We start from the raw sequence: 56137 nt of genomic DNA, 5'->3' as shown, positions 1-56137 counted from the left end.
CCAGTGCCAGCAACAACATCAGCGTGTGCTGGGCCACGGTTGGGGTGCCATAAGCCTGGCAGTTGCAGACCACGATGCCGCGCTCGCCAGCGGCCTGCAGGTCGATGTTGTTGACTCCGGTGGCGGAGACCAGGATCAGCTTGAGATCGGGGCAGGCTGCCAGGGTGTCTGCATTCAGCGCGACCTTGTTGACGATGGCCACCTGCGCGCCGCGCAGACGCTCGACAATCTGATCCGCTGTGCTTTGCTCATGACACACCAGTTCGCTGAATGCGTCCTGCAGCGGGGTCAGATCGAGGTCGCCCTGTTCGAGCGGAGAAAGATCGAGGAAAACGGCGCGACTGAACATCAACTGTACCTTTCGGAGAAGCCGGGGCTGATCGACAATGAAGCCCGGCATTGCGTGGAGATTGGATTGTGTACTGGATGGAATTTATGACCGTGGCGCTGGTGCATCTGCTCGCGGTGGCCAGCCCGGGACCGGATTTCGCGGTGGTGGTCCGCGAAAGCGTGACCCAGGGCCGGCGTGTCGGAAGCTGGACGGCGTTGGGCGTCGGCTGCGGGATATTCGTCCACGTCGCCTATTCCCTGCTCGGCATCGGCCTGATCGTCTCGCAGTCGATTGTGCTGTTCAACCTCTTCAAGTGGCTGGCGGCAGGCTATCTGCTCTATCTCGGCTGGCGCGCGCTACGTGCGCGACCCATGAGCCTGGATACGGCAGAAGAGGTCGCTACAGCCTCGGATCGCTCACCCTGGCAGGCGTTCGTCGTCGGCTTCGTCACCAATGGCCTGAATCCCAAGGCCACGCTGTTCTTCCTCTCGCTATTCACGGTCGTGATCAGCGCCGATACGCCACTGTGGGTGCAGGCCGGTTACGGCGTCTACCTCGCCAGTGCCACCGCGCTGTGGTTTCTGCTGGTGGCCTGGCTGTTCAGCCGAGGCCGCGTACGTGCTGGCTTTGCGCGAATGGGCCACTGGTTCGACAGGCTGACCGGCGCCGTACTGATCGGCCTCGGTGTACGTCTGGCGGTCAGCGAGATCGGTTAACACGCTGAAACGAGGTGCGCGGAAAATAATCCTTTGGACTGATTTTGCGTGGGGGCGGACGCTCTAGAGTGCTGCTTACAACTCCAACAAGAACAGGATGCCCCCATGCTGCAGACCCGTGTCATCAAGCCCGCGGCGAACGCTTACCAGTACCCCCTGCTGATCAAGCGGCTGCTGTTGTCCGGCGTACGCTACGAGCGCACCCGCGAGATCGTCTACCGTGACCAGCTGCGTTACGACTATCGCACCCTGAATCAACGGGTCGCGCGGTTGGCCAACGTGCTGAGCGCAGCCGGCGTCAAGGCAGGCGACACCGTGGCGGTGATGGATTGGGACAGCCACCGCTATCTGGAATGCATGTTCGCCATCCCGATGATCGGCGCCGTGGTGCATACCATCAACGTGCGCCTCTCGCCGGACCAGATCCTCTACACCATGAACCACGCCGATGACCGCTTCGTGCTGGTCAACAGCGAGTTCGTGCCGCTGTACCAGGCGATTGCCGGGCAACTGACCACCGTGCAGAAGACGCTGCTGCTCACCGATGGCGACGTGCACGACGCCGGTCTGCCGGATTGCGTCGGCGAGTATGAAAGCCTGCTGGCCGCCGCCGAGCCGAGCTACGACTTTCCCGATTTCGACGAGGACTCGGTCGCGACGACCTTCTACACCACCGGCACCACCGGCAACCCCAAAGGCGTGTACTTCACCCATCGTCAGCTGGTGCTGCACACCCTCGCTGCGGCAGTGACCGTCGGCTGCCGGGAGAATCCTCGGCTGATGGGCTCGGATGACGTCTACATGCCAATCACGCCGATGTTCCATGTGCATGCCTGGGGTTTGCCCTACGTCGCCACCATGCTCGGCCTCAAGCAGGTCTATCCCGGGCGTTACGATCCCGAATACCTGATCGAGCTGTGGCGCCGTGAGCAGGTGACCTTCTCCCACTGCGTGCCGACCATCGTGCAGATGCTGCTCAACGCCAAGGCGGCCCAGGGCACCGACTTCAAGGGTTGGAAGATCACCATCGGCGGCAGTGCGCTGACCCGCGGCCTCTACGACCAGGCCAAGGCGGCCGGTATGAACCTGATCGCTGCCTACGGCATGTCCGAGACCTGCCCGTTGATTTCCGGCGCGCACATCAACGACGAGTTGCTCGAGGCCGACGAAGACACCCGAAGTAACTTCCATCTCAAGGCTGGCGTGCCGGTGGTGCTGGTGGATGCGGCGATCCAGGCGGCGGACGGCAGCTTCCTGCCGGCGGACGGAAGCTCTCAGGGCGAACTGGTGCTGCGTGCGCCCTGGCTGACCCAGGGCTATTACAACGAGCCGGAGAAGAGCGAAGAGCTGTGGGCCGATGGCTGGCTGCATACCGGCGACGTCGCGGTGATCGACGAGATGGCCAATATCGAGATTCGCGACCGTATCAAGGATGTGATCAAGACCGGCGGTGAATGGCTGTCATCCCTCACGTTGGAAGGGCTGATCAGTCGTCACGAAGCGGTGCGCGACGTTGCCGTGGTCGGTGTGCCGGACGAGCGCTGGGGCGAGCGGCCCTTTGCCTTGGTGGTGCTGTGCGAAGGCCGCGAACTGAGCGCAGCCGACTTGCAGGCCTTCCTCGAGCCGGCGGTGGCCGAGGGGCACATCAACAAGTGGGCGATCCCGCAGCAGATCGCGGTGGTCAGCGAGATCCCCAAGACCAGCGTCGGCAAGCTGGACAAGAAGCGCATCCGCAGCGAGATCGCGCGTTGGCAGGAATAGGGGAGCGCTGAGCAGACCTCGCTCAACTGAGCGAGGTCGCTTATCGGTTCGGCGCCCGGTAGCATCCATCCACGAATTTGCCGGGCGTACTGATATCGGGCGATCACCGTCGCGACCGGCCTGAACCATCGCGGCGGGCAATCGCTGTCGATCCGGGCAGTTGCCTGAGGTCCGTCCACTCGGCAAGCTGCCCTCCCTGCGCGCCGCGCAGCGAGAGATTGCCACGCAACCCGAGGACGTCATGGCTGCCACCCAACCGATGCTGATTCGCGAAACCTTCCCTGTCGGCCCGTTGCAGTGCAACTGCACGATCATTGGCGATCCTGTCAGCAAGAAAGCCATCGTGGTCGATCCGGGTGGCGATCCTGAACTGATCATGGCGCGACTCGACGCCCATGGACTGAAGGTGGTGAGCATCATCCACACCCATGCGCACCTGGACCACTTCCTCGCATCCGGCTCGATGAAGGAGAAGACCGGCGCCACGCTCCATCTGCACAAGGCCGATCAGATGCTCTGGGACAACCTGGAGATGCAGTGCCGCATGTTTGGCGTGCCCTACCGTCCGGTGCCCGCGCCGGATCAGTGGCTGAGCGACGATGAGGAACTGTCCTGTGGCTGTGGCGTGGCGTTGCATACGCCTGGGCATACGCCGGGCTCCATGAGCTTCTGGTTCGCCGATGCCAAGCTGCTGATCGCGGGTGACACCCTGTTCCGCCGCGGTATCGGGCGCACCGATCTGTGGGGTGGTGACTACGCCACCATCGAGCGCTCCATCAAGCAGCGGCTCTACTCGCTGGATGAAGACGCGACCGTGGTGACCGGCCACGGCCCGGATACCCGGCTGGGTGACGAGATGCGCGAGAATCCTTTCGTCCGGGCCTGACCTGGGTGCCGTTGGCCGGGTTCTGCTGCACGGTTCCTATCCCTGGCGGTGACCGATGGTACTCTAGCGCCGCATTCAGGGCTGCGCTCGCAAGGGCTGGGGACTGCCCTGGTAACCGACGAGAGAAGGAAGTAACTATGAAAATGCTGAACATGACCGCCCTCGCAGCGAGCGTCGCTCTGCTGGTAGGTTGCACCACCAATCCCTATACCGGCGAGCAGCAAGCCGGCAAGGCCGGCGTTTACGGCGGTATCGGCGCCGTCAGTGGCGCCGTCATCGGTGCGGCGACCTCGAGCAAGAAGGATCGCACCAAGGGCGCGTTGATCGGTGCAGCGGTTGGTGGCGCGGCTGCCGGTGGCTATGGCTACTACGTCGACACCCAGGAAGCCAAGCTGCGCCAGACGCTGCAAGGCACCGGCGTTCAGGTTCAGCGCAATGGTGACAACCTGACGCTGATCATGCCCGGCAACATCACCTTCGCCAGCAACTCGGCGGATATCTCCAGCAGCTTCTACCCGACCCTGAATTCGCTGGTGCAGGTGTTCAAGGAGTTCAACAAGAACGGCGTCGATATCGTCGGCCACACCGACAGCACCGGCTCCCTGCAGCTGAACCAGGACCTGTCCAACCGCCGCGCCCAGAGCGTCGCCTCCTACCTGGTCGGCAATGGCGTGGCTGCTTCGCGGATTTCTTCCTACGGTGCGGGCCCCAGCCAGCCGATCGCCAGCAACGATACGGCTGCTGGTCGCGCGCAGAATCGCCGCGTCGAGATCAATCTGCGTCCGCTGTAAGTATTCATAGGCCGCGGGGCTGCAATGGCCTCGCGGTCGTCGTAATTCAGGCGCCATAATTCCGTTTGTTTCTGCTTCCATTGAACCTCTCTGCGCTATTCGTATCTGACATTCGATAGCACGCCAGTTGTGGCACAGAGGAGGTCGAATGGATGATCGCACCGTTCTCCATTCCCGCAGGTCCTGGTTGCCATTGTTGGTCGCTCTGGCCCTGATGGCGGGCCTGGGTGGATGGATCGGCTGGCAATGGCATGTCCAGGAGCAGCGCAGCAAGGTCGAGCAGGAGCAGCGCTTCACCTTTGCTGTCGATGACATCGAACACACGCTACGCGAACGGATGCGCGCCTACGAGATGGTGCTGCGCGGGCTTGCTGGCGTCGTTGCCGGCAGCGACGAGGTCCGGATCGACGATTGGGCGCGCGCCGTGGATCAGTTGCAGCTGCAGGACTTCTATCCGGGCATCCAGGCTGTCGCGCTGGCGCGGCATGCGACTCCGGAAACGCTCACCGCCCTGATCGATCAGATTCGCGCCTCCGGCCGCGAACGCTTTCGCATGTATCCGCCGGGCGACCGTGAAGAGTACGTGGTGACCGACTACATCCATCCGACCGATTGGCGCAATCGGCGGGTGCTCGGCTTCGATCTGTTCAGCGAGGCGACCCGCCGCGAGGCGATCATCAGTACGCGCAACAGTGGCAATCCGGTACTTACGGGGCCGTTGCGTCTCAAGCAGGAAACCGAGCAGAACGTCCAGGTAGGTGTTCTGCTGTTCTTCCCGATCTATGCGGCGACGGCACCGGTAACCACCGAGGAGGAGCGTCAGCGCGCTTTTGTCGGCACTCTGCACGGCGCCTTTCGCCTGACCGACCTGATGGAGGGGATACTTGGCTCGCGTAGCCGAATGCTGCAGCTGCAGCTGTTCGACGCCGCCAATCCGGAGGCGCCTCTGCTCGCTGGGCGTGCGCCGGTCAGTACCGACGCCAAGTTCCAGCGCATACGCAACGTCTACATGTACGGCCGCAGCTGGCAGCTGCAGGTGGCCAGCACGCCGGAATACGAGGCGGTGCTGCGTGACAACAACCGCGCCTTCAGCCTCGTGGCCGCGCTCACCGCAGCGGCATTGTTTTCGTTGCTGGTGGGCGGCTACCTGTATCTACGCGAACGTGCACTGCGCAACAGCCAGGCGTTGAGCCTGCAAATGCAGGAGCGCGAGGCGCGCTTCCGTCAGTTGATCGAGCAATTGCCCGTGGCGACCCTCTTGTGCAACGCCGGTGGGCGTATCGAACTGGCCAATCAGAGTGCCGGACAGTTATTCGGCAGTTCGACGGAAATGCTGGCCGGCGAGCGCGTGAGCCGTTACGTTCCCGGCGTGCTTGGCGAGCAGGTACTCGGGCAGCTGCGCGAAACCAGCCAGCTCGAACTGCAGGCGCAGCGCGAGGACGGCAAGGCGATCCCGGTTGCCGTCAGCCTGACCAGCTTCAGCCATGACGAGGCCCTGTACTACGTCCTGAACCTGCTCGATCTGCAGGCGCGCAAGCGGGACGAGGAACGCTTTCGCAATGTCGTCGAGGCCTCGCCCAATGCATTCGTGCTGGTGGATACCCGCGGCGACATCGTCATGGTCAATCGCCAGACCGAGCTGCTGTTCGGCTATGAGCGCCAGGAACTGGTCGGACAACCCGTGGAACTGCTGCTGCCTGAAGCATTGCGCGAAGCGCACCGCGGCCTGCGCCAGGGGTATGCGCAGAACCCCGAGCCGCGCCGCATGGGCGGTAACCGCGAGCTGTTCGGCCGCCACCGCGATGGCAGCGCATTGCCGGTGGAAATCGGCCTGTCGCCCTTGCGCAGTGGTGATGAGCAGCTGGTGCAGGCGGTGATCATCGATATCAGCCACCGCAAGGAAGCCGAGCGTCGCTTGCGCGAGCAGGCCGATCAGCTGGCGGTGGCCAACCGCTACAAATCCGAGTTCCTCGCCAATATGTCCCACGAGCTGCGCACGCCGCTCAACAGCATCCTGATCCTCAGCGATCAGCTGCGGCAGAACGGCTCCGGCAACCTCAACGACAAGCAGGTCCGGCATGCCGACATCATCCATCGCGCCGGTCATGAGCTGCTGCAGTTGATCAACGATGTGCTGGATCTTGCCAAGATCGAGTCCGGCCATATGCAACTCAAGCTGGAACCGCTGAACCTGCGCGAACTGCTGACCGAACTGGAAACCTCGCTGACGCCGATGGCCGAGCAGAAGGGCCTGGCGCTGAAGGTGGTGGTCGACGGCAACGTGCCGCCTGCGCTCAATTCCGACCGCGCGCGGCTGCAGCAGATTCTGCGCAACCTGCTGACCAATGCCTTGAAGTTCACCGAGCAGGGGCAGGTGGAGCTGCTGGTGAGCTACCCGCCGGAGGACGTTGACGGTCAAATCCTGCAGCTGCAGGTGCGTGACAGCGGCATCGGTATCGCCAAGGACCAGCAGGAGCGGATCTTCCAGGCGTTCCAGCAGATCGATGGTTCGATCAGCCGACACTACGGCGGCACCGGCCTGGGGCTGGCGATCACTCGCCAACTGGTGGAGGTGCTCGGAGGGCACGTCACGGTCGATAGCGAGCTCGGCAAAGGCGCCACCTTCACCGTGCGACTGCCGGTGGCGTCGACATCCGGTGCGGCGGCGCAGGCGCTGCTGCCGCGCCAACCCCAGCGCCGTGGGCGTGGCCCCGGGCTGCTGATCATCGAGGACGATGCCGATTTCGCATCCGTGGTGGCCGAGGTGGGACAGAGTCACGGCTTCACCAGTCTGATCTGCAGTACCGGCCAGCAGGGGCTGGAAGCCCTGCGGCGGGAGCACTTCGCCGCGGTGATCCTCGACATTCTGTTGCCGGACATCAGCGGTTGGCAGGTGCACCGTGAATTGCGCAGCGACGAGCGCCATCAGGGCATGCCGGTGCTGATCATTTCCTGCGTGCCGCAGCCCCACGACTGGCATGACGATGGTTCGCGCTATCTGGTCAAGCCGGTGGCGCAGGCCGAACTCGAGCGCATCTTCAGCGAACTGGCCCGCCACGAACAGAATTCGCTGCGCCTGCTGCTGGTGGAGACCGATTCCCGTCGCCGTGGGCTGATCCGCGATTACTTCGAGCGGCTCGGTTACAGCGTCACGCTTGCGGAAACCGCCGAGGCGGCCCGGCTGGCGTACGCCGAGCAGGCCTTCACCGTAGTGGTGATCGATCAGGACCTGGCCGAAGGCAGCGGGTTGGATCTGCTCGACGATCTGGAGCGGCTGCGTTCGCTGCGTGGCGTCACGGTATTGGTCAATAGCCGTGAGAAGTTGTCGGATGCAGAGATGCAACGCCTGCGCCGTTATTCGGCTTCAGCACTTTCCAAGGAGGATGATATGGAACGCATAGGACAATTGATGCGCCCGGCGCCAGCGGCTCCGTCGCCCAATCCGGCTGCTTCGCTGCAGCTGGCGACGCCGGGCCAGCGCGTGCTGCTGGTAGACGAGGATGTGCGGCTGATCTATTCGCTAACGGCTCAGCTCGATGAGCTTGGGCTGCAGGTGGTTCCGGCCACAAGCGCCGATGAGGCCCTGGAACGTTTCGATGAGGATGCCTTCGATCTGGTACTGCTGGACATGAGCCAGCCCGAAGGTGAAGGTCCTGACTTGGCCCAGAGGCTCAGGCAGGTACATGACTGTCAGGCGCCCATCGTTGCGCTGGTGACGGCGACCGATGATGGCGAGCGCGAGCGCTGCATGGCGGCGGGTGCCGACGACGTTCTGCTCAAACCCGTCGAGCCAGCGGCGCTGGTGGCATTGTTGCGGCAACGGCTGGGTCTGGAGACAGGTACGGCCGAGGCTGAAGAGGAGTAAGCGAGTCGTGCGTGTTGGACATGGTAGTGGTGATACGTTGGTCGACCGAGATGATGCATGGTGCGTGACTTCACCGTGGGATGCTTGTTGCCGGCAGTCTGGTGACGGTTGGCTCGGAGGTTGGCGATGACTCAGACGCAGCTCAAGGCCAAGCCACGCAGCCGTACGCTGCTGGTGGTGGACGACCGGGAGGCCAACCTGGTGGCCATGGAAGCGTTGCTGGGCGACGGTGACTGGCAGGTGCACACGGTCAATTCCGGTGAGGCGGCGTTGCGCGCACTGCTGGAGCTGGACGTCGAGCTGGTACTGCTCGATGTGCAGATGCCCGGCATGGATGGCTTCGAGGTTGCCCGGCTGATGCGCGGCAGCCCGCATACCCGCTACACGCCGATCATCTTCGTTTCGGCAATCGCGCATACCCGCGACTCCGTGCTGCGCGGTTACGCCACCGGCGCGGTGGATTTCATCCTCAAGCCGTTCGATCCGCAGGTGCTCAAGCACAAGATCAACACCTTGCTGGCCCATGAACACAACCGCCGTGATCTGCAGCTGCTCACCCAGCAACTGGACAGCGCCCGTGCGTTCAACGCCTCGGTGCTGAGCAATGCGGCCGAGGGCATTCTGGTGGTCGCCGAGGATGGTTATATCAGCTTCGCCAATCCGGCGATCGCCGGCATGCTGCACACCCGCGTCGAGGACCTGCAGGGCACGCCGCTGCTGTCGCATCTGGCGGCGCCGGAGATGCCGGCCAGCTGGCAGGAGTCGGACTTCTACCGTTACTGGCGCAGCGGCTCGACCTATCGCCTGCACGAGGCGCAGCTGCACACCGCCACCGGTACGCCGTTGCCTGTCGCGTTGTCCTGCTCGCCGCTGCCGCGCCAGCAGCGTTCCATGGTGGTCATCGCGCTGGACATGTCGGTGGTGCGCAACCTGCACGTTCAGCTGGAAACCCAGGCGGTCACCGACTCGCTGACCGGACTGCTGAACCGACGCGGGTTCCACCAGGCGCTGGAGTCGTCGCTGGCACGGGTCGATCGCAACGGCAAGCGCATGGCCATCCTCTATATCGATCTGGACGGTTTCAAACGCATCAACGACTCGCTCGGTCACGACGCCGGTGACGAGATTCTGTGCAAGGTGGCGCGCCTGCTGGAAACCTGCATGCGCCCCTACGACATCATCGCGCGCATGGGCGGCGACGAATTCACGGCGCTGCTGGATTCCCTGGAGCATCCGGAAGATGCCGCGCGGGTGGCGGAGAAGCTCATCGAGCTGATTTCGGTGCGGCACAAGGTCGACGGCACCGAGGTGACGCTCGGCGCCAGTATCGGCATCGCGCATTTCCCTGACTGCGGCGTCAGCGTCGACCAGTTGCTGCGTTCGGCGGACATGGCGATGTACGAGGCCAAGCGCGCCGGGCGCCGACAGTATCGCTTCTTCTCCAGCGACATGAACGAACGGGCGCACGCCCGGCTGATGATGGAGGAGAATCTGCGTAGCGCCACCGAGCGCAACGACTTCGAGCTGCTCTACCAGCCGCAGGTGATGCTTGGCAGTGGCAAGCTCAGAGGGTTCGAGGGGCTGCTGCGCTGGCCCCAGGGTGATGCAGATGAAAACCAGCCGGGCAACTTCATCCCCTTGCTGGAAGAAACCCGGCTGATCGAGCGGGTCGGCGACTGGGTGCTGCGCGAAGGGATGAATCAGTATTGCCAGTGGCTGTCGTCATTCGGCAGCGATCTGATCCTCAGCCTCAACGTCAGCCCGGTGCAGTTCAGTCGGGCTGGGCTGTTCGATTCGCTTCGGCGGCTGCTGGATGAATATCAGCTCGATCCTGCGCAATTGGAGCTCGAGGTTACCGAAGGCACGCTGATGCAGGACCTCGAGCAGAGCTGCGAGAAGCTACGGCAATTGCGCAAGCTCGGCGTGCGCGTGGCCATCGACGATTTTGGCACCGGTTATTCGTCGCTGGCTTATCTGCGGCATTTCGAGCTGGATACGCTGAAGATCGACCGGCTGTTCATCGCCAACATGCTGGATTCCCCACGCGATGCGGCGGTGGTCAGCACCATCATCGATCTGGGCCGCAACCTCAACCTGGAAGTGGTGGCCGAGGGCGTGGAAACCCTGGCGCAGCGTGACTGGCTGGTGGAAAACGGCTGCGACGTCATGCAGGGCTTTCTGGTCTCTCCGGCATTGACTGCCGAGCAGGCGCGGGCCTTTCCCACTCAGGTCGCCTGGGGCGCGCTCTGAGCGAGCTGGTCAGGGCTGCACCGGAAACTGCTGGTGCAGTTGCTCCAGTTGCTGGTCCTTTTCACTCCAGAGCCCGTTGACCCACTGCTGGAACGCCAGCCGGTACGACTCGTCCTGGTCATAATTGCGGCGGAGAAACTCGGTGGGAATCGGCTGCGTCTGGAGGCGTACGACGACCTGATGAATGTTGCCGGCGAGCAGATCCCAGAAACTCGGGCGGCCGTCCGGGTAATGGATGGTGATGTTGATCAGCGCCGTCAGTTGCTCGCCCATGGCGTCGATGACGAAAGCGATGCCGCCCGCCCTCGGCTTGAGCAGATAGCGATAGGGTGAGGCCTGTTCGGTGTGCTTGTCCTCGGTGAAACGTGTGCCTTCGAGGAAGTTGAACACCGACACCGGATTGGTCCGATAGCGCTCGCAGGCCCGGCGCGTGGTCGCCAGGTCCTCCCCACGCTTCTCCGGGTACTTGGCCAGATACTCCTTGCTGAAGCGCTTCATGAAGGGAAACTCCAGCGCCCACCAGCACAGGCCGATCACCGGGACCCAGATCAGCTCCTGCTTGAGAAAGAACTTGAGAATCGGCATGCGCCGGTTGAGCTGATACTGCAGCACGAGGATGTCCGCCCAGCTCTGATGGTTGCTGGTGACCAGATAGGAGTGGTGCATGTCGATCTGATCGAGTCCCTGCACATCCCAGCGAATAGGACGCACCAGATCCATCCAGAAACTGTTCACTGCCATCCACGACTCGGCGATCCAGTGCATGCCGAAGCGCAGGCTGCGTTGTATCGCAGGGATTGGAAACAGCAGTTTGAGCAGCGAGAGCGCGAACAACGGCCAGCACCAGAACAGGGTATTGAGCGCAAGCAGCAGGGCGGCTAGCGTGCCGCGGAGTGGAGCGGGGAGAAAGCTCAGCATGAAGTTCTCGTCGATACGACTGATTCGAGGCGCCAAGAGTAGCGATTATGCGCTGAACTGCAACTATCGAGAGGGTTGAAGCACTGGCGCCGCCTGCGGTGGTCGAGGCGGCGCCAGTTGGAAGCGGCCGTCAGGCCTTCTGGTTGGCCGCCTGCAGTGCGGTCAGGGCGATGGTGAAGACGATGTCGTCTACCAGGGCACCGCGGGACAGGTCGTTGACCGGCTTGGCCAGGCCTTGCAGCATCGGGCCGACGCTGAGGCAATTGGCATTGCGCTGGACCGCTTTGTAGGTGGTGTTGCCGGTGTTCAGGTCGGGGAAGATGAACACCGTGGCCTGGCCGGCGACCTTGCTGTTCGGGGCTTTCTGCTTGCCGACGCTGAGCACGGAGGCGGCGTCGTATTGCAGCGGGCCGTCGATCGGCAGCTCGGGCGCACGCCCCTGGGCGATGCGCGTGGCTTCGGCGACCTTCTCGACTTCTGCACCGCTGCCGGAGCTGCCGGTAGAGTAGCTGATCATCGCCACGCGCGGGTTGACGCCCAGGGCCACGGCGGACTCGGCGCTTTGCAGGGCGATCTCGGCCAGCTCGGTGGCGTTCGGGTTCGGGTTCACCGCGCAGTCGCCGTAGACCAGCACTTGGTCCGGCAGCAGCATGAAGAATACCGAGGACACCAGGCTGTAGCCCGGCGCGGTCTTGATCAGCTGCAGGGCAGGGCGGATGGTGTTGGCTGTGGTGTGCACGGCACCGGAAACCAGACCGTCCACTTCGTCCAGCGCCAGCATCATGGTGCCGAGAACCACGGTGTCCTTCAGCTGTTCGCGGGCATCGTCCGGGGTCAGGCCCTTGGCCTTGCGCATTTCGCACATCGGCTCGACATAGCGGTTGGCGATGTTGTCCGGATCGAGAATTTCCAGACTGGTGGGCAGGATGATGCCTTGCTCGCGCGCGACCTGCTGGACTTCTTCCGGCTTGGCCAGCAGCACGCAGCGGGCGATGCCGCGCTCCTGGCAGATGGCGGCGGCACGGATGGTGCGCGGCTCGTTGCCTTCCGGCAGCACGATGCGCTTGTTGGCATCCTGCGCGCGCTTGACCAGCTGGTAGCGGAACGCTGCCGGCGACATGCGCAGCTCACCGCGCGGCACGCTGTAGCGGGTGTGCAGGAACTCGGGGTGCAGGTGCTTGGCGATGAAGTCGGTGACCCGTGTGGCACGTTCGATGTCGTCCGAAGGAGTCTCCTTGTTCAGGCCGAACAGGTTGTTCGCCGTGTCGTAGGAGTTGGTTTCCACGGTCATCACCGGCAGGCCACCATCCAGCGCGGCCTTGCACAGCTCGAGAATGCGTGGGTCCGGCTCGAAGTCGCTGCACAGCAGCAGGCCGGCCAGTTTCTCGCCGTTGAGCGAGGCCAGGCTGGCGGCGAGGATGATGTCGTCGCGGTCGCCCGGCGTCACCACCAGCACGCCGGACTGCAGCAGCTGTACGGTGTTCGGAACGGCGCGCGCGCACAGCACGATCTTGTTGACGCGACGTTGGTCGGCTTCACCTGCGCTCAGCACCTGCGCGCCGAGCAGCTCGGCGATATCACGGGTGCGCAGTGCGTTGAGCTCTTCGGAGAAGGGGATCGCGCCGAGCAGCTGGAAGTCGGCGCTGCCCAGTAGCGGCAGGTGCTGCTTGAGGCTGTCGACGAAAGCCGGCAGGCCTTCCTCGCTCTTGACCTTGTTGAGGATGACGCCGAGCACCTTGGGGTCTTTGGCGCCGCCGTACAGCTGCGCCTGGATTTCGATGCGCTCGGCCAGGCGCTTGAGGCTGTCGCTGCCCTGGGCGCCGATCAGGATGACTTCGGCGTCCAGGCTCTTGGCCAGCTGGGTGTTGATGCGCTGGGTGTAGTTGGACTCGCGGGTGGGCACCATGCCTTCGACGATGACCACGTCCTTGCCGACGGCAACTTCCTGGTAGCGGCTGATGACGTCTTCGAGCAGCAGGTCGATCTCGCCATCGGCGAGTTGGCGCTCCACCTGTTCCAGCGGCAGCGGCTCGGGCGAGGTCAGGTTCAGGGTGCGCTCGACCAGGATGCAGGAGCGCTCACGGCCCTGATCGACCGGGAAGGGCTGGGCGATCGGCTTGAAGAAACCGACCTTCAGTCCGGCGTTTTCCAGGGCGCGAATCAGGCCGAGGCTGATGGAATTGAGGCCGCCGCCGAAACCGGTAGGGGCTAGAAAGATTGTGTGCATGGCATCTCCTTGAGGACAGGGTGCTCGGGGTAACGGTGCTGGGCGCCGGCAAGGCTAGGGCAGTTGCCAGGGGACGGAAACTGCCGGATTGCCGCGGCGCTCATGTACGAAGACCCGACGGCCAGAGGCCTGTCGGGTCTTGGAATCGCTACATGCCTAGTGTGCTCAGGCGTCCAGCTGGGCCAGCGTATCGAGGGCGATCTGGCGCTCCTCGTTGGTCGGGACGACCATGACGCGCGGGCTGCCTTCGGCCTGGATCTCGCCGGCAACGCCGCGGGTGCAGCGGGCGTTGGCTTCGGCGTCGAGCTTGAAGCCGAACAGCTTGAGGTGTTCCAGCGTCCGCTCGCGCACCGCCGAGGAGTTCTCGCCGATACCGCCGGTGAACACTAGGCCGTCCAGCTGCGGCAGGGCGCAGGACATGGCGGCCAGCGACTTGGCCAGGCGGTAGCAGAACACTTCGAAAGCCAGTACCGCGCCCGGATGACCGGCGTTGCGGGCATCGGCCAGGGTGCGCATGTCGTTGGAAAGGCCGGAGAGGCCTTTCAGACCGCTTTCCTTGTTGAGCATGTTGTCGATCTTGGCCAGATCCCAGCCCAGGGTCTTGTTCAGGAAATTGTGCAGGCTCGGGTCGACATCACCGCTGCGGGTGCCCATCACCAGGCCTTCGAGTGGGGTCAAACCCATGCTGGTGTCGCGGCTTTCACCATTGACCACCGCACAGGTGGAGCAGCCGTTGCCCAGGTGAGCGACCAGCCAGCTGCTGTTCTCGACCGGTACGCCGGCCAGTTCGGCGGCGCGCTTGCTGACGTAGCGATGGCTGGTGCCGTGGAAGCCGTAGCGGCGTACGCCATGCTCCTTGTACAGCACATCCGGTACGGCGTAGCGGTAAGCGTGCTCGGGCATGGTCTGGTGGAAAGCGGTGTCGAACACGCCGACCTGCGGCAGCTCGGGGAACAGATTGATGGCGGCGTGGATGCCGCTCAGGTTGGCCGGATTGTGCAGCGGCGCCAGCTGAATGTTGGCTTCGATGCCGGCCAGGGTTTCGTCGGTGAGCAGCGAGGAGGCGAAGAATTTTTCGCCGCCATGCACCACGCGGTGGCCGATGCCGTCCAGGTGCCCGCCCGCGGCGTCTTCCACGCGCGGCAGGATCTGGGCCAGAGCAGCCTGATGATCGGCATTCGGCACCTTGACGCTTTCCTTGCCGGCCGCGCTCTCGAAGTGGATGACGGCTTCCGGGCTGCCGATGCATTCGGCCAGGCCTTGTAGCGGGAAGGTCGCTTGCGCTTCGTTGACCAGGGCGAACTTGATCGACGAGCTGCCACAGTTAATCACCAGGATGTTACGAGCCGACATCGGTGCTCCTTGGTTCTCTAATGTTATTGATATGGGTGCCAAAGATATTTTTCGCCGATTCTTGCACATCGGCCATGAAAGCGATGCCATCCAAAGGTTGTAGTCCCATGTTCAATGGCACTACATGAGGCGCGAGGGCGACGAACGGCATTGGCCCGTTCATCCAAGGTCGGTTCGCAATCGGCGCGGTGGATGGTTAAACTTCGACATTCATTCTCTAAAGCAAAGGTTCTGCCCATGCTGATTGCCGCTAACAAGGCTGTCTCCATCGACTACACACTCACCAACGACGCCGGTGAGGTGATCGACAGCTCGGCCGGCGGCGCGCCGCTGGTCTACCTGCACGGCGCAGGCAACATCATCCCTGGCCTGGAAAAGGCCCTCGAGGGCAAGCAGGGCGGTGACCAGATCCAGGTCGCCATCGAGCCGCAGGACGCTTACGGCGAGTACAGCCCGGAGCTGGTCGCTACCCTCAATCGCGCCATGTTCGAAGGCGTCGACGAGCTGGAAGTGGGCATGCAGTTCCACGCCTCCGGTCCGGACGGCGGTATGCAGATCGTCACCATCCGTGACGTGGAAGGCGACGATGTGATCGTCGACGGCAACCACCCGCTGGCTGGTCAGCGCCTGAACTTCGACGTCAAGGTCGTCAACGTGCGTGATGCCAGCGAAGAAGAAGTTGCCCACGGCCACGTCCACGGCGAAGGTGGTCACCACCACTGATCCGGGTCGCCGCGTAGGCGTCCGCAGGCACGGCAGCAGGAACCGCTACCGTGCAGATCGAAAAGAAGAGCGCTCCGGTCGTTGCCGGGGCGTTTTTTCGTTAGGAGAGATGAGATGAGCGCATTCCACCAATTGGTGTTGCCAGGCCTGGGCAGTGAGGAGCTGCCGTTGGCGCAGTTCGGCGATCGGATCACGCTGGTGGTCAACGTCGCTTCGCAGTGCGGGCTGACCCCGCAGTACGCCGGCCTGGAACGGCTGCAGCAGCAATACGCTGCCCGCGGCTTCAGCGTGCTGGGCGTGCCATGCAACCAGTTCGCTGCGCAGGAGCCAGGCAGCGATGAGGAAATCCGCTCGTTCTGCACGCTCAACTATGGTGTGAGCTTTCCTCTGAGCGGCAAGCTCGAGGTGAACGGCCCGCAGCGTCATCCGTTGTATCGTTTGCTGGCTGGCGAAGGCGCCGATTTCCCAGGGGACATCACTTGGAACTTCGAGAAATTCCTGGTGGGTAAGGACGGCCGTGTGCTGGCCCGTTTCTCGCCGCGCACCACGCCCGACGACCCTGCCCTGATCCAGGCGATCGAAACCGCCCTGGCCTGATCTGCAGCTCTGCGACCGCACGCGCGGTCGCGTTCTTTTTTCGCATATTTCTTGCGTACTGAATTTGCCGGCCATGCTTGCCGTGGTTGCCGCTGAATAAGTGTCATGGATGATGCTGTGCCGGCGAGATGACCGGTCATATTCTCGCGGCATGACCAATCCAGCACGCAACGACAAGCGCGACCTGATCCTGTCCAAGGGCGCCCGGGTGATGACCCGCCGCGGCTATCACGGCACCGGTGTTCAGGAAATCGTCCAGGCGGCGGGTATTCCCAAGGGCTCGTTCTATCACTACTTCGCCAGCAAGGAAGACTTCGCCCTGCAGGCGCTGGAGCATATCTATGCGCCTCGGCTGGAGCGCTATCGGGCGGCGTTGAGTAACGGTGCGCTCACGCCACGGCAGCGCATCCTCGATCACTACGCCGATCTCGTTGCGCACTTCGCCCGTCAGGAAAAGCCGGAATATCACTGCTTCATCGGCAGCCTGAGCTTCGAGATGGCCGAGCTGTGCCCGCCCATCGCCAAACGGCTCAGCGCGATATTGACGCAATCGGTCGGGCTGCTCACGGCCTGCCTCGAACAGGCGCGTGTCGCTGGGGAGATCGCGGCCGATTGCGATTGTGCGGTGCTGGCGGAATTCATAAGCAACGCCTGGGAGGGCGCGCTGTTGCGCATGAAAGTGAGCGGCAGCGTTGTGCCGTTGCAGGTGTTTTTCCAGCAGCTCGAACGCCTGTTGGCGCCGACTGCAACAAAATCGCCGGGGCCTGAGCGCCCGGCTGCCTTGACCAATGCCACAGGAGTCGATCGATGACCGCCAGCGTACAAGCCTTGTTTGAGCCCTTCGAGTTGGGTGCTCTCCGTTTGCCGACCCGTGTGGTCATGGCGCCGATGACCCGTTCGTTCTCGCCCAATGGTGTACCCACCGCCGATGTGGTCGAGTACTACCGCCGTCGTGCCGCCTCCGGGGTCGGGTTGATCATCACCGAGGGCACCACGGTCGGCCACGCTGCGGCGAACGGTTATCCCCATGTGCCGCGTTTCTACGGTGAAGATGCGCTGGCTGGCTGGAAGGCGGTGGTCGATGCGGTGCATGCCGCTGGCGGCAAGATCGTTCCGCAGCTCTGGCACGTCGGTAACGTGCGCCGCAAGGGTACCGAGCCGGAGCCGGAGGTCGTCGGTTACGGCCCGATGGAGAAGCAGAAGGACGGCCAGGTCGTCGTCCATGGCATGACCAGGCAGGACATCCAGGATGTGATCGCAGCTTTCGCCCAGGCGGCTGTGGATGCCAAGGCCATCGGCATGGACGGTGTGGAAATCCACGGTGCCCACGGCTACCTGATCGACCAGTTCTTCTGGGAAGGTAGCAACCAGCGCACCGACGAGTACGGCGGCAACCTGGCCAACCGTTCGCGCTTCGCCATCGAGCTGGTGCAGGCCGTACGTGCTGCGGTCGGCCCCGACTACCCGATCATCTTCCGCTTCTCGCAGTGGAAGCAGCAGGACTACACCGCGCGCCTGGTGCAATCGCCCGAAGAGCTCGGCGAATTCCTGGCACCTTTGTCGGCGGCCGGCGTGGACATCTTCCATTGCTCGACGCGGCGTTTCTGGGAGCCGGAATTCGGAGGCTCCGAACTCAATCTGGCTGGTTGGACCCGTCAGCTGACCGGCAAGCCGACCATCACCGTCGGCAGTGTCGGTCTGGATGGCGAGTTTCTGCAGTTCATGGTCAAGACCGACAAGGTGGCGCAGCCGGCCAATATCGAAGGCCTGCTCAGCCGTCTGAACAACGAGGAGTTCGATCTGGTTGCGGTGGGACGTGCGTTGATCTGCGATCCAGACTGGGTGCTGAAAGTGCGTGAAGGTCGCATGCAGGACATCCTGCCGTTTAGCCGTGAGGCGTTGAAAACCCTGGCGTGATCGAGCCACGCCCTACGCAGGCGTGACACAGCCGGAGCCGGCTTGCTGGCGGAACGCGCTGACGCGGTGGTAAGCATGCGGTGCGTGTCCGGCCAGCTCGCGCCTGCGGTCGCTGTCATTCAGCGCCGGGGTAGGCGGACTGCTTGAGCAGTTTCGCCAGGTGCACGGCGTTGCGGGCCAGCATCGCATTGGTGTTGGCGGTTTTCTCACGAGGGCCGGCGTCCTTGTAGTCCGTCGAGCCCATCGCTTCCCCGACCCAGTAGGTGCAACCGTTGGCGGGAATGCTGAAGCCGACGTCGTTCAGCCCCTGATACAGCTCGGCCACCACATGATGAGCACCGTCTTCGTTGCCGACCACGGCGACACAGGCGACCCGGCCATACGAAACCATCCGCTGTTGGTCGTCGACTTCACCGAGAAACGCGTCGAGACGCTCGAGTACTCGCTGGCAGACGCTGGACGGATGCCCCAGCCAGATAGGTGTGCCCAACAGCAAGATATCGGCGGCGAGAATCTTCTCGCGGATCGCCGGCCAGTCGTCACCGGGGCCTTCGTCGGAGGTCACGCCCGGTTTGATGTTGAAATCCACCGCGCGCAGCTGCTCGCAGGTCACGCCGAGCTTTTCCAGCTCGCGCTCGGCCTGGCTCAGCAGCAAACCGCAGGACGATGCATTGGGAGAGGCTTTGAGGGTGCAATTGATTGCCAGTGCGGAAAGCGCCATTGGGGGCTCCTGAGTTCGACGTGTTCGAATCTAGACAGCACCCCTTCCCGCAGTTCACGATGTGGCGACGGGGCGCAGGTGTTTCCCTCCGCCTTCCCGAACCCAGAACAATGTCGCTCCCGCCACTGCCGCCGGCATGATCAACAGATTCAGCACCGGCACCAGCAACGCCGCATAGGTCACTGCGCCAAAGCTCAGGCTCTGCCAGCGTCGCTGGCGCAGCCAGTCCATCATGTCCGCCCAGCTCAGCTTGTTGTTGTCTGCCGGGTAGTCGATGTATTGCACGGCCATCATCCATACGCCGAACAGTAACCATAAAGGCGCGGCGACCAGGTTCAGCACGGGAATGAATGAAAGCACCAGCAACGCCAGCGCGCGCGGGGCGAAATAGCCCAGCTTGCGCAGCTCGCGGCCAATCGTGCGGGGCAGCATGGCCAGCAGTTCGGCCCAGCTGAAAGGCGGCGCGGCATCTTCGCCGCGTACCACCACCTCGACCTTTTCTGCCAGAAAGCCGTTGAACGGTGCGGCGATGATGTTGGCCAGCATGGTGAAGCTGAAGAACACCATCAGCACCACCAGCGCGACGAACAAGGGCCAGAGGATGTATTCGAGAAAGCCGAGCCAGGTCGGCAGATTGGGCATCAAGGTGTCGACCCAGCTGCTGAACTGGCCGACCGCGAACCAGATCAGGCCGAAGAACAGCAGCACGTTCACCGTCAGCGGCAGGATCACGAACAGACGCAGCCCTGGACTGAGCACCAGGCGCAGGCCTTCGCGCAGGTATTGCGGGCCGGAGAGGACGGATACGGGCATTGGCGTCTCCTGAAAGGGCAGGGGTTTCGTCGAGAAGGGTGTGGCGCAGCGGGATAGACGATGACTATGGGTTGTATGCAAAGCCTGAATTATCCGCGGCCTCGGCGGATGGCTAAGGTGGCGCTCAACGGTTTTCGGGTCATCCGCTCCTTCAGCCTTCCCCTAAGTGCTTGGGATGACCCTTTTTACTCCATCGAGCCGGGCATGGCCGGCTCGATCCGTCGAGTGGGCGCGCGCTACTTGCGCTTGAGCGGTTGGGTGTCGAAGCGCACGCCCGGCAGGCCGGTTTCCATCAGCGCGCGGATGTTGCGGTGGTCGCTGCCGTTCGGGTTGGCCAGGACCGCCTGATAGTGCTCGCCGAACGCAAGCAGCGCTTCTTCCGTCGTGAAGTCTTCGAGCAGTGCGAGGCCCAGCGTCTTGCAGGAACCTTCGTTCTCGCCGGCAGCGTTCTCCAGTGTGCCGTTGACGAAGCGGCTCGGTTGATAGTCGTAAGCGCCTTCGATGAAGGCGAGGGTTTCGCTGAATGCGTGGTTGCGATTGCGCAGGCTGGCGCGGAAATCCTTCAGGTCGTTCATTCTTTCTGGGCCTTGTCGAAAGCGGCCTGCTGCTCGGCAGTCGCTTCCTTCTGATAGCGTTTTTTCCACTCGCTGTACGGCATTCCGTACACCTCTTCGCGGGCCTGGTCGATGCTGAGTTCGACGTCCAGATCGTCTGCGGCGGCCTTGTACCACTTCGACAGGCAGTTGCGGCAGAAACCGGCCAGGTTCATCAGGTCGATGTTCTGCGCATCGGGACGGGTACGCAGGTGCTGGACCAGGCGGCGGAAGGCGGCAGCTTCCAGTTCGGTGCGTTCTTGATCGTTCATCTCGTGGGTCTCGGCGTTGGCTGAGGTCGGCCGGATCATAACCTTGCGTCAGTGAGCCGGCCAGCCTTGCGCAGGGTCAATCCCGATGCGCAGCCAGGGTGATCGATACGGACTCGGCGAAGCGCAGCGCGTGGGGCTTGTCGACTTCCACTTCGGCGTAGCGCACCTGCGGGTAGCGCATGACCAGGTCGAGAATTTCCTGGGTCAGCCGCTCGAGCAGGGCGAAGCGGTTGTCTTCGACGTGCTGGATGATCGCCTTGGTGATGGTGCGGTAGTTCAGCGCCTGTTCGATGTCGTTCTCGCGCACCGCCTCTGCAGCGGGGTAAAGCATCGTCAGGTTGATCAGCACGTCCTGGCGGTTGAGGATTTCCTCTTCCTTGATGCCGATGTAGGTGCGCAGCCGCAGGTCCTTGACGCGGATGCGGGCCATCGCGGGTTCCAGTCTGGGCATGGGGACTCCTTGCAGTCTTCAGATCAGGTGGCGGCCGCCGTTCACGGTCAGTGTGGTGCCGGTGACATAAGGGTTGTCGAGCAGGTAGCGCAGGCTCTGGTAGATCACCTCGGCACCGGGTTCGATGCCCAGCGCGGATTTGGCCAGCGCCTTGCGGCGATATTCGGCGTCGTCGTCCGGGTTGAACTGGATCAGCGCCGGGGCGATGCCGTTGACCTTGATCGTCGGCGCCAGGCTGGCGGCGAAGGACAGCGTCAGGTTGTCCAGGCCCGCCTTGCTCGCCGCATAGGCGATGTGCTTCTTGCTGCCCTTGCGGGTCACGTCGTCGCCAATGTGCACGATATCCGCTGGCCCGCCGTGGCGCAGCAGTTCGGCGCAGTGCAGGTTGATCAGGTAGGGCGCGAGCATATGCACCTGGAACAGCTGGCGGAACGCCTCGGCTTCCTGCCCGGGGGTATCCGGGCGCCATTCGGAGGCGTTGTGCACGATGGCTCGCAGACCGTCGGCACGCTGCTTGAGAGCGCTGATAAAGGTGATGATGCCGCTTTCTTCGCTGAAGTCCGCCTGCAACGCCTCGGCGCCAAGGGCGCGAAGCCGGTCGATGCTGTCGCGTTCGCGGCGGTAGGTAACGATGACCGGGAAGCCGTCTTCCAGCAGTCGCTCGGCACAATGCAGCCCGATTCGCTGGCTGGCTCCGGTGATGAGAATCGGGGCCTGATGCATGAAAATCCACTGCCTGAAATGGGTGAGCCGCGCACACTTTGAGGCGGTCGCTACAGGCGTGGCAGCTTACACCAGATCGGCCGGCAGCTCTGGCTGCAAATCAGGGTGCAGGCGCTGATGCTGGCGATAGAGGAAGGAGCGAATCCGCTCGGCATCCTTCACTTGGATGAACTCGACTTCGTAGGCGGCTCGTCCGCCGGTCAGCTCGCGAACGCGATGGGCATCGATTTCCAGCGGGCTGTCATCGGGCAGCGCCAGGCGCAGGTGGAAGTGCTTGGGTGGCTTGCGATGTTCGCCGGCATCCACCAGCAGTCCGTGAGGAGAGAGCTCGTGCACGCTGAGCGAGCTTTCGCCGCCATCGTTTTCCAGCAGAGGCAGCGGCTGGTCCAGGTGCAGGCGCCAGGCGCGCGTGGTTGGCCCGCGCTCGTAGATCACCGGAGGGGCCAGCTGCAGGTCTAGGCTGTGTAGTTCGTCTTCCCTGAGCTGCAGCGGGAAGGACATGCGGAAATCCTCGAACTCCGCCTGCAGCGACAGGTTGGCGCGAGCGGCCAGCTGCAGCAGCAGTTCGTTGGATTGCGTGCCGCCGTCGATCCGAAAGCCTGTCGTGCGCTCGGCGCTGGTGCTGCCGTTGCGCTGCATCAACTTGCGGATGAAGGTCAGTTCGTCTTTGCTGAGAATCGTCTCTTCCGCCATGCGGATACCCTCGGAGGGACAGTGCCCTCCACATTTGGCGTCGCGCGGCGGGGCCGCTACACGCCTGCAACCGATATGGTCGCGGTGGGGCAATCGGCCCTATGACAAATGGGTTCGATGGTGGTTCCGTGCGCTGCGCTTTTTCTGGATGGACGGCTTCGCCTGAGCGTGGCGTGCCGCCCAGGCTTGGCGATTGCGGCATAATGCGCAGCTTTGATTCTTGGAGCGCACATGAAAGTCGCCATTCTTTCCGGGAGCGTCTACGGCACCGCCGAAGATGTCGCCCGTCACGCCGAACACCAGCTGAAAACCGCCGGTTTCGAAACCTGGCACGATCCCCGCGCCCAGCTGTCGCAGATTCTCGAGTTCGCCCCCGAAGCGTTGCTGGTCGTGACCTCGACCACCGGCATGGGTGAGCTGCCGGACAGCTTCATTCCGCTGTACTCGACCATCCGCGATCAGTTTCCCGCGTGGAGCGGCCTGCCCGGTGGCGTCATCGCCCTTGGCGATGCCAGCTATGGCGACACCTTCTGTGGTGGCGGCGAGCTGATTCGCGAACTCTATGCCGAGCTGGGCGTGCGAGAAGTCCTGGAGATGCTGCGCCTCGACGCCAGCGAGACAGTGACGCCGGAAAGTGACGCCGAACCGTGGTTGGAAGCCTTCGCAGCGGCCTTGCGCGCCTGAGTGTGGCTCGCCAGGCCAGCGGCCTGGCTGCAAGGGCAACTGCCGGGCCGGTAGCGGCTGGCTAGAATCCAGGGCATCTTCACGACAATAACAAGAGGTGCCCTCGATGACTGCGCTGCACGCTTTGCCTTCTTTGGAAACCCAAGTGAGCCCCACCGAATGGCAGACGCGGGTCGATCTGGCGGCCTGTTACCGGCTGGTCGCGCTGCATGGCTGGGATGACCTGATCTTCACGCACATCTCGGCCAAGATTCCCGAAACCGATCACTTCCTGATCAACCCCTACGGGCTGATGTTTCACGAAATCACCGCGTCCAGCCTGGTCAAGGTCGACCTGGCCGGCAACAAGGTGATGGACAGCCCGTACGAGATCAACCCCGCCGGTTACACCATTCACAGTGCCGTGCATGAGGTGCGCCACGACGTCGCTTGCGTCATGCACACTCACACCGCGGCTGGGGTGGCGGTCTCGGCCCAGCGTCAGGGCGTATTGCCCATCAGCCAGCAGTCGCTGTTCGTGCTGGCCAGTCTTTCGACTCATGGCTATGAAGGTGTGGCGCTGAATCACGACGAGAAGGCGCGCTTGCAGGCCGATCTTGGCGAAACCGCTTTCATGCTGCTGCATAACCACGGTCTGCTGACCTGCGGTAGCAGCATCGCCGATACCTTTCTGATGATGTTCATCTTCCAGCGCGCCTGTGAAATTCAGGTCATGGCGCAGGCCGGTGGCAACGAGCTGATCGCCATTCCGGAGCAGATCCTGGCCGGTGCCAAAGCCATGGCGGCGGGCGTGACTCGCACTCGCTCGGGCATGGGCGGTGCGCTGGCGTGGCCCGGCCTGCTGCGCAAGCTGGATGCGCAAAGTCCGGGCTATGCGCAGTAACACGGGACGTTCGCGTTACATCGCCGCCTTGGCGAAATGCTGCAGCTGCGGGTAGAAGTGGCGGAAGTCCTCGAGCAGCGGATCGTACAGCTGTTCCAGTTCTTCCAGCCCGCCGGCCAGGCCATCCGGCCGGCTCAGGCGACGGCTCATATTCGCCAGCACCCTGCCCAGTACGTCGAATTCACGGTAGCTGCCGAGCCAGTCGTGTGCCGCCATGTGCGGAGCGATCACGGCGAGCTTGCCGGGCAGTGCGGGCTCGTCGGCCAGCGCTCGGTAGGCGCGCTGGGTGAATAGGTCCAGCGGTTCGCCGGAGTAGTCCGACCAGTTCGCTGCCAGGCAATGATCGAAGAACAGGTCCAGCAGGATCCCGGCGTAGCGGCGGCGCTCACTGGGAAAGCGCGCCTTGGCTTGCAGCACCAGTGGATGGCTGTCGGTGAAGGCATCGATCTGCCGATGCAGGCGAATGCCGGCTTCGATCTGCGCCGGCCAGCGGCCCTGCAGCGGGCCTTTGACGAAGTCCCCGTAAAGACTGCCGAGCATGTCGGCCGGGCCGGGGCCGCCAAGATGAAGATGAGCGAGATAGTTCATGGGCGAAGCTTAGCGCAGCCTCGATAGGAGGTCGCTATGCGGCCTCTCGCGCGGCCTCCTGCACCTCCCCAGACAGTGCCCGTTCGATGGCCCGCTGTGCTTGCTCGGCGAGAGCCCTGCGACTGAGCGAGGCGACGGGTATCGGCGCCAGCAGATGGATTTCTACTTCTGCCACGTCGCAGGCCAACAACCTGCGCAGGTGCGCCGGCAGTTCGTCGTCGCCGATGAAGGGCGCCACAGTGTCGGGTTTGCCGTCGCGCAGGTAGCGGATAGCCACGGGTTGAACGGCGCAGCCGGCCTCTATCGCGCAGGCGAACAACCGGGGATGGAAGGTGCGCACGCCGCTGCCGTCGGTCGAGGTGCCTTCCGGGAAAATCAGCAGGTGGCCGCCTTGCTGGAGGTGGTCGGCCAGTTGCCGATTGATCTGCGCGGCGTCGCCGGCGCCGCGGCGGATGAACAGCGTGCCAGCCTGGCGTGCCAGCCAGCCAAGCACGGGCCAGCGTGCGACCTCGGCCTTGGCCAGGAACGACAGCGGCCGCAGCATCCCCAGCAACGGGATGTCGCACCAGGACACATGGTTGGCGACCCAGAGCATCGGCTGCGCTGGCAGTTCGCCAATGATGCGTACGCGATAAGGCAGCGCGGCGGCCAGGCGAACCATGAACCAGCGGGTCAGCTGTTGCCTGCGTTGCAGCGAGGTACGTAGCGCGAGGCGGTCGCCGAGACCCAGTGCGGCCGCCAACAGCAACCCCAGCAGGATCGCCGCGGCGACCCGCAGCAGGCGCAACCGCGCCATCTATACCGCCGCCTTGAAGTGGCGAGCGTAGCGCGGGCACAGCTCCTCGCGCTTGAGCAGGATGAATATGTCGGCGACCTGGAAGTCCGGGTCCCAGCAGGGTTCGCCACAGATTTTCGCGCCGAGGCGCATATAGGCTTTGAGCAGCGGCGGCAGCTGGGCAGTGACGTTGTCCGGCAATTCCAACTCGGGAAGCGGCATTCGCGGCTCGGCGTGCAGCAGTTCGGTGCTCAGGTGACTGTCGCGCAGTCGTTGCATGATCGCACGGGCCTGGATGCCACCGTCGCGCATGGGGATGCTGGCGCACCCCATCAGGTAGCGATAGCCACCCTGGTTGAGCACCTCGGCCAGTTCGCTCCACAGCACGGCTATGGTCGCGCCACTGCGATAAGCCGGTGCAACGCAGGTACGGCCGATCTCCAGCACTGGTTCGTTGATGTCCGCCAGGCCGTGCAGGGCGAATTCTCCCTCGCTGTAGAAGCGCCCGAGTTGCTTCGCGGTGAGGTGGTCGAGCAGGCGCGTGGTGGCGACCAGTTCACCGGTCGCGAGATCGCGCACGCCGATATGTCGGCAGTGGATATCGAAGTCATCCATGTCCAGCCCGAACTCGGCGCCATTGAGCTGGGCATCGAACTCGCTGCTGAACACCCGATAACGCAGGGCCTGGGCTTCGCGCAGTGCGCATTCGCCCTGCAGGCGTTCGGCTCGAAGTTGACGCGTGCTGCGTGGATCGACGATGGCATTCATGCTCTGTCTCCTTGTCCGCCGGGGCAGTGACGGGGTTGGCGATGCAGCGCGAGCGTCTGGTTGTTATCGTTGAGCTCGCTGGTTTGGCCTGATCAGGCTAGGAGCAAGGCGTGTCGCCACTGTGACGTTTGGATGATGGTTGGATGACGGCGCGAACCGGCGGCCGCTAATGGCAGAAGCTTGGGAGATGAGGATGCCGTGGAAACGATTGATCGGGCCGTTGCAGCCAGTTGCCGCGACGTTCGGGCTGTGCGACTGGTATCGGGCCGTGTGCGACGGTGCTCCCGGTACGGACTCGTTCAGCCAGGCGGTCTACGGCGGCCGGCTGGCGACCACGCCGGGGCTGGCCTTTCTCGCCGGATACCAGGCTGCCCTGCGCGCGCTCTGGCCGGATGCGCCACTCGGGCTTGGCGCGCTGTGCACGACGGAGCGGCGCAAGCTGCGACCGGCCGACATGACGACCCGTTGCGAAGATGGGCAGCTGAGTGGTGGCAAGGACTTCGTGACGGCGGGCGCCGCGGCGCAATGGCTGCTGGTTTCGGCCCGGGAGGAGGGGGCTGGCGAGCCGCCGCGGCTCGGTCTGTTCGTCGTCGAGCCGTCCGGTGCCGGTGTGTCACTGGTGGCCGGGGCGGACCTGCCGATCGTGCCGGATATCGCGCATGGCAGATTGAGCCTTGAACAGGCTGCAGGGAAACGCTTGCCAGGTGACGGCTGGAGCGAGTACGTCAAACCGTTCCGTACCCACGAAGATGTTCATGTGCTGGCGGCACTGACTGCCTGGCTCTACGGCGTGGCGCTGCTGGCGCAGTGGCCGCGCGCATTGGCACTGCGTCTGCTCAGCGTTCTTGCGGCTGCAGCAGAGGTCGCACGGCGTCCAGCCGATGAGCCTGCCACTCACCTGCTGACGGCGGCGTTGCTCGAGCAGTTCGCTGCGCTGCAACCTGAGCTGGACAGGGCCCTGGCGGCTTCGCAGGGGCCCTGGGGCGCATCGTGGCGGCGTGATCGCGCAGTGCTGGGCTTGGCGCGCGACGCCCAGGCGCGCCGTCTGGAGCAGGCGCTTGCCGCGCTCGGGCTCGAGTCTTCCATAGGCAGTTGAAGGCAGGGCATATCCTTCGAGCAGCTGGGAACTCTGCCCAGGCGAGTCGGGCCTATAGAGGGTCGTATTTCATGGTGGCACTGGCCGCGGCCGTCTAGTCTGCTGCTTTGCCTTGCTCGAGCGTCTGGGTAAGCTAGCGAACTGCTCGTTCGGCACTGCCTGTGCAGATTGGGGGATCGGGGCGGTCGCGCCTTGGATGTCGCCCGGAAAAAGGGATTTCATGTCACTTCGCTGCTCATCCGCTTCTTCGTTTTGCCTGACGCCATCTGGCTTCACTCGGGGTGATGCCCTGTGATGCTGGCGGGAGCGGTATTCCCCTGGCGCAGCGACAATCAGTTTCGCCTGCTGATAGACGGGCCTGGGTTCTTTCCGCCCATGCTCGAGTCCATCGAGCGCGCCGAGCGCCGGGTCGATCTGGAGCTCTATCTGGTGGAGGATGGTGCTTGTCTCGACCGCCTGCTGGAGCCGCTGCTGCGTGCGGCGGCACGCGGTGTCCGGGTGCGCTGTCTGTTCGATGGTTTTGGCTGCCTGAAAATGAGCCAGGCCAATCGTGATCGGATGATCGCCGCCGGCGTCGAGTTGCGTCTCTACAATCCGCTTTCGCTCAGGCTGAGGCTGCGTAATCTGCACCGTGACCACCGCAAGCTGCTGCTGGTCGACGGTTGCATCGGTTACGTCGGCGGCACCGGTATCACCGACGAATTCTGGCACCCTGATGAGCCCGGCGAGCACTGGCATGAAGTGATGGTCGAGATGACCGGCCCGCTGCTGCAGGACTGGCAGGATTTGTTCGACACCCAGTGGGTGCATTGCCTGAAGCGGCGTATCTGGCAGCTGCCCCTGCCCAGCGGTGCGCCACGCATTCCGGTGCTGCCCAGTGGCTCGGGGCTAGGGCGCGTGGCCTATGCGGCGGCGCGTCAGCACCGCGACATACTGCACAGCCTGTTGCGCAATCTGCGGCGCGCGCAGACGCGCATCTGGCTGGCGACGCCGTATTTCCTGCCTACCGGCAAGGTACGGCGGGCACTGATCCGGGCGGCACGTCGTGGGGTGGATGTGCGCCTGCTGCTGACCAGTCGCAACACCGATCACCCGCCGGTGCGCTACGCCGGACAGCGCTTCTATCCGCGACTGCTGCGTGCGGGCGTGCGAATCCACGAATATCAGCCACACTTTTCCCACTTGAAAATGGTGCTGGTTGACGACTGGGTCAGCGTCGGCTCGTGCAACTTCGATCACTGGAACCTGCGCTGGAATCTGGAGGCCAATCTCGAGGCCATCGACGCTGGGTTGAGTGCCCAGGTGCAGGCGTGCTTCGAGCGTGATTTCCAGGACAGTATCGAAATCGACATCAAGAGCTGGTACGGCAGACCGCTGCACCTGCGCCTCTACCAACGCATGTGGGGCTGGCTGGACCGGCTGCTGGTAAACATCTTCAACCGCGGTGGCTGAGGCCGCCGCGTCACGGAGCGAAGCTCCAAACCCGCGTGAAGAGGACGATCCAATGGCGGCGAAGAACATTTTGATGCTGGTGGGGGATTACGCCGAAGACTACGAAACCATGGTGCCTTTCCAGGCGCTGCAGATGGTTGGCCATCGCGTGCATGCCGTGTGCCCGGACAAGAAGGCCGGCGACAGTGTGCGCACCGCGATCCATGATTTCGAGGGCGACCAGACCTACAGCGAGAAGCCGGGGCACAATTTTGCGCTGAACTTCGACTTCGCCGACGTGCGGGCCGAAGACTACGATGCCCTGGTCATTCCCGGTGGCCGGGCGCCGGAATATCTGCGCCTGAACGAACAGGTGCTGGCGCTGGTGCGCGCGTTCGACGAGGCCAGGAAGCCGATCGCAGCCGTTTGCCATGGCGCGCAGCTGCTGGCCGCCGCGGGCGTGCTCAAGGGGCGTGCCTGCAGCGCCTATCCGGCCTGTGCACCCGAGGTGAAGCTGGCTGGTGGCGAGTACGTGGACATCGCCGTGGATCAGGCGCACACCGATGGCAATCTGGTCAGCGCTCCGGCATGGCCCGCCCATCCAGCGTGGCTGGCGGCATTCCTCGAGGTGCTCGGGACCCGCATCAGTCTGTAAGATGCAGGCCTCACCCAAGCCCGCCGCGCAGACTGCGCGGCGGGTTTTTCATCCGTGAGGCAATGCCCTCGTGTCCGTGAGTGCCCCATGACCCAAGCAAAAGATCCTCTTCACGGCGTGACGCTGGAGGCCATCCTGGTTCAGCTGCATGCTCGCTTCGGCTGGGACGGCCTTGCCGAGCGCGTCGATGTCCGTTGCTTCAGCAATGAGCCGAGCATCAAGTCCAGTCTGAAGTTTCTGCGCAAGACGCCCTGGGCCAGGGCGAAAGTCGAAGCGCTGTACATCGCAGAACAGAAAACCGGTAACTAGTCCGTTCGCGAGCGCCGCCCCCTTGGGCATGCCGTTCGGCAAATACTTCCCGTCCCCACTCAAGTTCGCTTTGCGCCGTCCGACTCTTGTAACAGATTGATTCGTCGTGACCGATGAATCGCATTTTTTCAGCGGATCGCTGCCAGGGAGTTCAGGCGATGAGAAACAACGGGCCGGTAAGCAACACCGAGCGGACCTTTCCGGCGCATCAGCGGCTGATTTCAGCGACCGATACCCAAGGCAAGATCCTTTATTGCAACGACGAATTCGTCGGTATCAGTGGCTACTCAAGAGCCGAGCTGATCGGCAGCGACCACAACCTGGTCCGCCACCCGGACATGCCACCCGCCGTGTTCGAGATCATGTGGCGCTACCTGAAAGCCGGCAAAAGCTGGATGGGTGTGGTCAAGAACCGTTGCAAGAACGGCGATTTCTACTGGGTCAGCGCCTACGTCACGCCTGTTTTCGACGATGGCAAGCTGACCGGCTTCGAGTCGGTGCGGGTCAAGCCGACGGCCGAACAGGTCGCCCAGGCTACTGCGCTGTACGAGCGTCTGCGTACCGGCCGGCCGGCGGTCTCGTTGAGCCGGCGAGCGCAGGGCTGGGCGCGTGTGCTGGCGATGCCGATGGGCGCCGCGGTGCTGGCGGCCGCTGGCATCTTCTGGCTGCCGCCGGCAGTGGACGCGCTCGTCGTGCTCGGTCTGTTCTTCGTGCTCGGGCTCAGCTGTCACTTCGCTGCGGAACGCCGGTTGTTGCGCATCCTGCAGCGGGTACCCGAGGCCTTCGCCGATCCGGTGGTCGCCCTGACCTACACCCAGCAGCATGGCAATGCGGCGCGGCTGGAGATGGCCCTGGTCAGCGAAGACGCACGGCTGCGTACGGCGCTGACGCGGCTATCCGATCTGGCCGTGCAGGTCGCCGGTGCATCGGCGGAAACCTGTTCACTGGCGAGCCAGACCGAAAGCGAGCTGCGGCAGCAGCGCGGCGAGACGGACATGACGGCCACCGCGGTGACCCAGATGACCGCATCGATCAGCGAAGTTGCCGGGCACGTTCAGCACACGGCACAGGAGGCGAGCACGGCGAACACGCTGGCAGACGACGGTGACCGGGTCGCCGCCAGTTCCCGCGAGGCGATGGAAATGCTGGCGGCGACCGTCACCAACATCGGCAACGTGGTCAACGAGCTGGCTGGCGAAACCCAGCAGATCGTATCCGCCGCCGGCATGATCCAGAGCATCGCCGACCAGACCAACCTGCTGGCGCTGAATGCTGCCATCGAGGCCGCACGTGCTGGCGAACAGGGCAGGGGCTTTGCCGTGGTCGCCGACGAGGTACGTGCGTTGGCGAGCAAGACGCGGGAGTCGACGCAGCAGATCCAGGCCATCATCCAGTCGCTGACCAGCAAGGCGGGGGAGGCCGTGACGATCGCGCAGGTCGGTGACAAGGAGGCGGCCCAGGGGTTGGCCCAGGTCGTCGAGGCGCAGCAGGCGTTGCAGGGCATTCGCGATGCCGTCGGCCGCATTGCCGGGATGAGCCAGCAGATGGCTGCCGCCGCCGAAGAGCAGGCGCATGTGGCCGAAGATATTGCCCGCCAGGTCACCCGTATTGCGGTCACGACCGACAGCAATGTCAGCAAGGCGGACCTGACCATGCAGCGCGGTCGCGACCTGGAATGCGCAGCTCACGGGCTGCGGGCGCTGGTCGAACGCTTCAATCGCTGATTGCCCAGGCAATAAAAAACCCGGCATCGAGCCTAATGCTGTTCACTTAAGTGGAGCAGCCTTACGATCCACCGGATATCGGGTTTTGGAAATCTTCACCGTCCTTGGCCTTTTTGGCCTTGGACGGTGATCCAGAAACATCCCCCCGACACCTCCTCTTAACTCAGCCAACCTTCTACCTGTTGCCGATACCGGATTGGCCGCTGCCATGACGATCAGTTGCACCGCAATGTACTGGCAGGCGGGCTTGAAGCGTATATCCGATGGTGTTCGGCCAAAGGTGACTGCGGCTTGGCTGGCCTCCCGACGGATGATGTTATAAGCGAGCAGGAGCCCCCACACCTCCTGATAAATCAGCTCGACCTTCTTGCTCCGTAGCGTCACCGCGTTTTGTTGCATTGAGCTTTTGATGTCCCTGAAGCCCAACTCAATCTCCCAACGCTCCAGATACAACTCGGCGACAGCTTTTGTGCTGTACCCCTTGGCCGGCAGAGAAGTGAGCAACGATCTGACGCGCCCTCGGCTTTCATAGCTGACCTCACGTACCTCCCAGTGTGTAGGCAGCTCGGGATTACGTTTGCGTGCCTGGGGCGAGACCTTCATCCGAACACGGCGATCATGTTCGCCATAACGCTCGACTTCCTCCATCACCAGTCCCTTGCGCGCTGGCGTCAGCCAGTGCCGATTGCTTCCTCCACCCACCACGCCCAACAGCAGATCAGCACCCCAGAAGCCCTTGTCGAACAATGTGATCGAATTGTCCGGGATCTGACTCAGGAAGGTTTCGGCCAGGCGCATTTCGCTGTCCCGGTAGGGACTAAGCTGAGCATCGAGGATCACGTGGGAGCGCACATTCATCAGGGCAACAAGCCGTAGCATTGGGAAAGGCGTCTGGCGGTCGTTGCCCGTATTGCCAGAACCGAAATGTTCTCTCAGCTCAGGTGAGTCAGGGGTTCGCAGAAATGCGCCATCTACTGCGAATACTTGCAAGCCGTGCCAAGCATCGCCTTCGTATCGCTCGCAGCCCCATTGTTTACCTGTCTGACGGAACAAGGACTCGACCGGGTCGGCACCCAGCCTTTTACGCGCTTCAGTCACACCGCTGCGCGCCAGTAATTGATCAGATGCCAGGCCTTGAGCGCAAATATTCAGGCGCCTGGCTACTTCATGTACGGGCTCATCGCGGAACAGCGCCATGCCCAGCACCAACCAAAGCACCTGGTCACTCGGTAGGCGTCGCCGTCTTATGGTGGCCTGAGCAGAGAGGTTGAGCGCACTGGCAACCCATTCGACAGGGATGTTCTGAGTGAAGGTGCTGAGGTCGGAGAAGTTGAAGAGGTCGCTAAGGTCGAATAGTTGCTGCTGAATGGGCATAAAAAATCCGATACCAGGAGACTGATATCGGATTTTCTGGAAAGCCCGGCTTGGACTCAAATGCTTAAGTGAACAGCATTACGGCATCGAGCCGGGCTTTTTATGGGCGTGCCGCTTACTGCACTTCGACCGCCAGGCTGTCGGCGATCTTCTGCTGCCAGATCGCAGGTCCCGTGATGTGCACCGACTCGCCGTTGGTGTCGACCGCGACGGTGACCGGCATGTCCTTCACTTCGAACTCGTAGATCGCTTCCATGCCCAGCTCGGCGAAGGCCAGCACCTTGGACTTCTTGATCGCCTGGGCGACCAGATAGGCCGCGCCGCCAACCGCCATCAGGTAGACGGCCTTGTTGTCCTTGATCGCGTCGATGGCGATCGGGCCACGCTCGGACTTGCCGATCATGCCCAGGAGGCCAGTGCTCTCGAGAATCTGACGGGTGAACTTGTCCATGCGCGTCGCGGTGGTCGGGCCGGCTGGGCCGACCACCTCGTCGCCGACCGGATCGACCGGGCCGACGTAGTAGATGAAGCGGCCCTTGAGGTCCACCGGCAACTCTTCGCCCTTGTTCAGCATGTCGACCATGCGCTTGTGCGCGGCGTCGCGGCCGGTGAGCATCTTGCCGTTGAGCAGGACGGTCTCGCCCGGCTTCCAGCTCTGCACTTCTTCCGGGGTGATGCTGTCGAGGTCGACGCGGCGCGCGCTCGGGCCGGCTTCCCAGACGATCTCCGGGTAGGCATCCAGCGGCGGCGGGGTCAGCTCGGCCGGGCCGGAGCCGTCGAGCACGAAGTGGGCGTGGCGGGTGGCGGCGCAGTTGGGGATCATGCACACCGGCAGCGAGGCGGCGTGGGTCGGGTAATCCATGATCTTCACGTCGAGCACGGTGGTCAGGCCGCCGAGGCCCTGGGCGCCGATACCCAGCTGGTTGACCTTCTCGAACAACTCCAGACGCAGCTCTTCGATGCGGTTTTGCGGGCCACGGGCTTTCAGCTCATGGATGTCGATGGATTCCATCAGCACTTCCTTGGCCATCACCGCGGCTTTCTCGGCGGTGCCACCGATGCCGATGCCGAGCATGCCCGGCGGGCACCAGCCGGCGCCCATGGTCGGAACGGTCTTCAGCACCCAGTCGACGATCGAGTCGGACGGGTTGAGCATGGCCATCTTCGACTTGTTCTCGGAACCGCCGCCCTTGGCTGCGACGTCCACTTCCACCTTGTCGCCGGGAACGATGGAGTAGTGGATGACGGCCGGGGTGTTGTCCTTGGTGTTCTTGCGGGAACCTGCCGGGTCGGCCAGGATCGAAGCACGCAGGACGTTTTCCGGCAGGTTGTAGGCGCGGCGCACACCCTCGTTGATCATGTCGTCCAGGCTCATGGTCGCGCCGTCCCAGCGCACGTCCATGCCGACGCGGACGAACACGGTGACGATACCGGTGTCCTGACAGATCGGGCGATGACCGGTGGCGCACATGCGCGAGTTGATCAGGATCTGCGCCATGGAGTCGCGGGCAGCCGGGGATTCTTCACGCAGGTAGGCTTCGTGCATCGCCTGGATGAAGTCCACGGGGTGGTAGTAAGAAATGAACTGCAAAGCGTCGGCGACGCTTTGAATCAGGTCGTCTTGCTTGATCACGGTCATGCAGCGCGTCCTCATACGGGGCGATTAAGAGGCGCGTCGGGGGTGGCAGTCGACGCGCCGCGAAAAAATGCGGCGCAGTATAACGCGTCAAGCTGCGCGGTACACGGATGGACCTGGAGCGATGCGAATGCTGGCTAGGATTTTGTTTTCGGTAAGCGTAGAGTGCGGCAAATTGCCACAGCGGGAAGGATCCCTATGAGTGCGATGCGTGACGAGACCGATCTGCGTACATTGCAGCAATTGGTTACGCGGCGATTCGCACTGGCCTCCGTGACCTACGGTCTGGGCGTGGTGCTGACCTGGGTGGCGGTGGCGGGGGGCTTCTATCAGGCCTCGGTGGCCAGCGCCGTGGTGCAGTCGGAGTTGATTGTGGTGAGTCAGCTGCTGTTCTTCTGGCTGTTTCACCGAGGCATCAACCTGCGCTCGAAGGATCCCAGCCTGACCGAGCCGCAGGTCCTGGTGGGGCTGCTGTGGCTGACCACCTTTCTGTTCAACCTCGGCAGTGCACGCGGTTCGCTGCTGGTGCTCTACCTGCTGGTGCTGATGTTCGCCGTCTTCCTGCCGCCCAAGGTGTTCATTCGCTACGCCGCGCTGGCCTTCGTCAGCTTCGTCGGCATGGCTGCGCTGGATTACTACCTGCAGCGGCCTATCGAGACCGATGTGTTCCTGCTGCAGGCCAGCGTGCTGCTGGTGACGCTGATCTGGATGTGTCTGTTCGCCGGCCACGTGTATCGCTTGCGCCAGCGCATGCGCCAGCGGCGCTTCGCATTGCAGGCGCATCAGGACACTCTGCGCGGGATGATGCGTCAGCTGGAGGATCTGGCCTCCACCGACGAACTGACGGGTCTGTACAACCGGCGGCGTTTTCTGCGTATCGCCGAGGGCGACCTGAACCGCCTGCGCAAGGGACATCAATCGGGGCTGGCGCTCATCGATCTGGATCACTTCAAGCGCATCAACGATATCCACGGCCATGCCACCGGAGACCGCGTGCTGCAAGCCTTCGCCAACGTAGCGCGCTCCTGTCTGCGCGACGACGATGTATTGGCCCGCTACGGTGGCGAGGAATTCGTGCTACTGCTACCCAATACCGACGCCGAGCAGTTCACCGCGTGCTGCGAGCGCCTGCGAGAGGCCTTCGCCAACGCCGAACCGGAAGATGCCAAGATCGAAGCCGGACATCTCAGCCTGTCGATCGGCCTGACCCTGCTGAATGCTGGAGATAATCTGGACGCGGCGCTGCAACGTGCCGACGAAGCGCTCTATCGAGCCAAGCGCGCTGGACGCAATCGCTGCGAACCCGCCTGGGTCACCGCCGATGCCTGAGTTGCATTGCGCCGGCAAGCGCTGGTCGGTCGCGCCAGCGACCAACCTGCTCGACGCCCTGATCGCTGCCGGCCTGCCCGTTTCCTACAGTTGCCGCGCCGGCAGCTGCCACGCCTGCCTGGTGCGCTGTGTCGACGGCGCACCGCGCGAGCTGCAAGCTGACCTGCTACGGCCCGAGCAACATGCGGCCGGCTGGCGACTGGCCTGTCAGTGCAGTGTCGAGGAGGACCTCGGCGTAGAAGCCTTCGATCCTCGCCGCGACGGGCAGCCCGCTCAGGTGCAAAGCGTCGAGTGGCTGAGCGGCAGCGTGCTGCGCCTGCGTCTGTTGCCGGAGCGGCCGCTGCGTTATCGTGCCGGTCAGCACCTGCTGCTGTGGACCGGGGCCGGCATCGCTAGGCCGTATTCGCTGGCCAGTCTTCCCGGCGACGATCCCTGGCTGGAGTTTCATCTCGATTGCTCCAGGCCGGGAGCGTTCTGCGATGCCGCGCGGCAGCTGCGCGCGGGCGACGCGCTGCGGGTGGGCGACTTGCACGGCGGTGCATTGCATTACGAACCGGAGTGGTCCGAGAGGGCATTGTTGCTGCTGGCTTCGGGAACCGGTTTGGCCCCTCTGTTCAGCCTGCTGCGCGAGAGCCTGCGCCAGGGCCATAGCGGGGCGATCAGGCTGGTGCATTTCTGTCGTGACGAGCACTACCTGCGCGGGCCGTTGCAGGCGCTGGCGGACAGGCACGAGAACCTGGAGCTGCAATGGGTCGATGCGCAGCAGCGTGACAGCGTGCTTTCGACGCTACGACCGACATCGCGGCGGGACATCGCGCTGCTCTGTGGTGGTTCGGCGTTCGTCGAGGCTAGCGCCAGGCGCCTGTTTCTCGCGGGCATGCCGCGTGGACAGATCTTCAGCGATGCTTTCGTCAGCGCGACCCAGCCGTTGTAGTTGGCTCCCCGTTCGGTCCCGCAGACAGCACGAGGCCGGCTAAAGAGCCGGCCTCGTGTGATTCCCTGCCAACCTTACTGATCGCCGACGCGCAGGATCTTCATCGTGTTGGTGCCGCCCGTGCTGTCATGGTAACTGTCGCCCTTGGTCAGGATCACCCAGTCGCCGGGCTGCACGATATTGCGCTTGAGCAGCTCCTCGACCGCCATCTGGCTGACCTTGTCCGCGGGCAGCGCGGCCGGATCGAACGGGATGGTCTGCACGCCGCGGAACAGCGCGACCCGTGCCTGGGTTTCGCGGTGCGGCGAGAATGCGAAGATCGGCACCGAAGAACGGATGCGCGACATGATCAGCGGCGTGTAACCGCTTTCGGTCAGGGCGATGATGGCCTTGACGCCCGGGAAGTGGTTGGCCGTGTACATCGCAGCCAGCGCCGCGCTCTCGTCGCAGCGCTCGAACTGCTGGCCGAGGCGGTGGCCGGACTTGGTGCTGGTCGGGTGCTTCTCCGCACCGCAGCACACGCGGGCCATGGCCTTGATCGCTTCGATCGGGTATTCGCCGGCGGCGCTTTCGGCCGAGAGCATCACCGCATCGGTGTAGTCCAACACGGCGTTGGCTACATCGGATACCTCGGCGCGGGTCGGCATCGGGCTGTGGATCATCGACTCCATCATCTGCGTCGCGGTAATCACCACCTTGTTGTGGCGACGCGCGTGCAGAATGATCTTCTTCTGGATGCCGACCAGCTCGGCATCGCCAACTTCCACCCCGAGATCGCCGCGCGCCACCATCACGCCGTCGCTGGCGCGGATCAGGCCGTCCAGCGCCTCGTCGTCGGCGACCGCTTCGGCCCGCTCGATCTTGGCGATCAGCCAGGCGTCGGAACCGGCCTCGTCGCGCAGGCGGCGGGCCAGCTCCATGTCCGCGGCATCGCGCGGGAAGGAGACGGCCAGATAGTCCAGCTGCAGATCCGCGGCCAGCTTGATGTCGGCCTTGTCCTTGTTGGTCAGCGCCGGGGCAGTCAGGCCGCCGCCGCGACGGTTGATGCCCTTGTTGTCCGACAGCGGGCCACCGATCAGTACGGTGCAGTGCAGTTCGTCCGCGGTGGCGTTGTCGACGCGCATCACCACGCGGCCGTCGTCGAGCAGGAGCTCATCGCCGACGCCGCAATCCTTGACCAGATCCGGGTAATCGATGCCGACCACTTCCTGATTGCCGGCGTCGCGCGGATGGGTCACGGAGAAGCGGAACTGGTCGCCTTCCTTCAGCTCGATGCGCTTGTCGGTGAACTTGGCAATGCGGATCTTCGGCCCCTGCAGGTCTCCGAGCAGCGCGACGAAGCGGCCGTGGCGCGCGGCGATTTCTCGGACCAGCTCGGCCCGGGCACGATGCTCGTCGGGGCTGCCGTGGGAGAAATTCAGGCGGGCTACGTCCAGCCCGGCGACGATCATCTTTTCCAACACCTCCGGCGAGCTGCTCGCTGGGCCCAGGGTGGCGACGATCTTGGTGCGACGCGGAATCATTCAATTGCTCCTTTTTCTGGCTGGCCCCGAGGCTACTATGCTCGCCGGTTGTAGTCATCGCTCGGCGAGCACTACTCTTTGCGTCCGGCTGACGGGCTGTCTGCAGGTTTTTCCAACCCGGTCGATACAGGAGCATACGGAGGAACCCATGCGCATTCTGATCATCGTTTTCCTGAGTCTTCTGACCGTCGGCTGCAGCAGCCGCCATGCTTTCGATCGCCACCTGGATGCGGCCTACCAGCACTACGAGGCCGACAACTGCGAGCGGGTGATGCAATCACTGTCGCAGGCAGAACGTCGCAGCAAGCCGCGCAGCCAGGTCCAGCCGGAGATTTCACTGTTGCGCGGCCAGTGTCTGGAGCGCCAGGGCCTGTTCGTCGACGCTGGCGAAACCTATCGCTTCATCACCGAGCGATACCCGGCGAGCGAGTACGCCTATCGCGCTCGTGCGCGCCTGGAGACGTTGAGGCAGCTGGGTCATTATCATGCCGAGGCACCGCCGGTGGTTCAGCCGGCCAAACGTTGATGTCATGAAAGCCATGTGAGGGATCATGCGAGCTTTGCTGATGACCGCCATGCTGCTGCCTGCACTGGCAACCGCGCAGATCTACCGCTGGACCGATGCCAACGGCCAGGTTCACTTCGGCCAGCGCCCCGCGGCCGGAGCCGAGCGGGTCGAGGTTCGGCCCCTGATCGTCGAACGCGATGATCAGACCCGTGAGCGTGAGGCGCGTAGCGAACGATTCTTCGATGCGCGGCGGCAGGAGCAGCAGGCAGCGAGGGAGCAGGCCAGCGAGGCGCGGGCTGCACGAGAGCAGGAATGCCAGGGCTTGCGCAGCCAGTTGTCGCGACTGCAGCTTGGCGGGCGTTTTTTTCGTAACGATGCAGCAGGAGAGCGCGTCTACTACAGTGAAAGTGAAGTAGAGGCGGCTCGACAGCGCTTGGCGACGCGTATCAGCCAGGCATGCAGTTGAGCCGACAGGACACTCGAATTGCAGGGTTAAGGCTGAAGGCTCCGACGAGATGAACATGGCGAACCAGCGTCGTATCCAGCGGCATCAGTTGCCGTACTACCTCAACGTATTCAATCGGTTCACCGAGAAGCCACTGGGCTTTATCGGCAACCTGTCCGAGGGCGGGCTGATGTTGATCAGCCCCTATCCGATGATGCTCGGTGTGCGCTTCGAGATGCGCCTGAAGATTCCGGGGCAGAGCGGTCAACTGCGGCAGGTGGATTTCAGCGCGTTCAGTCTGTGGTCAAGCGAGGATGTGACACCGGGCAGCTACGACACCGGCTTTTCTCTGATCGACCCGCCCGGGGATATCCGCGAGATGATCGCTGCCCTGCATCACTACTTCAGTTTCCAGCCGATGTTGCACATCCCACTGGCGCATCATGCCAGCCCGGCATCGGATCGATTCACCGACAAGGATTGCTGCCACGGCCTGTGAGCCGCGCTCGCGCTCACAGCGTCCCGGTTTTCTTCCACGCCAGATAACGCCCGATAAGTGCCGGCCCCAGATCGCAAGGCTGGACGTCGAGCACCGGCACGCCATGTGCCGCCAGGCGCTTGTGCAGCGCGAGGCGGGCGTTCAGGTAGTCCTGGGCGCCGCAGTAGTCGAGTGCGTCGTCCAGGCTTTGCACCGGCCGCAGGCGCAGTTGGTCCAGCACTTCTTCACGCAGGCTCACCAACAACACCCGATGTCTGCGTGAGAGCCGCTGCAGCGCCCCATGCAGTTCGGCATCGTCCTCGTCGCGCAGGTTGCTCAGCACGATGACCAGTGCCTGGCGCTGTTGCCGGGCCAGCAACCGATCGACCGCGGCGCCGTAGTCGGCGGGCTGCAGGGTGGGCTGCAGGTCGTAAAGGCCGTTCAGCAACACCTGAAGTTGCTGTTGGCCCTTGGCCGGCGTGACGTGACGCGGCTGTTCGCCGGCGAAGGTGCAGGCGCCCACGGCATCGCCCTGGCGCAATGCGGCATAGGCCAGCAGCAGGGCAGCGTTCAGTGCATGATCGAAGTGCGTGAGTTCGGCGTCCTGGCTGCGCATACGCCGACCGCAGTCGAGCATCAGTACGATCTGCTGGTCGCGTTCGTCCTGATATTCGCGGGCAATCGGCATGCGTGCCCGCGCGGTGGCTTTCCAGTCGATCTGCCGCAGGGTATCGCCTTCGCGGAACTCGCGTAGCTGGTGAAACTCCAGCCCCAGCCCGCGGCGCGGTTGCTGGCGGACGCCGAGGCGATTCAACCAGACGTCGATCGCCTGCAGGCTGGCTCCGTGCAATCGAGCGAAGTCGGGATACACCCGCGTCTCCCCGGCAAGCTCCAGCTGGCGTTTGCTGCGCCAGAGGCCCAACGGACTGGCCAGGCGAAGGTCGCAGTGCTGGAAGAAGAACTGGCCGCGGCGGGTCGGGCGCAGGCGGTAGTCGAGTTGGCAATGCTCGGCGGGCTGCAGGCGCATGCGTTGCGGCAGCTGTTCGAAGCTCATGCCCTCAGGCACCTGGTCGAACAGCTCCAGCTCGATGGTGCGGGAATGTTCGTTGCGCACCAGCAGTTGCACGCTGCTCCAGTGGCCCAGTGGCAGATTGCCCGACAGGCTGCGTTGCAGCGCAGGCGACGGCAGTCGCCTCAAGGCGAAGGCGTCGAGCGATGTCACCATACCCAGCGCCAGCAACAGGCCCCACCAGGCGGACCGCCAGTGCCCGGCTTCGACGCCGAACGCGGCAAGAACGCCAAGAGGAATGGCCGCGAGCGCCAGCGCAGCCAGCGCAACGAGCAGGCGACGGGATGGCGTCATGCGCGTGGCGCCGCGACCTGATCGAGTAGCTGCTGCAGCACCTGGTCCACCGACAGTCCTTCGATGTCCAGTTCTGCCGACAGGCGCACCCGGTGACGCAGTACCGCCAGCGCGCAACCCTTGATGTCGTCAGGCGTGACGAACTCGCCGCCACGCAGCAGCGCTTTGGCGCGACCACCACGAACCAGCGCGATCGATGCGCGGGGGCCGGCACCCAGCGCCAGCCCTGGCCAGCTGCGAGTGGTGCGGGCGAGGCGCACGGCATAGTCCAGTACCTGATCGTCCAGTGGCAGTTCGCTGGCAATCTTCTGCAGGGCCAGCACATCGCGGGCCTGTACCAGCTGGCGTAAGGCGCTGACGTCGAGCATGTCGGCGCGTGCCGAGCGGGTGACCTGGCGTACCAGCTCCAGTTCTTCGTTCGCCTGCGGGTAATCCATGCGCAACATCAGCATGAAGCGGTCGAGCTCGGCTTCCGGCAGGGGGTAGGTGCCTTCCTGTTCGATGGGGTTCTGCGTGGCCATGACCAGAAATGGTTGCGGAACCGCCAGGGCCTTGCCTTCCAGGGTGACCTGACGCTCCTGCATCACCTCGAGCAGCGCGGCCTGGGTTTTGGCTGGTGCACGGTTGATTTCGTCGGCCAGCAGAAGGTTGGTGAACACCGGGCCCTTGCGCAGCTTGAACTGCTCGCTCTGCATGTCGTAGACGGCATGGCCGGTAACGTCGCTGGGCATCAGGTCGGGGGTGAACTGGATGCGCGAGAACTCGCCGCCGAAGCAGCGTGCCAGCGCCCGTACCAGCAGTGTCTTGCCCAGCCCCGGCACGCCTTCGATCAGCACATGGCCGCCAGCGATCAGCGCGGTAAGAACGCCATCGATGACTTCGTCCTGGCCGATCACCGCCTTGTGCAACTCGTCACGCAGCGCCTGGGCGAGCTGGCTGGCTCGCAGGCGCTGGCTTACCGGGTTGGTGGCCGGAGCAGGGTTGTCGGATTCTGGGGTGTGTTCGCTCATAGCGCGTTCCTGAGGGTTTGCAGGTGGGCGACCTGTCGGGTGAATTCGGTGGCCGACAGACGTTGCTGCGGCAGTGGGCGCATGGCCAGCTCGATGCGGGCGATTGGCAGGCTGGAGAGACGGGCGAGCAGTGGCAGCTGGGCACTCGGCGGAAGCTGCTCGAAGCCCGGATGACGTTGCCCCGCTCGGCGCCGGATATCCTGTTGCAGCGGCTGCAGCAGACTGTGCTGGCGGCCATGGCGCAACAGAAACTCCGCCGAACCACGCAGGTGCTCCTGCAACCGGCGACGTGCCGGGTTGAGCGGAGCCTGCAGTGGGCCGAAGCGTTGCCCGGCATGCCAGAGCGCGAGTGCCACGAGCAGACCCAGCACGGTGAGGAGTTCGGGGAAATGGCGGCGCAGTTGTGCGAGCAGGCCGTCGTGCTCGCTGCGGTGCACCAGGGTCACCGCGCTGTCCTGGCTCAGATACCAGAGCAGCCAGGCATGGTCGTACTGGTCGATGTTGCGGTTCTGCCAGATCCAGCTGTCGGTCAGGGCAGTGATCAGCCCGTCACCGTGCTGCAATTGCAGCATGTGCGTGGCGCCTGCGCTGTTGGCCCAGGCGTGGGCGCGATTGTCGGCATCGTAGAGATGAAAGTCGGTATCGAAGGCCAGATAGGCCGGCGCGCTTTCATTCTCCAGATACAGCTTGGTCAGCTGCGGATGCTGCTCGGCTGTGGATGACTGCGGTGTCTGCGCATCATCGTCCAGATCGTCAGCTGCGTACTGCTGCAGATTGAGCCGGTCGAACAGCAGGTCGCCGCTTTTGCCGGTCTCTTCATCCCACAGCCGCTCTGCGACCACGACCAGATGGCCGCCGGCGGCTGCCCAGCCCAGCAGGCGCTCGGTCTGCCGCGGGGTCAGGTTGCCGCGGTCACCGAGCAGGAGCAGCGTCTGGCCAGTGGTAGGCAAGGTCTCAAGTCCGGCGATGCCTTCCTGATGCGCGACCTGCAGGCCGAGGTCGCGCAGGAACAGTTCGGCGGCCAGATAGGTGTTGCTGCGCGCCTCCGGGGTCGGGCCGTGCTCGACGACGTCTTCATAGGGTTGCAGCTTGCCGGCCAACCAGATGGCCAGCAGGCCGAACAGCACAACGGCGGCTGCGGCGAGCAGGCGAGGGCGAAGCCGGTTCATGGCCTCGAGTCCTCGGCGAACAGCGCGCGCCAGCCGGCACACAGTTCGTCACGGACCACGTCTTCGGCGCTCAGATGCCCGTAGGCCTGGCGCTGCCAATGCTGCGTAAGCTGCTCGGCAAAGTGCGATAGCGGTTCGCGCTGAAGCTGACGCACGCGCAGCAGCACCTCGCCCTCGGTATGCGCGGCCTTCAACGGCAGCTGGAAATCGTGCAGCAGGCGGCTGAGCAAACCGCGATAGAGCATTGCCAGAGCTGCACGCGGATCCTGCTGCCAGAGTCGTTCGGCCTCGCTGGCAACGTCGTTTGGCAGGCTTTCGGGCGCGACGTCGAGGCCGAACAGCTGTGTGGGTGCAGGTTGGCGGCGCCTGGTCGGCAGCTGTATGCGGCTGCCGAAAGTCTGCAGCCAGTCGCGGTAGCGCCACAGCAGAAGCGCGATCAGCAGTGCCAGCGCGGTCCAGAGCAGAACTTCGAGTGCCTGCGCCAAACTTTCCAGGCTTTGCCACAGCGAGCCACCCTGCAGCAGGCGTTCGAGCAGGCGTGCCAGGGCACCGGGTTCCTGCGGGCTGTCTTGCGCACCGAAGCGCCAGCGGGTGACCGTCTCCCGGTGCTGGAAAGGCGGCTGGTCGAGCTGCGCGTCGATTCGTTCGCGGGCCGTCTCGCTGGTCAGGGGCTGATTCAGCAGGCGCTCGCTTTCCGGGCCCTGCTGCGCTGTGTCGGCCGATGGTGCCGCGGCCCAGGCATCGTGCGCGGCCGGCCAGAACAACAGGCCACAGGCAAGCAGCAACGCTGGCGCAGCGCTGAGCAGGCGCTGTCGCAGTCGACGGAAGGCCAGCTCTATATCCCAGGCCTCCAGATGAGTGCGTCGGTTGAGATAGAGGCTGAAGCCGCAGGCGACATAGATAGGCTCCCAGACGATGAGCACCAGCGCATAGAGCAGATTGGACAGGTGTTCCAGCCAGAGCCATTCGGCGCTCAGCCCGAGCAGATCCTCCCAGTTCCAGCGCTGTACCAGCTGCGCCGGCAGGAGGAAATACAGCAGACCGAGCAGCCCGAGCCAGAGCGCGCCTTCCAGATGCACGCCGACCACGGTCAGCCAGCTGGGCGCGCGGCCGCTGCGCAAACCGAGCGTGAGCAGGCGTTGCTTGCGAGCCTTGCCGTCGAGCCCCTCGAGTTGCTGCACTGGCAGGTCGAAGCTGCGCGTCGTGCTCAGGCGACGCCAGGTGAGACTGGCCAACAGCTGTGGCCGCAGCAGGCCGGGGAAGGCCCGCAGGCTCTCTCGAAAGCCCGGTGCTTCACCGAACAGTGCTTTGGACAGGATGTGCAGCGGCAAGCGCTCGTACAGGGGCTTGAGCCACCAGAACAGCAGCAACGCCAGACTTGGGTGCTGCCACAGCAGCAGACTGATCAGGCCGAAAAGCGGCAGCGTCACGGCCGCCCAGGTCGTCATCAGCAGCTTGGCGTGGCGCCTGGCGAGCAGGGTGCCGAGGTCCAGCGCTTCCCATGGACTGCGCGGGCGGATCGAGACGCTGGCATCACTCAGCTGCATGCTGCGCCCTCCCGGCGAAAGCGAAGTAAGCGGCCACGATCAGCCAGAGCAGCGCGCCGACGATGTACTTGATCAGGGGGGAGGTCAGGGTCATGGATGACCAGTAGGCCTCGACAAAGGCGGCGATGAGCAGGAACAAGGTGGCCCCGCAGACCAGCTGAATGCCTCGCTTGGCCGCCTGACGCAGTGCCTCCGCGCGGGGCAGGCGCCCCGGTGCCAGCAGCGCTACGCCGAGCTGCAGCCCCGCGGCGCCGGCAAGGGTGATGGCGGTCAGCTCGAACGCGCCATGGCCGATGACAAACGACCAGAACGGCTGGTGGTAGCCGATGGCGCTCAGGTGGCCCGCGACGGCACCGATCGTCAGGCCATTGAATAGCAGGAAGAACAACGTACCCAGGCCGAACAGCAGCCCGCTGGCGAATGTCTGGAATGCGATGCCGATATTGTTCATCACGTAATAGCCGAACATCAGCCAGTCGTCGCCCGAGCCCCGCTCGGCGAAGCGACCCAGACGGCTGGCGTCCGGATCGTACATCTGTTCCATCTGTGCGACCTGGTCCGGCGGCAGGATGCTGAAGACCAGCTCGGGGAAGACGAAGACCAGGGCGGCCATGCCGATCAGGCTGCCGTAAAAGAGCAGACTCGCGGCCAGTACGTAACGCCACTGCTCACGGACCGCGCGGGCGAAGCCGCCAGTGACGAATCCGAGCAGTCGCCCCAGCAATGGACTGCGGTGCCGATAGAACTGCTGATGGCCGCGCAGGGCGAGCTGGCGCAACTGATCGATCAGTTGGCTGCTGTAGCCGCGAGATTCGGCCAGCGCCAGGTGCTGGCAGAGACGGCGGTAGGCAGCGGGGAAGTCGCTGGCCTGATTGGGGCTCGGCTTGCCGCGCTCCAGCGCGTCCAGCTGGCTGATGAAGTCGTGCCAGTCGGCCTGATGCTGGCGTTCGAAGGTGGCCTGCTTCATGGCGCGCCTACCAGTGAGCGGGCGATGCCATGGATTTTTGCCTCGGCGTACTTGTCGGTAACCGCCAGCGGTTCGGCAAGGATCGAAGCCAGCTCCAGACGCCGCTCGGCAGAAAGACTGGCATGACGCTCGGAGAAGGCAATAAGCGCGCGTTGTTCGTCGAGACTTAACGCAAAAGGCGCTTTGGCAGCTTCCACCTCCGGCAGCGTCGGGCGCGCTTGCGGTCTTTCTCGGTAGACCACCAGCGTCCCTGCGGCGAGATCGCCGAGACGCTTGAAGGCAGGGTGGCCCAGGCAGCTGAGTGCGCCGAGAAAATAGCCGAACGGCAGCATGTCGACGAAGCGCAGCAGGTTACGCGTCAGCGAGGAGGTCCAGCCGACCGGCGTGCCATCGTCATGCACCACACGCAGGCCCAGCCAGCGCTTGCCTGGCGTGCGTCCCTGATTCAGTACTTCGAAGAGCACCATGTACCACCACTGCACGAGGAACAGCAGCAGCGTTCCAAGACCGATGCCGAAATTGCCCAGCATCCCCAGGATGATGAAGAGGGTCAGCAGGATGGCGGCACGGATCGCCAGGTCGATGGCAAAGGCCAATGCGCGGGGTACGAGGCCAGCCGGACGCAGGAGCAGATCGATGCCCTCGGGTGTCTCCACGCGATGGCTATTGTCGAGCAGCGATGGTCGGTCGAGAGCTGAAAACAAGGGTAAAGTCGTCTGAGGCAGGCAAAGGTCGATGCTATGCGGCAAGTCCCGCTGCGGCAATGCGCCTGAATCTCCCTGTGGGAGGTGGGCGAGCCGATGGGGTGTGATTATGGCGAAGTGCCTGCTTCTTTGCAGGATGTCGTTCGCATACCCAAAAGCCGCGCAGGTAGATCGGCTGCACGCACGCGGCGATGTGCCGCCCTGGCTGATAGACTGCCGCGCTGATCGAGAAGGACTCTCCCGTGAATTCAAGCATCTTCTGGTACGACTTCGAAACCACAGGGATCTCGCCCAGCCGCGACCGTCCGTTGCAGGTGGCGGGTATCCGCACCAACGAGGCGCTCGAGGAAATCGGCGAGCCACTGAACATCTATTGCCGCCCCTCGGACGATATCCTTCCGCATCCGGCGGCCTGCCTGGTCACTGGAATCACCCCGGCGACCCTCGAGCAGAGGGGCGTGTGCGAGGCCGAGTTCATTCATCGTCTGCACCAACAGCTGTCGATGCCTGGCACCTGCGGCGCCGGTTACAACAGCCTGCGATTCGACGACGAAGTGACGCGCTACAGCCTGTACCGCAACTTCTACGATCCTTACGCCCGTGAATGGCAGGGCGGCAACAGCCGCTGGGACCTGATCGATCTGATACGCACCGCCTATGCTCTGCGGCCGGAAGGCCTGATCTGGCCTGAAGAAGAGGGACGGGTGACGCTCAAACTCGAGCGGCTGAGCGTGGCCAATGGGCTGGAACATCTGAACGCGCACGACGCGCTATCCGATGTGCGGGCGACCATCGCCCTGGCCAGACTCATTCGTGATCGCCAGCCGCGGCTGTACGACTATCTCTACAACCTGCGCCGCAAGCAGGCGGTGCTTGAGCAGATCCGGTTGCTGGAGCCCATGGTGCACGTGTCCGGCCGCTTCTCCGCTGCACGGCATTTTCTCTCTGTAGTCCTGCCGCTGGGCTGGCACCCGCGCAATCGCAACGCGCTGATCGTCTGCGATCTGCAGGCGGGACCGGAGCCGCTCTTGCAGGAAACGGCTGAAACGCTGCGCCAGCGCCTGTATACCCGACGTGACCAGCTCGCCGATGGCGAGTTGCCGGTGCCCTTGAAACTGGTGCACGTCAACAAGTGTCCCGTGGTGGCGCCGCTCAAGGTATTGCGCGCCGAAGACATCCAGCGCCTTGCTCTGGATATGTCGCTCTGTCATGAACGTGCGGCAATGCTTCGAGAACAGCGGCAGATCTGGAGCACCAAGCTCGAAGACATCTATCGCGAAGAGCGCTTCGCCGGCACCGATGATCCGGAGCAGCAGCTATATGATGGTTTTCTCGGGGAGCGGGACCGGCGGCTATGCGACCAGGTCCGTAGCCTGTCACCTGCGGAGCTGGCGAAACAGCCGTTTCGATTCGATGATGCCCGCCTCGAGGAGCTGCTATTTCGTTATCGCGCGCGCAACTTTCCCGAAGCGCTATCCGTCGACGAGCAAGCGCAATGGCGTCAGTTCTGCCAACAGCGGTTGAGCGATGGGGCATATGGCGCTCCCAACACGCTTGCGCAGTTCGAGTTGGATATCGAGCAATTCATGGTCGGTGCAACACCGGCGCAACGCCAACTGTTGCAGCAATGGCGCGAGCACGGTCAGGGGTTGCGTGAGCGTTACCGTTTGAGCAATTAACGCTTCGGGAGGGCGTATGTTTGCGCGCTACGCCTGACTCGCGCTGGGGAGGAAGAGTGCAGCACAAATAAAAACGCCGTTTCCCGACATCAATGATTAATGTCGAGAAACGGCGTTCGTTATAAAACCGTAGCCGCTTAGCCGAGAAGGGTGGCCCAGCTTTCAACGGTGTCGGAGCCCCACTGGGCTTTCCATTCTTTCAGGGTCTTGTGATTGCCGCCTTTGGTTTCAATCACTTCACCGCTGTGTGGGTTTTTGTACTGCTTCACGCGGCGGGCACGCTTGCTGGTCGCGGGAGCTTTTGCAGCGCGCGGGCTCTTGCTGTTGCGAGAGGCCTCCGGATCGAGCAGGGCAATGATGTCGCGCAGGGACTTCTGGTATTCACCCATGAGTTCGCGCAGCTTGCCTTCGAATTCCAGTTCCTTTTTCAGCTTGTCGTCTTCGGACAGCGACTTCAGGCGCTCTTGAAGTTCCTTGATGGCTTCTTCAGTAGCGCGATACTCATTGATAAGTGACATATGACTTCCTTGGGATAGGTTTGAACGCAAGTGGCAGCAATCATAGTCCTGCGTAATCCGCAAGTAAATATAGCCTTGTAAAAAAGCCACACTACTATTTGAAAGGATATGTGACGCAGGCTAAGAGCTGCTAATGCAGCCGTGCAGGGCTTAAATCAAGCGGAAAGCCTGTTTTATCGGACAAGTTTTTTTCGGTTGGTTTTTATGCTCTGCATAACAACCGGGGGATTGCGGGCCGCGCCGTTTGCGTCGTTGCGCATAGTTGGCGTTGCGCCTCGATCTTAATGGCGATGGCTGTGCTTTTGTCTGCTGGGCTAGAATGCCGCATTTCCCATTGAGTCGGAGTAACCGTTGATGCGCACTTTCAGGCTGGTCATTGCCTGTCCCGATGGCGTTGGCATTGTTGCCAAAGTCAGTAACTTTCTTGCCACATACAACGGCTGGATCACTGAAGCCAACCATCATTCGGATCACCAGAGCGGTTGGTTCTTCATGCGTCACGAAATTCGCGCGGACTCATTGCCCTTCGATCTGGACGGTTTCCGTCAGGCGTTCGCTCCGATCGCCCGTGAGTTTTCAATGGAATGGCGAGTCACCGACTCCGAGCAGCGCAAGCGCGTGGTGCTGATGGCCAGTCGCGAATCCCACTGCCTGGCCGATCTACTGCACCGTTGGCACAGCGGCGAGCTGGACTGCGACATTCCCTGCGTGATCTCCAACCATGACGACCTGCGCAGCATGGTCGAATGGCACGGCATTCCCTATATCCACGTGCCGGTCGACCCCGCCAACAAGCAGGAGGCCTTCGCCGAAGTCTCCCGCCTGGTCCGCGAGCAGCGCGCCGATGTGATTGTGCTCGCGCGGTACATGCAGATTCTGCCGTCCGAGCTGTGCGACGAGTTCGCCCAGCGCGTAATCAATATCCATCACAGCTTTCTGCCGTCCTTCGTCGGCGCCAAGCCCTATCATCAGGCCTCGCTGCGCGGCGTGAAGCTGATCGGCGCCACCTGTCACTATGTCACCGAGGAACTCGACGCCGGCCCGATCATCGAGCAGGACGTAGTGCGCGTGAGCCATCGCGACAGCATCGAGGACATGGTCCGGCTCGGCAAGGACGTGGAGAAGATGGTGCTTTCTCGCGGCCTGCGCTATCACTTGGAAGACCGCGTGCTGGTACACAGCAACAAGACGATGGTGTTCAACTGATATCTGGGAGCATCCGTGACCGATCCCCTCGAACGTGCCGCGGCCAAGGCGCCGCCTGTCATCGGCAGTGGTTGTACTCAGCGATACGATCCCGAGGCGCTGTCGCCCGAGCAGGGCACCGAGTTCGCCGGTGCCGCCGCGCTATGGGCCGAGCTTCAGGCTGAGCAGGGCAATGCAGGTCGGCCGTCGAGTGCATCGGCGGCCGGCGAGGGCGCCCCAGCCGGTACGTGCGAGCACGACAAGGAGAGTGGTTGATGAAGGCTGCAATCGATCGTCTGGTACTCGGCGCCGATGCGGTGGGGGAACCGAACACCCAGTCCCTGCGCCTGGCCAATCGGCACGGGTTGATTGCCGGAGCCACCGGTACCGGCAAGACGGTCACCTTGCAACGTCTGGCCGAGCAGTTCAGCGATGCCGGAGTTGCCGTGTTCGCTGCCGACATCAAGGGCGATCTCTGTGGCCTGGGGGCGGCAGGCACACCGCAGGGCAAGATCGCCGAGCGGATCGCCAGCATGCCCTGGCTGAGCCATCATCCGCAGGCGTATCCGGTGACCCTGTGGGACGTGCATGGTCGTAGCGGCCATCCGCTGCGTACCACGCTGAGCGAGATGGGGCCGCTGCTGTTGGGAAGCCTGCTGCAGCTCACCGACAGCCAGCAGGCCGCTTTGTACGCGGCTTTCAAGGTGGCAGACCGTGAAGGCCTGCTGCTACTCGATCTGAAGGACCTCAAGGCGCTGTTGGCGCACCTCAAGGCTGAGCCGCAGTTGCTCGGTGAGGACAGTGCACTGTTCACCGGTGCATCGGCACAGGCCTTGCTGCGACGTCTGGCGACGCTCGAACAGCAGGGCGCCGAGGCGCTATTCGGCGAGCCAGCCCTGCAGCTCGAGGATCTGTTGCACCCCGCGGCGGACGGCCGGGGTCCTATTCACCTGCTCGACGCCAGCGTGCTGGTGCATGAGGCACCCAAGGTTTATGCGACCTTCCTGCTGTGGCTGCTTGCCGAATTGTTCGAGCAGCTTCCGGAGCGGGGCGATGCCGACAGGCCTTTGCTGGTCCTGTTCTTCGATGAGGCGCATCTGCTGTTCGGTGATACGCCGAAGGCGCTGCAGGAGCGGCTGGTGCAGGTGGTGCGGCTGATTCGTTCGAAAGGTGTTGGCGTCTACTTCGTCACTCAATCCCCGGCCGACCTGCCTGACCAGGTACTGGCGCAGCTGGGGCTGCGAATTCAGCATGGTTTGCGGGCATACACCGTCAAGGAGCAGAAAGCACTGCGCTCGGTGGCTGACGGTTTTCGTGCAAACCCGGACTTTGCGACGCTGGATGTGCTGACCCAGCTGGGTATCGGTGAGGCCCTGGTGGGTGGGCTCGAGGCGAAAGGCACACCGGCGATGGTGCAGCGCGTCGCCATCGCGCCGCCACAGTCGCGGGCGGGGCCGCTGAGCGAAGCTGAGCGCATGCAGCTTGTCGCGCGGTCCAGCTTGCGTGGCCGTTATGACAAGCCCGTCGACCGTGAGTCGGCCTACGAAATACTGAGTGCTCGGGCCATGCAGGCGGTCGAGGAGACTGAGCGTCTGGCCGAGAAGCCTGCACGAAGCAAGAGTAGTGCAGGCAGCGATCTGGGGGATCTGGCCGGACGGGTCGTAAAAAGTGCCTTGAGCCAGGCAGCCAGTCAGTTGGGGCGTCAGTTGGCCAGAGGGTTGCTCGGCTCATTACTCGGCGGTAAGCGCTGACTTATCGGCGCTTTCCAGTTCACTGCTGCTGTTGTATCGGCTGTGATAGTTGACTGCTTGAGCCTGTCCTGCACGAAGGTCAGGATCAGCCTTGCCCAGCTGCCGCGTTTTCACAGTCGGCATGTTTTTCCTGTTCAAGCTTCTGCAGTTCCTGCTGAAACACTTGATCAAGCGCAGTGGGTTTTTTCCGCCACGGCTTGCGCTCGGGTTCGCGTTCAGCCGCGTAAGTCGTAATTTCACCACCATAGACATTGGTAAAGCGCTGCGCCTGGCGCTCAAGTTCGGCGCGCAGTTCGTCTTTCGTCACGTAAGGATCCTGTTTTTAGTTTGAATTAAGACGCGTCTGGAAATGAATGATGCGTCTTTGGTTGTAACCGAAGTTTTCAGTTGCAACGGAGTCGAGCTTATGTCTGTGGGACTCAAGGTCAACTGAAAAGGTTTAAGCAATTACCTGGCAGGCTGCAGATTCGAGCAGTAGTTCAAAAAACCAGGAGTTACCTGCGGCATTGATACTGTGTTTTGCGGCAAGGCGCTACACGGGTTTGCGCAAGTATGCGCTTGTAGGACGCGCAGAGCCAGGAATCGAGCAAAGAAAAACCCGCCGAAGCGGGCTTTCCTCTTACTTGGCGAACATTAACGGGCAACTTTGGCTTCGTTGCTCTGTTCGGCGCGGCCGTAAACGTCATCGAAGCGCTCGATGTCGTCTTCACCCAGATAGCTGCCGGACTGGACTTCGATGATCTCCAGCGGAATCTTCCCAGGGTTGGCCAGACGATGCACCGACGTGATCGGGATATAGGTCGACTGATTCTCGGTGAGCAGAAAAGTCTTGTCATTACAGGTGACCTGGGCGGTACCGGAAACAACGATCCAATGCTCGGCACGGTGGTGGTGCATCTGCAGAGAGAGGCTGGCCCCCGGGTTCACGCAGATACGCTTGACCTGGAAGCGACCGCCCATGTCCACCGAGTCATACCAACCCCATGGGCGGTAGACGGCGCAGTGGTTCTTGGTTTCGCTGCGGTCCTGGGCGTCGAGCTTGCTGACCAGCTTCTTGACGTCCTGCACTTTGTCCTTGTGGGCAACCATCATGGCGTCCTTGGTCTCCACCACCACGATGTTTTCCAGGCCGAGCACGGTGACCAGCTTGCCGTTGCCGTGTACCAGGCAGTTGCGTGAGTCTTCGGCGATCACGTCGCCCTTGAGGACATTACCGTTCTCGTCCTTCTCGTGCACATCCCAGATCGAAGACCAGGAGCCGACATCACTCCAGCCAGCCGACATGGGCACTACGCAAGCCAGTTGAGTCTTTTCCATCACTGCATAGTCGATGGAATTGTCTGGGCAGCAGGCGAAAGTGGCGGGGTCGATCAGCACTTCCTCGCCGTTCTTCACGCTGCGCTCCAGGGCGAGCGAGCAGGTGTCGTAGATGTCCGGATCGTGCTTTTTCAGTTCCTCCAGGAACACGCTGGCGCGGAACAGGAACATACCGCTGTTCCAGAAGTAGTCGCCCGACTCCACATAGCTCTGGGCGCGAGCCTCGTCCGGCTTCTCGACGAACTGCGCCACGCGCTTGATTCCGTCGGGCAGGCCATGATTGGCGTCCTGGCTAGCTTTTATATAGCCAAAACCGGTTTCAGGACGAGTCGGCGGAACACCGAAAAGAACCATTTCGCCATTTTCCGCAGCATTGGTCGCCAGTGCCAGTGAGCGCTGGAAGGCCTTCTGATCTTCGATGACATGGTCGGCCGGCAGGACTAGCAGCAGCTCGTCGCGTCCTTCTTCAACCAGCTTCATCGCCGCGATACCAATGGCCGGTGCGGTGTTACGACCGAAAGGCTCGAGCAGAAGGCCTTGAACGCCGAGTTTGCGAGAAGCCAGCTGCTCCTTGACGATGAAACGGTGATCCTTGTTGCAGACCAGCAGCGGTTGCTGCATGCCATCAAACGCCAGGCGTTCGACAGTCTGCTGGAACAACGTCTGCTCGCCGGTCAGGGCAAGAAATTGCTTGGGGAACGACTTGCGGGAAAGGGGCCACAGCCGGGAGCCGCTACCGCCTGAAAGAATAACCGGGATCATATTGCTTCTCCTGAATCGTTTCGAAGGTCGTTCTACTTGTCCGGTGACGCTGGCCTCTTGGCCGCGCCTGGTTGCTGTTCTTTGTCGAGGGAATCGCCAGTCCGCTGAACGAAATCCGCTCTGTCCCGAGGCATGCCTCGAGATTGAAATCTGCTGTCTGCTTAATCGCCGGGATGTCGCACCATGGCTGGTCAGGCCGCATGTGTCTCTGGCGAGATGTCGATCATGGTCATCTGCACTGGAGGCTCGTGATCGGCGGGCGGCGCGTCGCTGAGGAGCACCATCGTCGCGCGCGATGCGTGGCATCTGCTGCTGGTCGAACGGGAGTGATGCGCTTGCATGGCCGTAACCCTCTGTTCGTGCCTTGCTCGGCGTTTGCCTTGCCAGATGCCGCGTAGGCTCTGCTCGGCGCCGCGGCTCTCGGCTGGATAATCAGCCGCATCGCCGTCTGAGGTTGCGCTACCGCCGAGATCGAATGACGATCTGGAACGGCGCGATCTGCGAAATCGATGACCCAATGCACGTTCATGTGCGACTTCCCTTTCCGCCTGGAATTGTCGGTACGCGCTTATGATTGCGAGCCATGCTGGATAGTTCCCGCGTCGGCAACCGTTGATCGGCCAGTTTTTGCGAACGGATTCAAGGTGCGATCAGCGGCTCGGCGGAGTGCTGCCTATCGATCGGGCTGGTCTTGGTAGAGATGGCGAGACGAGCTGGTGCGGGCCCGCAATTGGGGCGGTGAGGGCAGCGGCAGAGCCCGTGCAGGGCCCGCCGCCGGCATTGCGTTGTTACTGGTCGGCGGCGTCGCGCAGGAATACCAAGCGGTCGCTGGTCGAGTCGTCCTGACTGTAGCGGTAGCCCTGGTAGTCGAATTCCGGCAGCTGCTCGGGGTTGCCGATACGCTCCTTGATCACCCAGCGTGCCATGAGGCCCCGAGCCTTCTTGGCGTAGAAGGAGATGATCTTGTACTGGCCGTTCTTCATGTCCTTGAAGTCGACATTGATGACCCGTGCGTTCAACGCCTTGGGTTTGACCGCGCTGAAGTACTCGTTCGAGGCCAGATTCAGCAGGATATCGTCACCCTGCTCGGCAAGTGCCTCGTTCAGCCAGCCACTGATGCGCTCGCCCCAGAACGCGTACAGATCCTTGCCGCGCGGATTGGCCAGTTTTGTGCCCATTTCCAGACGATACGGTTGCATCAGGTCCAGCGGCCGCAACAGGCCGTAGAGCCCGGACAGCATGCGCAGATGCTCCTGTGCGAACAGCAGGTCGCTCTCGGTGAAGTCCTCGACGCTCAGTCCGGTGTAGACATCGCCCTTGAAGGCGAGCAGGGCCTGCTTGGCATTCTCCAGCCTGGAGTCAGCCGACCAGCTGCCGTAGCGCGCCACGTTCAGGGCCGCCAGTTTGTCGGAAAGATGCATGAGCTCGCTGATCTGCGCAGGCGAGTAATCGCGCAACTGGTCGATCAGCAGTTGCGAGTGCTCCAGGTACTGAGGTTGGGTGAAGCGTTCGGTTATCGGGGGTGTTTCGTAGTCGAGCGTCTTGGCGGGGGAAATCACCATCAGCATGTACGGGTCTCCTGTCTGATGGCGCGATTGTAGGGGTACGAGCGGAGCGGCTCCAGCTATAGCGGCCATAGGCAACGGTTGACCTTCCCCGTGTGGCAAGGCACAAGCTAGAAGGCGTCAACCAAGGAGTTCGTATGTCTGGCTGCAATCACGCGCAATGGCAACCGCCTCACGACTACCGTCCGCTGGAGCGCAGCTCCGAGCGTAAGACCTGGGCGGTGGTCATGCTGACCGGCTTGACCATGTTGGTGGAGATCGCCACCGGTTATTGGTTCAACTCCATGGCCTTGCTCGCGGACGGTTGGCATATGGCCTCGCACATGGTCGCTATCGGACTGGCGGCGCTGGCGTATCTGCTGGCTCGGCGCTATGCGGCAGACCAGCGTTTCGCGTTCGGAACCTGGAAGATCGAGGTCCTGGCCGGTTTCACCAGCGCACTGCTGTTGGTCGTCGTGGCACTGTTCATGATCGGCGAATCGCTGTCGCGACTCTGGTCGCCGGTCGTGATCGGTTTCGATGCGGCGTTGATGGTCGCCGTGATCGGCTTGCTGGTGAATCTGCTGTCCGCCTGGTTGCTACGGGATCAGCATGACCACGGCCACGGCGAGCACGCGCATGACCATTCGCATGAGCATGACCTCGCTTCGGGTGGCAAGGACCTGAATCGGCACGCTGCCTTCATTCATGTGCTGACCGATGCGCTGACGTCGGTGGCTGCGATCATCGCGCTGCTGGGTGGCAAGTTCTTCGGCTGGAGCTGGCTGGACCCAGTGATGGGCATTGTCGGTGCGCTGGTGATCCTCGTCTGGGCGCGCGGCCTGCTGCGGGATACCGGCAAGGCGTTGCTCGATCGGGA

55 protein-coding genes (2 of these 55 running past the window's edge) are annotated in these 56137 nt (G+C 63.2%); 27 read left to right on the top strand and 28 right to left on the bottom strand.

Annotation, left to right across the window (positions count from 1 at the left end; genetic code table 11):
* Nucleotides 1–349: the 5' end (the start) of a 2-hydroxyacid dehydrogenase gene (locus P5704_007940; GenBank protein WOF80392.1), read on the bottom strand. The gene continues 611 nt to the left of window position 1, outside the view; 349 of the gene's 960 nt are visible here — the first part of the coding sequence; it begins with the start codon at nucleotides 347–349; the stop codon falls past the left edge of the window.
* Between the two features lie 68 nt (nucleotides 350–417).
* Between P5704_007940 and P5704_007935 the strand changes: the two genes are divergently transcribed.
* The 6 genes from P5704_007935 (at nucleotide 418) to P5704_007910 (ending at nucleotide 10600) form a co-directional block, all read left to right on the top strand.
* Nucleotides 418–1047: a LysE family transporter gene (locus tag P5704_007935; protein WOF80391.1), complete on the top strand. Its 630-nt coding sequence runs from the start codon at nucleotides 418–420 to the stop codon at nucleotides 1045–1047.
* Between the two features lie 105 nt (nucleotides 1048–1152).
* On the top strand, nucleotides 1153–2808 hold the full coding sequence (locus tag P5704_007930; GenBank protein ID WOF80390.1) for a fatty acid--CoA ligase: 1656 nt from the start codon (nucleotides 1153–1155) through the stop codon (nucleotides 2806–2808).
* Nucleotides 2809–3049: 241 nt separating this feature from the next.
* Entirely contained in the window at nucleotides 3050–3694 is a 645-nt protein-coding gene (locus P5704_007925; protein ID WOF80389.1) for an MBL fold metallo-hydrolase, read from the top strand.
* A 137-nt stretch (nucleotides 3695–3831) separates the two neighbouring features.
* Nucleotides 3832–4485, top strand: a complete 654-nt coding sequence (locus tag P5704_007920) for an OmpA family protein (GenBank protein ID WOF80388.1) — start codon at nucleotides 3832–3834, stop codon at nucleotides 4483–4485.
* A gap of 148 nt (nucleotides 4486–4633) precedes the next feature.
* Entirely contained in the window at nucleotides 4634–8350 is a 3717-nt protein-coding gene (locus tag P5704_007915; protein WOF80387.1) for a CHASE domain-containing protein, read from the top strand.
* A 126-nt stretch (nucleotides 8351–8476) separates the two neighbouring features.
* Nucleotides 8477–10600 (top strand): EAL domain-containing protein, encoded by a 2124-nt coding sequence (locus tag P5704_007910; protein ID WOF80386.1) that lies wholly within the window; start codon nucleotides 8477–8479, stop codon nucleotides 10598–10600.
* A 9-nt stretch (nucleotides 10601–10609) separates the two neighbouring features.
* Here P5704_007910 and P5704_007905 read toward each other — a convergent pair whose 3' ends face one another.
* The 3 genes from P5704_007905 to P5704_007895 all read right to left on the bottom strand — a co-directional run bounded on the left by P5704_007905 (nucleotide 10610) and on the right by P5704_007895 (nucleotide 15098).
* Nucleotides 10610–11518: an acyltransferase gene (locus tag P5704_007905; GenBank protein ID WOF80385.1), complete on the bottom strand. Its 909-nt coding sequence runs from the start codon at nucleotides 11516–11518 to the stop codon at nucleotides 10610–10612.
* Between the two features lie 130 nt (nucleotides 11519–11648).
* Entirely contained in the window at nucleotides 11649–13745 is a 2097-nt protein-coding gene (pta, locus tag P5704_007900) for a phosphate acetyltransferase (GenBank protein ID WOF80384.1), read from the bottom strand.
* Nucleotides 13746–13910: 165 nt separating this feature from the next.
* Nucleotides 13911–15098 carry an acetate kinase gene (locus tag P5704_007895; protein ID WOF80383.1) on the bottom strand — a complete coding sequence of 396 codons (1188 nt, stop codon included), beginning with the start codon at nucleotides 15096–15098 and terminating at the stop codon, nucleotides 13911–13913.
* A 237-nt stretch (nucleotides 15099–15335) separates the two neighbouring features.
* Between P5704_007895 and P5704_007890 the strand changes: the two genes are divergently transcribed.
* The 4 genes from P5704_007890 (at nucleotide 15336) to P5704_007875 (ending at nucleotide 18335) form a co-directional block, all read left to right on the top strand.
* The gene (locus P5704_007890) at nucleotides 15336–15821 is read left to right on the top strand and encodes a peptidylprolyl isomerase (protein WOF80382.1); all 486 of its coding nucleotides are present in this window, start codon (nucleotides 15336–15338) and stop codon (nucleotides 15819–15821) included.
* Between the two features lie 114 nt (nucleotides 15822–15935).
* On the top strand, nucleotides 15936–16418 hold the full coding sequence (locus tag P5704_007885) for a glutathione peroxidase (protein ID WOF80381.1): 483 nt from the start codon (nucleotides 15936–15938) through the stop codon (nucleotides 16416–16418).
* Between the two features lie 151 nt (nucleotides 16419–16569).
* Entirely contained in the window at nucleotides 16570–17229 is a 660-nt protein-coding gene (locus P5704_007880; protein ID WOF80380.1) for a TetR family transcriptional regulator C-terminal domain-containing protein, read from the top strand.
* Nucleotides 17226–18335, top strand: a complete 1110-nt coding sequence (locus P5704_007875; GenBank protein ID WOF80379.1) for an NADH:flavin oxidoreductase — start codon at nucleotides 17226–17228, stop codon at nucleotides 18333–18335. Before P5704_007880 ends, P5704_007875 begins: the two co-directional genes overlap by 4 nt.
* A gap of 115 nt (nucleotides 18336–18450) precedes the next feature.
* Here the strand turns inward: P5704_007875 and P5704_007870 are convergent, their stop codons facing one another.
* The 7 genes from P5704_007870 to P5704_007840 all read right to left on the bottom strand — a co-directional run bounded on the left by P5704_007870 (nucleotide 18451) and on the right by P5704_007840 (nucleotide 22601).
* A complete protein-coding gene (locus P5704_007870) occupies nucleotides 18451–19056 on the bottom strand; it encodes an NAD(P)H-dependent oxidoreductase (protein ID WOF80378.1) in 606 nt (201 codons plus the stop codon).
* A gap of 54 nt (nucleotides 19057–19110) precedes the next feature.
* Nucleotides 19111–19869: a sulfate transporter CysZ gene (cysZ, locus tag P5704_007865; protein WOF80377.1), complete on the bottom strand. Its 759-nt coding sequence runs from the start codon at nucleotides 19867–19869 to the stop codon at nucleotides 19111–19113.
* A 236-nt stretch (nucleotides 19870–20105) separates the two neighbouring features.
* A complete protein-coding gene (locus tag P5704_007860; GenBank protein ID WOF80376.1) occupies nucleotides 20106–20444 on the bottom strand; it encodes a HopJ type III effector protein in 339 nt (112 codons plus the stop codon).
* A complete protein-coding gene (locus P5704_007855) occupies nucleotides 20441–20734 on the bottom strand; it encodes a DUF1244 domain-containing protein (GenBank protein WOF80375.1) in 294 nt (97 codons plus the stop codon). Before P5704_007855 ends, P5704_007860 begins: the two co-directional genes overlap by 4 nt.
* A gap of 76 nt (nucleotides 20735–20810) precedes the next feature.
* A complete protein-coding gene (gene folX, locus P5704_007850; GenBank protein WOF80374.1) occupies nucleotides 20811–21185 on the bottom strand; it encodes a dihydroneopterin triphosphate 2'-epimerase in 375 nt (124 codons plus the stop codon).
* Nucleotides 21186–21203: 18 nt separating this feature from the next.
* Nucleotides 21204–21908, bottom strand: coding sequence for a dihydromonapterin reductase (gene folM / locus P5704_007845; protein WOF80373.1), 705 nt, complete (start codon nucleotides 21906–21908; stop codon nucleotides 21204–21206).
* 66 nt (nucleotides 21909–21974) lie between these two features.
* Nucleotides 21975–22601 (bottom strand): PilZ domain-containing protein, encoded by a 627-nt coding sequence (locus tag P5704_007840; protein ID WOF80372.1) that lies wholly within the window; start codon nucleotides 22599–22601, stop codon nucleotides 21975–21977.
* A 231-nt stretch (nucleotides 22602–22832) separates the two neighbouring features.
* Between P5704_007840 and P5704_007835 the strand changes: the two genes are divergently transcribed.
* Both P5704_007835 and P5704_007830 read left to right on the top strand, forming a co-directional pair.
* Nucleotides 22833–23285, top strand: a complete 453-nt coding sequence (locus P5704_007835) for a flavodoxin (GenBank protein WOF80371.1) — start codon at nucleotides 22833–22835, stop codon at nucleotides 23283–23285.
* A 106-nt stretch (nucleotides 23286–23391) separates the two neighbouring features.
* Entirely contained in the window at nucleotides 23392–24168 is a 777-nt protein-coding gene (locus tag P5704_007830) for a class II aldolase/adducin family protein (GenBank protein WOF80370.1), read from the top strand.
* 15 nt (nucleotides 24169–24183) lie between these two features.
* On the opposite strand, the gene P5704_007825 is transcribed toward P5704_007830, so the two are convergent.
* The 3 genes from P5704_007825 to olsB are packed head-to-tail and all read right to left on the bottom strand — an operon-like array spanning nucleotide 24184 to nucleotide 26299.
* Nucleotides 24184–24756, bottom strand: a complete 573-nt coding sequence (locus P5704_007825) for an ACP phosphodiesterase (protein ID WOF80369.1) — start codon at nucleotides 24754–24756, stop codon at nucleotides 24184–24186.
* Nucleotides 24757–24790: 34 nt separating this feature from the next.
* Nucleotides 24791–25552: a lysophospholipid acyltransferase family protein gene (locus P5704_007820; protein WOF80368.1), complete on the bottom strand. Its 762-nt coding sequence runs from the start codon at nucleotides 25550–25552 to the stop codon at nucleotides 24791–24793.
* Nucleotides 25553–26299: an L-ornithine N(alpha)-acyltransferase gene (gene olsB, locus P5704_007815; protein WOF80367.1), complete on the bottom strand. Its 747-nt coding sequence runs from the start codon at nucleotides 26297–26299 to the stop codon at nucleotides 25553–25555.
* Between the two features lie 187 nt (nucleotides 26300–26486).
* Here olsB and P5704_007810 point away from each other — a divergent pair, with 187 nt between their 5' ends.
* The 5 genes from P5704_007810 (at nucleotide 26487) to P5704_007790 (ending at nucleotide 31514) form a co-directional block, all read left to right on the top strand.
* The gene (locus P5704_007810; GenBank protein WOF80366.1) at nucleotides 26487–27395 is read left to right on the top strand and encodes an acyl-CoA dehydrogenase; all 909 of its coding nucleotides are present in this window, start codon (nucleotides 26487–26489) and stop codon (nucleotides 27393–27395) included.
* A 294-nt stretch (nucleotides 27396–27689) separates the two neighbouring features.
* On the top strand, nucleotides 27690–28847 hold the full coding sequence (locus P5704_007805; protein WOF81188.1) for a phosphatidylserine/phosphatidylglycerophosphate/cardiolipin synthase family protein: 1158 nt from the start codon (nucleotides 27690–27692) through the stop codon (nucleotides 28845–28847).
* Nucleotides 28848–28899: 52 nt separating this feature from the next.
* The gene (locus P5704_007800) at nucleotides 28900–29481 is read left to right on the top strand and encodes a DJ-1/PfpI family protein (GenBank protein ID WOF80365.1); all 582 of its coding nucleotides are present in this window, start codon (nucleotides 28900–28902) and stop codon (nucleotides 29479–29481) included.
* A gap of 87 nt (nucleotides 29482–29568) precedes the next feature.
* Nucleotides 29569–29790: a VF530 family protein gene (locus P5704_007795; protein WOF80364.1), complete on the top strand. Its 222-nt coding sequence runs from the start codon at nucleotides 29569–29571 to the stop codon at nucleotides 29788–29790.
* 158 nt (nucleotides 29791–29948) lie between these two features.
* The gene (locus tag P5704_007790; GenBank protein ID WOF80363.1) at nucleotides 29949–31514 is read left to right on the top strand and encodes a PAS domain-containing methyl-accepting chemotaxis protein; all 1566 of its coding nucleotides are present in this window, start codon (nucleotides 29949–29951) and stop codon (nucleotides 31512–31514) included.
* Between the two features lie 42 nt (nucleotides 31515–31556).
* Here the strand turns inward: P5704_007790 and P5704_007785 are convergent, their stop codons facing one another.
* Together P5704_007785 and P5704_007780 are read right to left on the bottom strand one after the other, a co-directional pair.
* Nucleotides 31557–32882 carry an IS4 family transposase gene (locus P5704_007785; GenBank protein WOF81187.1) on the bottom strand — a complete coding sequence of 442 codons (1326 nt, stop codon included), beginning with the start codon at nucleotides 32880–32882 and terminating at the stop codon, nucleotides 31557–31559.
* A 121-nt stretch (nucleotides 32883–33003) separates the two neighbouring features.
* Complete coding sequence (locus P5704_007780) at nucleotides 33004–34527, bottom strand: fumarate hydratase (GenBank protein WOF80362.1); 1524 nt, start codon at nucleotides 34525–34527, stop codon at nucleotides 33004–33006.
* 195 nt (nucleotides 34528–34722) lie between these two features.
* On the opposite strand from P5704_007780, the gene P5704_007775 reads away from it, so the two are divergent.
* Entirely contained in the window at nucleotides 34723–35853 is a 1131-nt protein-coding gene (locus P5704_007775; protein WOF80361.1) for a GGDEF domain-containing protein, read from the top strand.
* Nucleotides 35846–36787, top strand: coding sequence for an iron-sulfur-binding ferredoxin reductase (locus P5704_007770; GenBank protein ID WOF80360.1), 942 nt, complete (start codon nucleotides 35846–35848; stop codon nucleotides 36785–36787). Before P5704_007775 ends, P5704_007770 begins: the two co-directional genes overlap by 8 nt.
* Before the next feature lie 74 nt (nucleotides 36788–36861).
* On the opposite strand, the gene pyk is transcribed toward P5704_007770, so the two are convergent.
* Nucleotides 36862–38310: a pyruvate kinase gene (gene pyk / locus P5704_007765; protein WOF80359.1), complete on the bottom strand. Its 1449-nt coding sequence runs from the start codon at nucleotides 38308–38310 to the stop codon at nucleotides 36862–36864.
* Between the two features lie 148 nt (nucleotides 38311–38458).
* Between pyk and P5704_007760 the strand changes: the two genes are divergently transcribed.
* The 3 genes from P5704_007760 to P5704_007750 are packed head-to-tail and all read left to right on the top strand — an operon-like array spanning nucleotide 38459 to nucleotide 39762.
* Complete coding sequence (locus P5704_007760; GenBank protein WOF80358.1) at nucleotides 38459–38836, top strand: hypothetical protein; 378 nt, start codon at nucleotides 38459–38461, stop codon at nucleotides 38834–38836.
* Between the two features lie 25 nt (nucleotides 38837–38861).
* Nucleotides 38862–39284 (top strand): DUF4124 domain-containing protein, encoded by a 423-nt coding sequence (locus P5704_007755; GenBank protein ID WOF80357.1) that lies wholly within the window; start codon nucleotides 38862–38864, stop codon nucleotides 39282–39284.
* Nucleotides 39285–39333: 49 nt separating this feature from the next.
* On the top strand, nucleotides 39334–39762 hold the full coding sequence (locus P5704_007750; GenBank protein ID WOF80356.1) for a PilZ domain-containing protein: 429 nt from the start codon (nucleotides 39334–39336) through the stop codon (nucleotides 39760–39762).
* 13 nt (nucleotides 39763–39775) lie between these two features.
* Here the strand turns inward: P5704_007750 and P5704_007745 are convergent, their stop codons facing one another.
* Genes P5704_007745 through P5704_007720 form a run of 6 tightly spaced genes read right to left on the bottom strand, consistent with a single transcriptional unit; the run spans nucleotide 39776 to nucleotide 46501 of the window.
* Nucleotides 39776–41104 carry a DUF58 domain-containing protein gene (locus tag P5704_007745; protein WOF80355.1) on the bottom strand — a complete coding sequence of 443 codons (1329 nt, stop codon included), beginning with the start codon at nucleotides 41102–41104 and terminating at the stop codon, nucleotides 39776–39778.
* On the bottom strand, nucleotides 41101–42114 hold the full coding sequence (locus P5704_007740; GenBank protein WOF80354.1) for a MoxR family ATPase: 1014 nt from the start codon (nucleotides 42112–42114) through the stop codon (nucleotides 41101–41103). The genes P5704_007745 and P5704_007740 overlap by 4 nt, the downstream gene beginning before the upstream one ends.
* Nucleotides 42111–43283 (bottom strand): DUF4350 domain-containing protein, encoded by a 1173-nt coding sequence (locus P5704_007735; protein ID WOF80353.1) that lies wholly within the window; start codon nucleotides 43281–43283, stop codon nucleotides 42111–42113. Before P5704_007735 ends, P5704_007740 begins: the two co-directional genes overlap by 4 nt.
* Nucleotides 43280–44830 carry a DUF4129 domain-containing protein gene (locus P5704_007730; GenBank protein WOF80352.1) on the bottom strand — a complete coding sequence of 517 codons (1551 nt, stop codon included), beginning with the start codon at nucleotides 44828–44830 and terminating at the stop codon, nucleotides 43280–43282. The genes P5704_007735 and P5704_007730 overlap by 4 nt, the downstream gene beginning before the upstream one ends.
* A complete protein-coding gene (locus P5704_007725; GenBank protein WOF80351.1) occupies nucleotides 44817–45797 on the bottom strand; it encodes a stage II sporulation protein M in 981 nt (326 codons plus the stop codon). Before P5704_007725 ends, P5704_007730 begins: the two co-directional genes overlap by 14 nt.
* A complete protein-coding gene (locus tag P5704_007720) occupies nucleotides 45794–46501 on the bottom strand; it encodes an RDD family protein (GenBank protein WOF80350.1) in 708 nt (235 codons plus the stop codon). The genes P5704_007725 and P5704_007720 overlap by 4 nt, the downstream gene beginning before the upstream one ends.
* Nucleotides 46502–46743: 242 nt before the next feature.
* Between P5704_007720 and sbcB the strand changes: the two genes are divergently transcribed.
* Nucleotides 46744–48180, top strand: coding sequence for an exodeoxyribonuclease I (gene sbcB, locus P5704_007715; protein WOF80349.1), 1437 nt, complete (start codon nucleotides 46744–46746; stop codon nucleotides 48178–48180).
* A 137-nt stretch (nucleotides 48181–48317) separates the two neighbouring features.
* On the opposite strand, the gene mvaT is transcribed toward sbcB, so the two are convergent.
* Both mvaT and P5704_007705 read right to left on the bottom strand, forming a co-directional pair.
* On the bottom strand, nucleotides 48318–48698 hold the full coding sequence (gene mvaT, locus P5704_007710) for a histone-like nucleoid-structuring protein MvaT (GenBank protein WOF80348.1): 381 nt from the start codon (nucleotides 48696–48698) through the stop codon (nucleotides 48318–48320).
* Between the two features lie 150 nt (nucleotides 48699–48848).
* Complete coding sequence (locus P5704_007705; GenBank protein ID WOF81327.1) at nucleotides 48849–49163, bottom strand: hypothetical protein; 315 nt, start codon at nucleotides 49161–49163, stop codon at nucleotides 48849–48851.
* Here P5704_007705 and purU point away from each other — a divergent pair.
* The 3 genes from purU to P5704_007690 are packed head-to-tail and all read left to right on the top strand — an operon-like array spanning nucleotide 49053 to nucleotide 51634.
* Nucleotides 49053–49904, top strand: coding sequence for a formyltetrahydrofolate deformylase (gene purU, locus P5704_007700; protein WOF80347.1), 852 nt, complete (start codon nucleotides 49053–49055; stop codon nucleotides 49902–49904). The genes P5704_007705 and purU overlap by 111 nt on opposite strands.
* A 15-nt stretch (nucleotides 49905–49919) precedes the next feature.
* Entirely contained in the window at nucleotides 49920–50159 is a 240-nt protein-coding gene (locus tag P5704_007695; protein WOF80346.1) for a hypothetical protein, read from the top strand.
* A complete protein-coding gene (locus tag P5704_007690) occupies nucleotides 50159–51634 on the top strand; it encodes a helicase HerA-like domain-containing protein (protein ID WOF80345.1) in 1476 nt (491 codons plus the stop codon). The genes P5704_007695 and P5704_007690 overlap by 1 nt, the downstream gene beginning before the upstream one ends.
* 85 nt (nucleotides 51635–51719) lie before the next feature.
* Here the strand turns inward: P5704_007690 and P5704_007685 are convergent, their stop codons facing one another.
* The 3 genes from P5704_007685 to yaaA form a co-directional block, all read right to left on the bottom strand.
* A complete protein-coding gene (locus P5704_007685) occupies nucleotides 51720–51941 on the bottom strand; it encodes a hypothetical protein (GenBank protein ID WOF80344.1) in 222 nt (73 codons plus the stop codon).
* A 326-nt stretch (nucleotides 51942–52267) separates the two neighbouring features.
* The gene (locus P5704_007680; GenBank protein ID WOF80343.1) at nucleotides 52268–53713 is read right to left on the bottom strand and encodes a mannose-1-phosphate guanylyltransferase/mannose-6-phosphate isomerase; all 1446 of its coding nucleotides are present in this window, start codon (nucleotides 53711–53713) and stop codon (nucleotides 52268–52270) included.
* Between the two features lie 788 nt (nucleotides 53714–54501).
* The gene (gene yaaA, locus P5704_007675; protein WOF80342.1) at nucleotides 54502–55281 is read right to left on the bottom strand and encodes a peroxide stress protein YaaA; all 780 of its coding nucleotides are present in this window, start codon (nucleotides 55279–55281) and stop codon (nucleotides 54502–54504) included.
* A gap of 134 nt (nucleotides 55282–55415) precedes the next feature.
* Here yaaA and dmeF point away from each other — a divergent pair, with 134 nt between their 5' ends.
* On the top strand, nucleotides 55416–56137 hold the 5' portion of the coding sequence (gene dmeF, locus P5704_007670; protein WOF80341.1) for a CDF family Co(II)/Ni(II) efflux transporter DmeF. 247 nt of this gene lie beyond the right edge of the window; the window shows 722 of its 969 coding nt (coding positions 1–722); the start codon lies at nucleotides 55416–55418; its stop codon lies beyond the right edge, outside the window.

The sequence above is a fragment of the Pseudomonas sp. FeN3W genome (assembly GCA_030263805.2).
Classification (GTDB): domain Bacteria; phylum Pseudomonadota; class Gammaproteobacteria; order Pseudomonadales; family Pseudomonadaceae; genus Stutzerimonas; species Stutzerimonas stutzeri_G.
This window is presented reverse-complemented; position numbering and strand designations above follow the sequence as displayed.

Bases quoted from the DNA above. Each gene is read 5' to 3' on its own strand.
- P5704_007930 (WOF80390.1), top strand. From the start codon at position 1,153: ATGCTGCAGACCCGTGTCATCAAGCCCGCGGCGAACGCTTACCAGTAC.
- P5704_007925 (WOF80389.1), top strand. From the start codon at position 3,050: ATGGCTGCCACCCAACCGATGCTGATTCGCGAAACCTTCCCTGTCGGC.
- P5704_007920 (WOF80388.1), top strand. From the start codon at position 3,832: ATGAAAATGCTGAACATGACCGCCCTCGCAGCGAGCGTCGCTCTGCTG.
- P5704_007915 (WOF80387.1), top strand. From the start codon at position 4,634: ATGGATGATCGCACCGTTCTCCATTCCCGCAGGTCCTGGTTGCCATTG.
- P5704_007910 (WOF80386.1), top strand. From the start codon at position 8,477: ATGACTCAGACGCAGCTCAAGGCCAAGCCACGCAGCCGTACGCTGCTG.
- P5704_007905 (WOF80385.1), bottom strand. From the start codon at position 11,518: ATGCTGAGCTTTCTCCCCGCTCCACTCCGCGGCACGCTAGCCGCCCTG.
- pta (WOF80384.1), bottom strand. From the start codon at position 13,745: ATGCACACAATCTTTCTAGCCCCTACCGGTTTCGGCGGCGGCCTCAAT.
- P5704_007895 (WOF80383.1), bottom strand. From the start codon at position 15,098: ATGTCGGCTCGTAACATCCTGGTGATTAACTGTGGCAGCTCGTCGATC.
- P5704_007890 (WOF80382.1), top strand. From the start codon at position 15,336: ATGCTGATTGCCGCTAACAAGGCTGTCTCCATCGACTACACACTCACC.
- P5704_007885 (WOF80381.1), top strand. From the start codon at position 15,936: ATGAGCGCATTCCACCAATTGGTGTTGCCAGGCCTGGGCAGTGAGGAG.
- P5704_007880 (WOF80380.1), top strand. From the start codon at position 16,570: ATGACCAATCCAGCACGCAACGACAAGCGCGACCTGATCCTGTCCAAG.
- P5704_007875 (WOF80379.1), top strand. From the start codon at position 17,226: ATGACCGCCAGCGTACAAGCCTTGTTTGAGCCCTTCGAGTTGGGTGCT.
- P5704_007870 (WOF80378.1), bottom strand. From the start codon at position 19,056: ATGGCGCTTTCCGCACTGGCAATCAATTGCACCCTCAAAGCCTCTCCC.
- cysZ (WOF80377.1), bottom strand. From the start codon at position 19,869: ATGCCCGTATCCGTCCTCTCCGGCCCGCAATACCTGCGCGAAGGCCTG.
- P5704_007860 (WOF80376.1), bottom strand. From the start codon at position 20,444: ATGAACGACCTGAAGGATTTCCGCGCCAGCCTGCGCAATCGCAACCAC.
- P5704_007855 (WOF80375.1), bottom strand. From the start codon at position 20,734: ATGAACGATCAAGAACGCACCGAACTGGAAGCTGCCGCCTTCCGCCGC.
- folX (WOF80374.1), bottom strand. From the start codon at position 21,185: ATGCCCAGACTGGAACCCGCGATGGCCCGCATCCGCGTCAAGGACCTG.
- folM (WOF80373.1), bottom strand. From the start codon at position 21,908: ATGCATCAGGCCCCGATTCTCATCACCGGAGCCAGCCAGCGAATCGGG.
- P5704_007840 (WOF80372.1), bottom strand. From the start codon at position 22,601: ATGGCGGAAGAGACGATTCTCAGCAAAGACGAACTGACCTTCATCCGC.
- P5704_007835 (WOF80371.1), top strand. From the start codon at position 22,833: ATGAAAGTCGCCATTCTTTCCGGGAGCGTCTACGGCACCGCCGAAGAT.
- P5704_007830 (WOF80370.1), top strand. From the start codon at position 23,392: ATGACTGCGCTGCACGCTTTGCCTTCTTTGGAAACCCAAGTGAGCCCC.
- P5704_007825 (WOF80369.1), bottom strand. From the start codon at position 24,756: ATGAACTATCTCGCTCATCTTCATCTTGGCGGCCCCGGCCCGGCCGAC.
- P5704_007820 (WOF80368.1), bottom strand. From the start codon at position 25,552: ATGGCGCGGTTGCGCCTGCTGCGGGTCGCCGCGGCGATCCTGCTGGGG.
- olsB (WOF80367.1), bottom strand. From the start codon at position 26,299: ATGAATGCCATCGTCGATCCACGCAGCACGCGTCAACTTCGAGCCGAA.
- P5704_007810 (WOF80366.1), top strand. From the start codon at position 26,487: ATGAGGATGCCGTGGAAACGATTGATCGGGCCGTTGCAGCCAGTTGCC.
- P5704_007805 (WOF81188.1), top strand. From the start codon at position 27,690: ATGCTGGCGGGAGCGGTATTCCCCTGGCGCAGCGACAATCAGTTTCGC.
- P5704_007800 (WOF80365.1), top strand. From the start codon at position 28,900: ATGGCGGCGAAGAACATTTTGATGCTGGTGGGGGATTACGCCGAAGAC.
- P5704_007795 (WOF80364.1), top strand. From the start codon at position 29,569: ATGACCCAAGCAAAAGATCCTCTTCACGGCGTGACGCTGGAGGCCATC.
- P5704_007790 (WOF80363.1), top strand. From the start codon at position 29,949: ATGAGAAACAACGGGCCGGTAAGCAACACCGAGCGGACCTTTCCGGCG.
- P5704_007780 (WOF80362.1), bottom strand. From the start codon at position 34,527: ATGACCGTGATCAAGCAAGACGACCTGATTCAAAGCGTCGCCGACGCT.
- P5704_007775 (WOF80361.1), top strand. From the start codon at position 34,723: ATGAGTGCGATGCGTGACGAGACCGATCTGCGTACATTGCAGCAATTG.
- P5704_007770 (WOF80360.1), top strand. From the start codon at position 35,846: ATGCCTGAGTTGCATTGCGCCGGCAAGCGCTGGTCGGTCGCGCCAGCG.
- pyk (WOF80359.1), bottom strand. From the start codon at position 38,310: ATGATTCCGCGTCGCACCAAGATCGTCGCCACCCTGGGCCCAGCGAGC.
- P5704_007760 (WOF80358.1), top strand. From the start codon at position 38,459: ATGCGCATTCTGATCATCGTTTTCCTGAGTCTTCTGACCGTCGGCTGC.
- P5704_007755 (WOF80357.1), top strand. From the start codon at position 38,862: ATGCGAGCTTTGCTGATGACCGCCATGCTGCTGCCTGCACTGGCAACC.
- P5704_007750 (WOF80356.1), top strand. From the start codon at position 39,334: ATGAACATGGCGAACCAGCGTCGTATCCAGCGGCATCAGTTGCCGTAC.
- P5704_007745 (WOF80355.1), bottom strand. From the start codon at position 41,104: ATGACGCCATCCCGTCGCCTGCTCGTTGCGCTGGCTGCGCTGGCGCTC.
- P5704_007740 (WOF80354.1), bottom strand. From the start codon at position 42,114: ATGAGCGAACACACCCCAGAATCCGACAACCCTGCTCCGGCCACCAAC.
- P5704_007735 (WOF80353.1), bottom strand. From the start codon at position 43,283: ATGAACCGGCTTCGCCCTCGCCTGCTCGCCGCAGCCGCCGTTGTGCTG.
- P5704_007730 (WOF80352.1), bottom strand. From the start codon at position 44,830: ATGCAGCTGAGTGATGCCAGCGTCTCGATCCGCCCGCGCAGTCCATGG.
- P5704_007725 (WOF80351.1), bottom strand. From the start codon at position 45,797: ATGAAGCAGGCCACCTTCGAACGCCAGCATCAGGCCGACTGGCACGAC.
- mvaT (WOF80348.1), bottom strand. From the start codon at position 48,698: ATGTCACTTATCAATGAGTATCGCGCTACTGAAGAAGCCATCAAGGAA.
- purU (WOF80347.1), top strand. From the start codon at position 49,053: ATGCGCACTTTCAGGCTGGTCATTGCCTGTCCCGATGGCGTTGGCATT.
- P5704_007705 (WOF81327.1), bottom strand. From the start codon at position 49,163: ATGATGGTTGGCTTCAGTGATCCAGCCGTTGTATGTGGCAAGAAAGTT.
- P5704_007690 (WOF80345.1), top strand. From the start codon at position 50,159: ATGAAGGCTGCAATCGATCGTCTGGTACTCGGCGCCGATGCGGTGGGG.
- P5704_007680 (WOF80343.1), bottom strand. From the start codon at position 53,713: ATGATCCCGGTTATTCTTTCAGGCGGTAGCGGCTCCCGGCTGTGGCCC.
- yaaA (WOF80342.1), bottom strand. From the start codon at position 55,281: ATGCTGATGGTGATTTCCCCCGCCAAGACGCTCGACTACGAAACACCC.